Origin of the sequence: Brevibacterium sp. K72 (assembly GCF_050562175.1) — a bacterium.
Taxonomy (GTDB): domain Bacteria; phylum Actinomycetota; class Actinomycetes; order Actinomycetales; family Brevibacteriaceae; genus Brevibacterium; species Brevibacterium casei.
The window spans coordinates 3,005,697-3,063,367 of record NZ_CP191582.1; the positions used below are offsets into that span (position 1 = coordinate 3,005,697).

At 69.0% G+C, this 57,671-nt stretch carries 46 protein-coding genes and 2 tRNA genes (2 of these 48 cut by a window edge); 4 read left to right on the top strand and 44 right to left on the bottom strand.

The features are described from left to right. The 8 genes from ACQ1RG_RS13640 to ACQ1RG_RS13675 all read right to left on the bottom strand — a co-directional run. Positions 1–726 carry the 5' portion of a phosphoglycerate kinase gene (locus ACQ1RG_RS13640; RefSeq protein WP_236586863.1) on the bottom strand. 495 nt of this gene lie to the left of the window's left edge, so 726 of the gene's 1,221 nt are visible here — the first part of the coding sequence; its start codon is at positions 724–726; the stop codon falls past the left edge of the window. Further along, positions 723–1,724 (bottom strand): type I glyceraldehyde-3-phosphate dehydrogenase, encoded by a 1,002-nt coding sequence (gap, locus tag ACQ1RG_RS13645; RefSeq protein WP_201670977.1) that lies wholly within the window; start codon positions 1,722–1,724, stop codon positions 723–725. The genes ACQ1RG_RS13640 and gap overlap by 4 nt, the downstream gene beginning before the upstream one ends. Positions 1,725–1,733: 9 nt before the next feature. Further along, a complete protein-coding gene (gene whiA / locus ACQ1RG_RS13650) occupies positions 1,734–2,717 on the bottom strand; it encodes a DNA-binding protein WhiA (RefSeq protein ID WP_009377204.1) in 984 nt (327 codons plus the stop codon). Positions 2,718–2,743: 26 nt separating this feature from the next. Continuing rightward, on the bottom strand, positions 2,744–3,739 hold the full coding sequence (locus ACQ1RG_RS13655) for a gluconeogenesis factor YvcK family protein (protein ID WP_009377203.1): 996 nt from the start codon (positions 3,737–3,739) through the stop codon (positions 2,744–2,746). A 1-nt stretch (position 3,740) separates the two neighbouring features. Next, complete coding sequence (rapZ, locus tag ACQ1RG_RS13660; RefSeq protein WP_009377202.1) at positions 3,741–4,637, bottom strand: RNase adapter RapZ; 897 nt, start codon at positions 4,635–4,637, stop codon at positions 3,741–3,743. 97 nt (positions 4,638–4,734) lie between these two features. Then, the gene (gene uvrC / locus ACQ1RG_RS13665) at positions 4,735–6,597 is read right to left on the bottom strand and encodes an excinuclease ABC subunit UvrC (protein WP_201670980.1); all 1,863 of its coding nucleotides are present in this window, start codon (positions 6,595–6,597) and stop codon (positions 4,735–4,737) included. Further along, a complete protein-coding gene (uvrA, locus tag ACQ1RG_RS13670) occupies positions 6,590–9,463 on the bottom strand; it encodes an excinuclease ABC subunit UvrA (protein WP_201672102.1) in 2,874 nt (957 codons plus the stop codon). The genes uvrC and uvrA overlap by 8 nt, the downstream gene beginning before the upstream one ends. Positions 9,464–9,518: 55 nt before the next feature. Next, complete coding sequence (locus ACQ1RG_RS13675) at positions 9,519–12,035, bottom strand: DEAD/DEAH box helicase (RefSeq protein ID WP_430600164.1); 2,517 nt, start codon at positions 12,033–12,035, stop codon at positions 9,519–9,521. Between the two features lie 65 nt (positions 12,036–12,100). Between ACQ1RG_RS13675 and ACQ1RG_RS13680 the strand changes: the two genes are divergently transcribed. Next, entirely contained in the window at positions 12,101–12,391 is a 291-nt protein-coding gene (locus ACQ1RG_RS13680; RefSeq protein ID WP_009377198.1) for a YciI family protein, read from the top strand. 112 nt (positions 12,392–12,503) lie between these two features. Here the strand turns inward: ACQ1RG_RS13680 and ACQ1RG_RS13685 are convergent, their stop codons facing one another. The 5 genes from ACQ1RG_RS13685 to rpsA form a co-directional block, all read right to left on the bottom strand. Next, positions 12,504–13,574, bottom strand: a complete 1,071-nt coding sequence (locus ACQ1RG_RS13685; RefSeq protein ID WP_201670990.1) for a TerC/Alx family metal homeostasis membrane protein — start codon at positions 13,572–13,574, stop codon at positions 12,504–12,506. Positions 13,575–13,763: 189 nt separating this feature from the next. Continuing rightward, positions 13,764–15,896 (bottom strand): excinuclease ABC subunit UvrB, encoded by a 2,133-nt coding sequence (gene uvrB, locus ACQ1RG_RS13690; RefSeq protein ID WP_236586864.1) that lies wholly within the window; start codon positions 15,894–15,896, stop codon positions 13,764–13,766. 69 nt (positions 15,897–15,965) lie between these two features. Beyond that, the gene (gene coaE / locus ACQ1RG_RS13695) at positions 15,966–16,874 is read right to left on the bottom strand and encodes a dephospho-CoA kinase (RefSeq protein WP_063250268.1); all 909 of its coding nucleotides are present in this window, start codon (positions 16,872–16,874) and stop codon (positions 15,966–15,968) included. Positions 16,875–16,912: 38 nt separating this feature from the next. Next, entirely contained in the window at positions 16,913–18,712 is a 1,800-nt protein-coding gene (locus tag ACQ1RG_RS13700; protein ID WP_430600165.1) for a hypothetical protein, read from the bottom strand. 109 nt (positions 18,713–18,821) lie between these two features. Then, positions 18,822–20,300 (bottom strand): 30S ribosomal protein S1, encoded by a 1,479-nt coding sequence (gene rpsA, locus ACQ1RG_RS13705; RefSeq protein ID WP_009377192.1) that lies wholly within the window; start codon positions 20,298–20,300, stop codon positions 18,822–18,824. A 192-nt stretch (positions 20,301–20,492) separates the two neighbouring features. Here rpsA and ACQ1RG_RS13710 point away from each other — a divergent pair, with 192 nt between their 5' ends. Then, positions 20,493–21,332 (top strand): class I SAM-dependent methyltransferase, encoded by an 840-nt coding sequence (locus ACQ1RG_RS13710; RefSeq protein WP_009377191.1) that lies wholly within the window; start codon positions 20,493–20,495, stop codon positions 21,330–21,332. Positions 21,333–21,426: 94 nt separating this feature from the next. On the opposite strand, the gene polA is transcribed toward ACQ1RG_RS13710, so the two are convergent. Then, positions 21,427–24,096: a DNA polymerase I gene (gene polA / locus ACQ1RG_RS13715; RefSeq protein WP_430600166.1), complete on the bottom strand. Its 2,670-nt coding sequence runs from the start codon at positions 24,094–24,096 to the stop codon at positions 21,427–21,429. 41 nt (positions 24,097–24,137) lie between these two features. Between polA and ACQ1RG_RS13720 the strand changes: the two genes are divergently transcribed. Next, the gene (locus ACQ1RG_RS13720; RefSeq protein ID WP_009377189.1) at positions 24,138–24,593 is read left to right on the top strand and encodes a PaaI family thioesterase; all 456 of its coding nucleotides are present in this window, start codon (positions 24,138–24,140) and stop codon (positions 24,591–24,593) included. 158 nt (positions 24,594–24,751) lie between these two features. Here ACQ1RG_RS13720 and ACQ1RG_RS13725 read toward each other — a convergent pair whose 3' ends face one another. Next, positions 24,752–25,336, bottom strand: a complete 585-nt coding sequence (locus ACQ1RG_RS13725) for an ANTAR domain-containing response regulator (RefSeq protein ID WP_009377188.1) — start codon at positions 25,334–25,336, stop codon at positions 24,752–24,754. Between the two features lie 190 nt (positions 25,337–25,526). Here ACQ1RG_RS13725 and ACQ1RG_RS13730 point away from each other — a divergent pair. Beyond that, a tRNA-Leu gene (locus ACQ1RG_RS13730) sits at positions 25,527–25,608 on the top strand. Positions 25,609–25,682: 74 nt separating this feature from the next. Here the strand turns inward: ACQ1RG_RS13730 and ACQ1RG_RS13735 are convergent. The 29 genes from ACQ1RG_RS13735 to gmk form a co-directional block, all read right to left on the bottom strand. Next, positions 25,683–26,813 (bottom strand): IS1249 family transposase, encoded by a 1,131-nt coding sequence (locus ACQ1RG_RS13735; protein ID WP_144589524.1) that lies wholly within the window; start codon positions 26,811–26,813, stop codon positions 25,683–25,685. 251 nt (positions 26,814–27,064) lie between these two features. Further along, positions 27,065–27,135, bottom strand: a tRNA-Gly gene (locus ACQ1RG_RS13740). A 232-nt stretch (positions 27,136–27,367) separates the two neighbouring features. Beyond that, positions 27,368–28,858: a dicarboxylate/amino acid:cation symporter gene (locus ACQ1RG_RS13745; RefSeq protein WP_009377187.1), complete on the bottom strand. Its 1,491-nt coding sequence runs from the start codon at positions 28,856–28,858 to the stop codon at positions 27,368–27,370. 183 nt (positions 28,859–29,041) lie between these two features. Then, a complete protein-coding gene (pyk, locus tag ACQ1RG_RS13750; protein ID WP_430600167.1) occupies positions 29,042–30,580 on the bottom strand; it encodes a pyruvate kinase in 1,539 nt (512 codons plus the stop codon). Between the two features lie 115 nt (positions 30,581–30,695). Continuing rightward, positions 30,696–32,138: a glutamate synthase subunit beta gene (locus tag ACQ1RG_RS13755; RefSeq protein ID WP_009377185.1), complete on the bottom strand. Its 1,443-nt coding sequence runs from the start codon at positions 32,136–32,138 to the stop codon at positions 30,696–30,698. Then, a complete protein-coding gene (gltB, locus tag ACQ1RG_RS13760) occupies positions 32,131–36,816 on the bottom strand; it encodes a glutamate synthase large subunit (RefSeq protein WP_009377184.1) in 4,686 nt (1,561 codons plus the stop codon). The genes ACQ1RG_RS13755 and gltB overlap by 8 nt, the downstream gene beginning before the upstream one ends. Positions 36,817–37,003: 187 nt before the next feature. Continuing rightward, a complete protein-coding gene (lgt, locus tag ACQ1RG_RS13765; protein ID WP_009377183.1) occupies positions 37,004–38,128 on the bottom strand; it encodes a prolipoprotein diacylglyceryl transferase in 1,125 nt (374 codons plus the stop codon). Further along, entirely contained in the window at positions 38,125–38,904 is a 780-nt protein-coding gene (gene trpA, locus ACQ1RG_RS13770) for a tryptophan synthase subunit alpha (protein ID WP_430600168.1), read from the bottom strand. Before trpA ends, lgt begins: the two co-directional genes overlap by 4 nt. Continuing rightward, complete coding sequence (gene trpB, locus ACQ1RG_RS13775; RefSeq protein ID WP_009377181.1) at positions 38,901–40,112, bottom strand: tryptophan synthase subunit beta; 1,212 nt, start codon at positions 40,110–40,112, stop codon at positions 38,901–38,903. The genes trpA and trpB overlap by 4 nt, the downstream gene beginning before the upstream one ends. A 36-nt stretch (positions 40,113–40,148) precedes the next feature. Beyond that, positions 40,149–40,937: an indole-3-glycerol phosphate synthase TrpC gene (trpC, locus tag ACQ1RG_RS13780; RefSeq protein ID WP_009377180.1), complete on the bottom strand. Its 789-nt coding sequence runs from the start codon at positions 40,935–40,937 to the stop codon at positions 40,149–40,151. Further along, positions 40,934–41,203 carry an HGxxPAAW family protein gene (locus ACQ1RG_RS13785; protein ID WP_009377179.1) on the bottom strand — a complete coding sequence of 90 codons (270 nt, stop codon included), beginning with the start codon at positions 41,201–41,203 and terminating at the stop codon, positions 40,934–40,936. The genes trpC and ACQ1RG_RS13785 overlap by 4 nt, the downstream gene beginning before the upstream one ends. A gap of 122 nt (positions 41,204–41,325) precedes the next feature. Next, the gene (locus tag ACQ1RG_RS13790) at positions 41,326–41,853 is read right to left on the bottom strand and encodes a Trp biosynthesis-associated membrane protein (RefSeq protein ID WP_009377178.1); all 528 of its coding nucleotides are present in this window, start codon (positions 41,851–41,853) and stop codon (positions 41,326–41,328) included. Then, on the bottom strand, positions 41,850–43,418 hold the full coding sequence (gene trpE, locus ACQ1RG_RS13795; protein ID WP_009377177.1) for an anthranilate synthase component I: 1,569 nt from the start codon (positions 43,416–43,418) through the stop codon (positions 41,850–41,852). The genes ACQ1RG_RS13790 and trpE overlap by 4 nt, the downstream gene beginning before the upstream one ends. Continuing rightward, positions 43,399–43,767, bottom strand: coding sequence for a phosphoribosyl-AMP cyclohydrolase (gene hisI / locus ACQ1RG_RS13800; RefSeq protein WP_009377176.1), 369 nt, complete (start codon positions 43,765–43,767; stop codon positions 43,399–43,401). Before hisI ends, trpE begins: the two co-directional genes overlap by 20 nt. Further along, positions 43,764–44,528 carry an imidazole glycerol phosphate synthase subunit HisF gene (gene hisF, locus ACQ1RG_RS13805; RefSeq protein ID WP_009377175.1) on the bottom strand — a complete coding sequence of 255 codons (765 nt, stop codon included), beginning with the start codon at positions 44,526–44,528 and terminating at the stop codon, positions 43,764–43,766. The genes hisI and hisF overlap by 4 nt, the downstream gene beginning before the upstream one ends. A 9-nt stretch (positions 44,529–44,537) precedes the next feature. Next, complete coding sequence (locus ACQ1RG_RS13810; RefSeq protein ID WP_009377174.1) at positions 44,538–46,040, bottom strand: carboxyl transferase domain-containing protein; 1,503 nt, start codon at positions 46,038–46,040, stop codon at positions 44,538–44,540. A gap of 4 nt (positions 46,041–46,044) precedes the next feature. After that, a complete protein-coding gene (locus tag ACQ1RG_RS13815) occupies positions 46,045–47,268 on the bottom strand; it encodes a CaiB/BaiF CoA transferase family protein (protein WP_009377173.1) in 1,224 nt (407 codons plus the stop codon). Then, entirely contained in the window at positions 47,265–47,732 is a 468-nt protein-coding gene (locus tag ACQ1RG_RS13820; RefSeq protein ID WP_009377172.1) for a PH domain-containing protein, read from the bottom strand. Before ACQ1RG_RS13820 ends, ACQ1RG_RS13815 begins: the two co-directional genes overlap by 4 nt. Further along, positions 47,713–48,552, bottom strand: coding sequence for an ATP phosphoribosyltransferase (hisG, locus tag ACQ1RG_RS13825; RefSeq protein ID WP_009377171.1), 840 nt, complete (start codon positions 48,550–48,552; stop codon positions 47,713–47,715). Before hisG ends, ACQ1RG_RS13820 begins: the two co-directional genes overlap by 20 nt. Positions 48,553–48,581: 29 nt before the next feature. Next, positions 48,582–48,845, bottom strand: coding sequence for a phosphoribosyl-ATP diphosphatase (locus tag ACQ1RG_RS13830; protein ID WP_009377170.1), 264 nt, complete (start codon positions 48,843–48,845; stop codon positions 48,582–48,584). Between the two features lie 45 nt (positions 48,846–48,890). Further along, positions 48,891–49,568, bottom strand: coding sequence for a nicotinamide mononucleotide transporter family protein (locus tag ACQ1RG_RS13835; protein WP_009377169.1), 678 nt, complete (start codon positions 49,566–49,568; stop codon positions 48,891–48,893). 31 nt (positions 49,569–49,599) lie between these two features. Next, the gene (rpe, locus tag ACQ1RG_RS13840) at positions 49,600–50,259 is read right to left on the bottom strand and encodes a ribulose-phosphate 3-epimerase (RefSeq protein WP_009377168.1); all 660 of its coding nucleotides are present in this window, start codon (positions 50,257–50,259) and stop codon (positions 49,600–49,602) included. Next, positions 50,256–51,620 (bottom strand): RsmB/NOP family class I SAM-dependent RNA methyltransferase, encoded by a 1,365-nt coding sequence (locus tag ACQ1RG_RS13845; protein WP_009377167.1) that lies wholly within the window; start codon positions 51,618–51,620, stop codon positions 50,256–50,258. Before ACQ1RG_RS13845 ends, rpe begins: the two co-directional genes overlap by 4 nt. Continuing rightward, the gene (locus ACQ1RG_RS13850; protein ID WP_009377166.1) at positions 51,621–52,568 is read right to left on the bottom strand and encodes a methionyl-tRNA formyltransferase; all 948 of its coding nucleotides are present in this window, start codon (positions 52,566–52,568) and stop codon (positions 51,621–51,623) included. Between the two features lie 30 nt (positions 52,569–52,598). Beyond that, positions 52,599–54,731, bottom strand: coding sequence for a primosomal protein N' (locus ACQ1RG_RS13855; protein WP_009377165.1), 2,133 nt, complete (start codon positions 54,729–54,731; stop codon positions 52,599–52,601). 4 nt (positions 54,732–54,735) lie between these two features. Further along, a complete protein-coding gene (gene metK / locus ACQ1RG_RS13860) occupies positions 54,736–55,938 on the bottom strand; it encodes a methionine adenosyltransferase (RefSeq protein WP_009377164.1) in 1,203 nt (400 codons plus the stop codon). Continuing rightward, positions 55,935–57,188, bottom strand: coding sequence for a bifunctional phosphopantothenoylcysteine decarboxylase/phosphopantothenate--cysteine ligase CoaBC (gene coaBC / locus ACQ1RG_RS13865; protein WP_009377163.1), 1,254 nt, complete (start codon positions 57,186–57,188; stop codon positions 55,935–55,937). Before coaBC ends, metK begins: the two co-directional genes overlap by 4 nt. Continuing rightward, a complete protein-coding gene (gene rpoZ / locus ACQ1RG_RS13870; protein ID WP_009377162.1) occupies positions 57,185–57,532 on the bottom strand; it encodes a DNA-directed RNA polymerase subunit omega in 348 nt (115 codons plus the stop codon). The genes coaBC and rpoZ overlap by 4 nt, the downstream gene beginning before the upstream one ends. Next, positions 57,533–57,671, bottom strand: partial view of a guanylate kinase gene (gene gmk / locus ACQ1RG_RS13875; RefSeq protein WP_009377161.1) — the final stretch only. 425 nt of this gene lie beyond the right edge of the window; the window shows 139 of its 564 coding nt (coding positions 426–564); its start codon lies off the right edge, out of view; it ends in the stop codon at positions 57,533–57,535.

The following is a 57,671-nucleotide window of genomic DNA, read 5'->3' on the forward strand; positions in this document are numbered from 1 at the left end:
TTCGACGAGGCTCGACCCGATGTCGTGGCCGAGCGCTGCGAGGAACGTGAAGACCATGCCGCCGCCGATGAGGAGGTTGTCCGCGCGGGCGATGAGGTTGTCGATGACGCCGAGCTTGTCGGAGACCTTCGACCCGCCGAGGACGACGGTGAAGGGGCGCGCCGGATCGTTGAGGAGCCGGTCGCTCACTTCGACCTCGGCCTGGACGAGCGATCCCGCGTAGTGCGGGAGGAGCTCGGCGAGTTCGTACACCGACGCCTGCTTGCGATGGACGACACCGAAGCCGTCGGAGACGAAGTCGTCGGCGAAAGCGGCGAGCTGCCCGGCGAACTCGCGCCGCTCGGATTCGTCCTTCGACGTCTCCCCCGGGTTGAAGCGGAGGTTCTCCAGCAGAAGCACGTCGCCGTCGCCGAGCTCGGCGACCTTCGCCTTCGCATCCTCACCGACCGTGTCCGAGGCGAAGGCGACGTCGCGGCCGATCGCCTCGGCGAGCTCACCGGCGACCGGGGCGAGCGAGAAGTGCGGGTCGGGTTCGCCTTTGGGGCGCCCGAGGTGGGAGATGACGATCACTCGGGCTCCCGCCTCGGCGAGTGACCTGATCGTCGCGGCGGACGCGAGGATGCGCCCCCTGTCCGTGATCGTCGTCCCGTCCATGGGGACGTTGAGATCGCTGCGGACGAGCACCGTGTGGTGCGCGAAGATCGACGGGTCGGTGAATGTCCTCATTGGGGCCTTTCGCTGAGCAGGTAGCTGACCATGTCCTTGAGCCGGTTCGAGTATCCCCACTCGTTGTCGTACCACGCGACGACCTTGACCTGGTCGCCGAGGACCATCGTCAGCTCCGAGTCGGCGATCGCCGAGGCGGTGGTGCCGACGATGTCGGAGGACACGAGGGCGTCGGTGGTGTAGTCGAGGTAAGGCGAGTCCTCGGCGGCCTTCTCGAGGATCGCGTTGACCTCGTCGCGGGTCACCGGCTTCTTCGGGGTGAACGTGAAGTCGATGATCGACCCGGCGGGCACGGGCACGCGGATCGCGAAGCCGTCGAGCTTGCCCTCGAGGTGGGGCATGACCTTGCCGACGGTGCGGGCGGCGCCCGTCGTCGTCGGCACGATGTTCATCGCCGCCGCACGGGCACGGCGCAGATCCCGGTGGGGTCCGTCGACGAGCTTCTGATCGCCGGTGTAGGCGTGGACGGTGTTGAGGAGTCCGGATTCGACGCCGACGGCGTCGTCGAGGGCCTTGACGACGGTGGCCATGCAGTTCGTCGTGCACGAGGCGTTGGAAACGACTTCGTGCTTCTCCGGATCGTAGGTGTCCTCGTTGACGCCCATGACGAACGTCGCGTCGACGTCCTTGCCGGGGGCGGAGAGGACGACGGTCTTCACCGTCCCGCCGAGGTGGGCCTCGGCCTGATCACGACGGGTGAAGATGCCGGTGGATTCGACGACGAGTTCGACGTCCTTCGACGACCAGTCGATAGCGGCGGGGTCCTTCTCCGAGAAGACGGCGATCTCCCGCCCGTCGACGATGAGAGAGTCCTCCTCGGCCTCGACGGTGTGGTCGAAGCGCGGCCATACGGAGTCGAACTTCAGCAGGTGGGCGAGGGTCTCGGTGTCGGTGAGGTCGTTGATGGCGACGACCTCGAAATCGGCATCGGGTTCGAGGGACAGACGGAAGAGGGCACGACCGATACGGCCGAAGCCGTTGATAGCGATTCGTCTCATGCCCCGATCCTATCGGTCCTCGAGCATGTCGGGAGTGAGACTGGCTTCAGTCCCAGGAATTCCCAATTCTTCGGCTCGCTTGTCGGCCGTCGAGAGCAGGCGGCGGATCCGGCCGGCCACCGCGTCCTTCGTCATCGGGGGGTCGGCGAGCTGACCGAGCTCCTCGAGGGAGGCCTGCTTGTGGGTGACGCGCAGCTGGCCGGCATAGCGCAGATGCTCGGGAACGTCCTCGCCGAGGATCTCCAGCGCCCTCTCGACACGGGCACCGGCGGCCACGGCGGCACGGGCCGAGCGGCGCAGGTTCGCATCGTCGAAGTTCGCGAGCCGGTTGGCCGTGGCCCGCACCTCCCGGCGCATCCGCCGCTCCTCCCAGACGAGGACGGCGTTGTGGGAGCCCATCCGGGTGAGCAGGGCGGCGATGTCGTCGCCGTCGCGGATGACGACGCGGTCGACCCCGCGGACCTCACGGGCCTTCGCGCTCAGTCCCAGTCGGCGGGCGGCGCCGACGAGGGCCAGCGCTGCCTCCGGCCCGGGGCAGGTGACCTCGAGCGCCGAGGAGCGGCCGGGCTCGGTGAGCGAGCCGTGGGAGAGGAAGGCTCCCCGCCACGCGGCTTCGGCGTCGGCGACCGAGCCGTTGACGATCGCCGAGGGCAGTCCGCGAACCGGGCGGCCGCGGTTGTCGACGAGGCCGGTCTGGCGGGCCAGCGCCCCGCCGTCGCGGGTCACCCGCAGCAGATAGCGGTTGGAGCGGCGCAGTCCCGCAGCGTTGATGACGACGATGTCCGCGAACTGTCCGTAGAGCTCCTTGATCTCGCTGCGCAGGCGCTTGGCGGCCTGCGCGGTGTCGAGCTCTGCCTCGAGCACGATCGAGCCGTTGACGAGGTGGAGAGCGGAGGAGAAGCGGAAGATCGAGGACACTTCGGCCTTCCGAGCCGAGGTGCGGGTGATCTTCACCCTCGCCAGCTCGTCCTTGACCTGAGCGGTCAATGCCATTGTTCGTCCTCCTGCACGGATCCGTCCTACCACTGCTCTTCGACGCCGATCCCGGCGTCGATCAACATGTCACGGTAGCATGCCGCGAGCTTGAGGCTGTCATGCTGGCCTGCCCGCCGGGAGCTGAGCGGATGCACTCGGAGTTTCGCGTCGAACATGTCCCGCGCCCGCTGTTCGAGTTCGGGTTCGATGCCGATCGTCGCTTCGTCGACGAGCACGTAGTCGAGCCTGAGCGACGGGGCGTGACGGTGGAGGGAGACGAGGTGCTCGCCGAGGCTGAGGTCCCGGGTCTCACCGTCGCTGGCCGAGAGGTTGAGGGTGAGCGATTTCACCGCGCGGGAGCGCACGATCGCATCCGAGAGCGAGGGGACGAGAAGGTGCGGCATGACGGAGGTGTACCACGATCCGGGCCCAAGGTTGAGGACGTCGGCCTCGGCGACGGCCTCGACGGTCTCGTAGCGGGCGGGCGGATCCGCGGGGTCGAGCCGCACGGATTCGACATGGCCGCGGGTCGAGGCGAGCACCGACTGGCCGCGGACGATCTGGAAGGAGCCGGGGAACTGGACGTCGGCCTCGATCGTCAGCGGCACCGACGACATCGGCAGCACCCGGCCGTGGGCGCGCAGGAGCTTGGCCATCCAGTCGAGTCCGGCGACGTGGTCGCCGTGGATCTGCCACAGGGCGGCGATGAGGAGGTTGCCGACGGCGTGGCCGTTGAGTTCGCCGTCGGAGTCGAAGCGGTGCTGGATGACGTCGCGCCAGGTCCGTCCCCAGTTGCCGTCGTCGCAGAGGGCGGCCAGCGCCATCCGCAGGTCGCCGGGCGGCAGACCCCCGAGCTCGTCCCGCAGGCGTCCCGAGGAGCCGCCGTCGTCGGCGACGGTGACGACAGCGGTGAGCGACTCCGTGAGCAGGCGGAAGGCGCGCAGGGCGGCGTAGAGGCCGTGCCCGCCGCCGAACGAGACGATCTTCGGTCCCTTGTTGATCACCGTCGGGGTGATCTGCGGGAGGTCCTCGGTCTCCATCTCACTCCCTCCCCAGGTCGCGGTGACGCACGGTGACGGGGATGCCGGTGCGCGCGGTGAGGCTCTTGGCGATGCGCTCGCTGATCGCCACCGACCGGTGCTTGCCGCCGGTGCAGCCGATGCCGATGAGCGCGTAGCCGCGGCCCTCGTGGAGGTAGCCCTGGGCGATCGTGTCCAAGGTCGCGGTGTAGCGTTCGATGAACTCCTCGGCGCCGTTCTGGCCGAGGACGAAGTCGGCGACGTCGGAGTCGAGGCCGTTGTGCCCGCGCAGGTGGGGGATCCAGTACGGGTTGGGCAGGAAACGGACGTCGGCGACGTTGTCGGCGTCCTTGGGCAGACCGTATTTGAACCCGAAGCTCATCACCGTCAGACGCAGCGGCGGTGCGTCGTCGGCGCTGAAGCGCTTGCGCACCTCGGAGCCGAGCTGGTGGACGTTGAGGTCGGAGGTGTCGATGATGATGTCGGCACGGTGTTTGAGGGATTCGAGGGCTTCGCGTTCGGCTTCGATGCCGTCGAGCAGGGTGCCTTCGCCCTGGAGCGGGTGAGGCCTGCGGGTCGATTCGAAACGGCGGACGAGGACTTCGTCGGCGGCGTCGAGGAAGAGGATCCGCAGAGACAGTCCCTGGTCGAGGAAGTCGGAGATCGTGTCCTCGACCTCGGCGTACTTCGCCCGGCCCTTCGAGTCGGTGACGATGGCGATCTTCGGCACCGCACCGTCGGCGCGGGCGACGAGCTCGACGAGCGGTCGCATCATCTGCGGGGGAAGGTTGTCGACGACGTACCAGTCGAGGTCCTCAAGGACGTTGGCCACCGTCGTCCGACCGGCCCCGGACATGCCTGTGACGAGCACGACCTCGATGGGATGCTCGGCACCGTTCGCGTCGCCGTGTGTGCTCATGCGTCCTCCTCGTGTCCGCGGCCTGACTCGACACTACTGTAGAGCACGCGGATCCGCGCTTGCGGTCGGAGTTCTCAGCCCCTGCCCAGAGAAGGCCTCAGTCCTCGCTCAGCGCCGCGGCGATCTTCTCGGCCAGCGAGGGACCGATTCCCCTGACCTCGCAGAGCTCCTCGACACTCGCGGCGCGGGCCTTCTTCACCGACCCGAAGTGCCGCAGCAGGGCAGTGCGCTTGGCCTCGCCGAGGCCGGGGATGTCGTCGAGGACGGAGCTCGTCATCGCCTTCGCCCGCTTCGAACGGTGGTAGGTGATGGCGAACCGGTGGGCTTCGTCGCGGAGTCGCTGCATGAGGAAGAGTCCCTCGGAGTTGCGCGGGAGGATGATGGGGAACGGATCGTCGGGCACCCACACCTCCTCGAGGCGTTTGGCGAGTCCGACGACAGAGATGTCGACGATGCCGAGGTCGGACAGCGCCCGGGTGGCGGCGGCGACCTGTGGGCCTGCCCCGTCGACGACGAGGAGGCTCGGCCGGTACCCGAACCGGTCGTCGGGCTCGTCGGAGGCCATCTGCTCGAGGTACCGGCTGAACCGGCGGGAGACGACGTCGTACATCGAGGCCGTGTCGTCGGTCGCCGCCTCCCCGTGGATCGCGAAGTGCCGGTAGTCGCGCTTCTTCGCGAGACCGTCCTCGAAGACGACGAGGCTCGCGACGACGTTCGAGCCCTGCGTGTGCGAGATGTCGATGCATTCGATGCGCAGCGGTGCCTCGGGCAGGCCGAGGTGGTCCTGGATCTCCTTGAGCGCGGCGCTGCGGGTGGTGAGGTCCGAGGAGCGTTTGAGCTTGTGCTGGACGAGCGCTTCCTTCGCATTCTTCGTCACGGTCTCGAGCACGGCCTTCTTCTCCCCGCGTTCGGGGACCCGCACGCTCACCTTGGAGCCGCGCTGCCGGCTCAGCCAGCTCTCGAGGGAGTCGAGGTCGGCGGGGATCGTGTCGACGAGGATCTCCTTGGGGATCGCCTCCGCGTCGAGACCCGAGTACGCCTGCCGGAGGTAGTCGGTGGTGAGTTCGGCCGGGCCGTGGTCATCGGAGCGTTCGATGATCCACCCCCGCTGGCCGCGGATCCGGCCCCCGCGGACATGGAAGACCTGGACGGAGGCTTCGAGCTCCTCGGTGACGAGGGCGAAGACGTCGCAGTCGGCGGAGACCGAGAGGACGACGGCGGACTTGTCGAGGACCTTCTGCAGGGCCGTGAGCTCGTCGCGCAGGCGCGCGGCCTGTTCGTAGTCGAGGTCGGCTGCGGCAGCGGCCATCTCCTTCTTCCGCTCGCTGATGAAGCGTCCGGTGCTGCCGGACATGAAGTCGACGACGCCGCGGGCGAGCTCACGGTGGTCCTCGATGCTGATATTGCCCACACACGGGGCTGCGCACTTGTCGATGTAGCCGAGCAGGCAGGGGCGCCCGCTGCGCTCGGCCCGCCGGTAGACGCCGGGAGTGCACGTGCGCATCGGGAAGGCCTTGAGGAGGAGGTCGAGAGTGTCCCTGATCGCCCACACCTGCCCGAAGGGGCCGAAGTAGCGGACCCCCTTGCGCCGCTTGCCGCGGGTGATGAAGGCCCGGGGCACCTCGTCGTTCATCGTGATCGCGAGGTACGGGTAGGACTTGTCGTCGCGGAACATGACGTTGAACCGCGGGTTGAACTCGTTGATCCACGTCCACTCGAGCTGGAGTGCTTCGACCTCGGTGTCGACGACGGTCCATTCCACCGAGGCGGCGGTGTGGACCATCGTCGACGTCCGCGGGTGGAGGGCTGCGGGGTTGGAGAAGTACGAGTTGAGCCGGTTGCGCAGGTTCTTCGCCTTGCCGACGTAGATGACGCGCCGGTCGGGGTCGCGGAACTTGTAGACCCCGGCCGAGGTGGGAATGCTGCCCGTGGCCGGACGATAGCTCGCCGGGTCAGCCATCGAGCATCTCTGCCAGGAAGCGCCCGGTGTGGCTCTTCGGGTTCGCAGCGACCTCCTCCGGGGTGCCCTCGGCGACGACCTGCCCGCCGCCGCGTCCGCCCTCGGGTCCGAGGTCGATGACGTAGTCGGCGTTGGCGATGACGTCGAGGTTGTGTTCGATGACGATGACCGAGTTGCCCTTCTCGACGAGGCCCTGGAGGACGTGGAGGAGCTTCGAGATGTCTTCGAAGTGGAGACCGGTCGTCGGTTCGTCGAGCACGTAGACGGTGCGTCCGCGCGAGCGCTTCTGGAGCTCCGCGGCGAGTTTGACGCGCTGCGCCTCACCGCCGGAGAGCGTCGTCGCCGGCTGACCGAGGCGGACGTAGCCGAGTCCGACGTCGACGAGGGTCTTGAGGTGCCGCGAGATCGCGGGGATCGCCGCGAAGAACTCGGCGGCCTCCTCGATGGGCATGTCGAGCACCTCGGCGATCGTCTTGCCCTTGAACGTCACCTCGAGGGTCTCCCGGTTGTACCGTGCGCCCCCGCAGACCTCGCAGGGGACGTAGACGTCGGGGAGGAAGTTCATCTCGATCTTGATCGTCCCGTCTCCGCTGCAGTTCTCGCAGCGTCCGCCCTTGACGTTGAAGGAGAAGCGTCCCGGCTGGTAGCCGCGGACCTTCGCCGACTCGGTCTCCGCGAAGAGGCGGCGGATGTGGTCGAAGACGCCGGTGTACGTTGCCGGGTTCGACCGCGGGGTGCGCCCGATCGGCGACTGGTCGACGTGGACGACTTTGTCGAGATTCTCCAGGCCGGTCACCCGCTTGTGCCGACCGGGCACCCTGGAGGCGCCGTTGAGGACGTTGGCCATCTGCGTGTAGAGGATCTCGTTGACGAGCGTCGACTTGCCGGACCCGGAGACGCCGGTGACGGCGGTGAGCACTCCGAGGGGGACGGAGACGGTGATGTCGCGGAGGTTGTTCTCACTCGCCTTCTCGACGGTGACCATCCGTTCGGGGTCGACCGGGCGGCGCGTCGACGGGATGGCGATCGCTTTCCGTCCGTCGAGGTAGGCCCCGGTGATCGAGCGCTCGGCGTCCTTGAGCCCGGGCACGGCTCCGGAGTAGATGACCTCTCCCCCGTGCTCGCCGGCGCCGGGACCGATGTCGACGATCCAGTCGGCGGCTGCGATCGTGTCCTCATCGTGTTCGACGACGATGAGGGTGTTGCCGAGGTCCTTGAGCTTGATGAGCGTGTCGATGAGGCGCCGGTTGTCGCGCTGGTGGAGGCCGATCGAAGGTTCATCGAGGACGTAGAGGACGCCGACGAGCCCGGACCCGATCTGTGTGGCGAGCCGGATCCGCTGCGCCTCTCCGCCCGAGAGCGTGCCCGCCGCCCGGTTGAGGCTGAGGTATTCGAGACCGACGTCGAGGAGGAAGCCGAGGCGGGCGTTGATCTCCTTCATCACCTGCGCGGCCACGGCGGCGTCGCGGCCGCTGAGTTCGAGACCGGAGAGGAAGTCGGCCGCTTCGTCGAGGGCGAGCTCGGCGACCTCGGCGATCGAGCGGTCCGCGATCTTCACGGCCAGGGCTTCGGGCTTGAGCCGGGTGCCATGGCAGCTCGCGCACGGGATCTCGCGCATATACGACTCGTAGCGCTCCCTCGACCAGTCGGATTCGGTCTCGTCGTGCTTGCGCTGGATGTACTGGAAGACGCCTTCGAAGCCGGTCGAGTACGTCCGCTCGCGGCCGAACCGGTTCTTGTACTTGACGTGGACCTCGTAGTCCTTGCCGGTGAGGATCGCGGTGCGCTGGGCGGAGGTGAGGTCCTTCCACGGGGTCTTCAGGGTGAAGCCGAGTTCGTTCCCGAGCCCGGTGAGCAGACGGTTGAAGTACTTCGTCACCTGCTTGCCGCCCGACCACGGGGCGATCGCGCCCGCGCCGAGGCTGAGGTCCTCGTCCGGGACGACGAGGCTCTCGTCGACCTGGAGGCGGGTGCCGATGCCGTCGCAGGTCGGGCACGCGCCGAACGGCGAGTTGAAGGAGAACGTGCGGGGTTCGATCTCGTCGATCGTCAGGGGGTGCTCGTTCGGGCACGACATGTGCTCGGAGAACGTGCGCGTGACGCCGTCGTCGACGAGGTCGACGTCGATGCGGCCGTCGGCGAGGCCGAGCGCCGTCTCCACGGAGTCGGTCAGGCGCGGGCGCATCCCGTCCTTGGCGACGAGGCGGTCGACGACGACGGAGATCGTGTGCTTGTACCTCTTGTCCAGGGTCGGCGGGTCGCTCAGACTGATCTGCTCTCCGTCGACGATCGCGCGGGAGAATCCCTTCGTCTGCAGGTCGGTGAAGAGGTCGACGAACTCCCCCTTGCGCAGGCGCACGACGGGGGCGAGGACGAGGAACTTCGTCCGCTCCGGCAGTTCGAGGAGCTGGTCGACGATCTGCTGCGGGGTCTGCTTCGTGATGACCTCACCGCAGATCGGGCAGTGCGGCACCCCGATGCGGGCCCAGAGCAGGCGGAGGAAGTCATAGACCTCGGTGATCGTGCCCACCGTCGAACGGGGGTTGCGCGAGGTCGACTTCTGGTCGATCGACACGGCCGGGGACAGGCCCTCGATGAAGTCGACGTCGGGCTTGTCCATCTGGCCGAGGAACATCCGGGCGTACGAGGACAGGGACTCGACGTAGCGGCGCTGCCCCTCGGCGAAGATCGTGTCGAAGGCGAGCGAGGACTTCCCCGATCCGGAGAGTCCGGTGAAGACGACCATGGAGTCGCGCGGGAGCGCGATCTCGACGTTCTTGAGGTTGTGCGCGCGGGCACCCTTGACCCACAGCGTGTCGAGATGGGACACGCCGGAGGGAGACTGAGTCGCACTGTTCGTTTTCATCACCCGTCCACTGTATTACTCGGCACTGACACACGTCTGCTCACTGTTGCCGACGTTACTCACCGGTCCCGACATGGGAGTCGGCGATCTCGCCGACCGCGACGATCCGCAGGACGATGTCGCCGCTGTCGTCGCTGGCGGCCACGTCCACCTCGGCGTCGATGGCCCAATCCCGGTTGCCCTCGGGATCGGAGAGGATCTGACGCACCGCCCAGACAGTCGAACCGGGAACGATGTCGATAAATTCCCGTCCTCGCGCGGCCTGGTCGATGAGCAGGTCGCCGTACTCGTCGTAGAAGTCCTCGATCGCCTCCTCCCAAGCCTGCTTGTCGAACCCGGACTCCGCGTCGAGGCGGCCGAGCTCGTCGTAGTCGGCGCGCTCGGCGAGCAGCACGCGATGGAAGAGCCCATTGCGGATCTCGGCGGTGAAGGCCTTCGTGTTCTCCGAGAACCGACGCTCGAGGTCGGGCAGCTCCGCGAAGTCGGTCTCGGTCGGGCTGAGACCCTGCAGGGTGCGCCATTCGTCGATGAGCGAGGAGTCGGTGCGCGCCACCGTCTCCCCCAGCCAGCCGATGATCTCCTGCAGCTCCTCGCCGCGGCGGTCGGCGGGAACGTTGTGGGTGAGCGCCCGGTAGACGTCGGTGAGGTACCGCAGCAGGCTGCCTTCGGCACGGGCGAGCCCGTAGTAGCCGACGAACTGGGTGAAGCCCATCGCCTGCTCGAGCATGTCGCGCACGATCGACTTCGGTTCGAAGTCGCCGGCCCGCAGCCACGGATGGGTGAGCGCGAAGTGCTCGAAGGCGGGCTCGAGGACGTCCGCGAGCGGCTTCGGGCCCTCGACCTCGTCGAGGATGGCCATCCGCTCGGGATAGTCGAGTCCCTCCGCCTTGAGTTCGGCCAGGGTCTCGCGCTTGATCCGGTCGAGCTGACCCTTGAGGATCGTGAAGGGAACGGGGATCGTCGATTCGACGAGGGAGACGACGTCGAGCGCCCAGGACTCCGACTCGGGATCGAGAAGGTCGAGACCGGCGAGGACGAATGGGGCCAGCGGCTGGTTGAGGGCGAACTGGGGACCGAGGTCCGCGGTCGGGACGAGTTCGCTCCCCCGCTTCTCGATGAGGCCTGCGTCGATGAGGGAGCGTCCGATGCGCAGCGCCGTGAGCTTGAGGTCGAGGCGGCGTTCACGGCTCTCGTGGGTCGAGTCGATGAATCGGCTGATCGTTGCGACGTCCGAGCCCGGGCGGGCTGCGAGGTTGAGGATCGTCGAATGGTCGATGCGCATGCGCGAGCGCAGCGATTCCGGCTCGGATCCGATGAGCTTGGTCAGGGTCTCCTCGGACCAGCCGACGAACCCGGCCGGGGCGGCCTTCTTCTTGATCTTCTTCCGCTTCTTGTCGGCGTTCGCCGCCTTGGCCTCGGCGCGGAGATTCTCGATGACGTGCTCGGGCGCCTGGGCGACGACGTATCCGCGGGTGTCGAAGCCGGCGCGTCCGGCGCGACCGGCGAGCTGCTGGAACTCGCGCACGCTCAGGCGCCGCATCTTCGACCCGTCGAACTTCGTCAGGCCCGTGAGCAGGACGGTGCGGATGGGGACGTTGATGCCCACGCCGAGGGTGTCGGTTCCGGAGATGACGAGGAGGATGCCCTTGAGGGCGAGTCGTTCGACGAGTCGGCGGTACTTCGGCAGCATTCCCGCGTGGTGGACCCCGACCCCGTGGAGGAGGAGGCGGTGCAGCGTCTGACCGAAGCCCTTGGAGAAGGAGAACCCCTTGATCTCCTCGGCGATGCGCGCCTTCTGGTCCTTCGTCGCGAGGTCGACCGAGAGCAGTCCGGTGGCGAGTTCGATGGCCCCGTTCTGGGAGTAGGAGACGACGTAGACGGGGGCCTTGTCATGGCGGATGAGGGCCCGCAGCGTATCGGAGAGCGGTTCCGTCGAGTATTCGAAGTCGAGCGGCACGGGGCGGGTCGCCGAGGTGATCACCGCGGTATCGCGCCCGGTCGTGTCCGCCATCGTCCGCCGGATCTCGGTGGTGTCGCCGAGGGTCGCGGACATGAGGACGAACTGTGCCTGCGGCAGTTCGAGGAGCGGGACCTGCCAGGCCCATCCTCGGGTGGGGTCGGCGAAGTAGTGGAACTCGTCCATGACGACCATGCCGACGTCGAGGACGCCGCCTTCGCGCAGCGCCTGGTTCGCGAGGATCTCCGCGGTCGCGCAGATGACCGGGGCGTCGCCGTTGACGGTCGTGTCCCCGGTGATCATGCCGACGTTCTCGGGTCCGAAGGCGTCGACGAGGGCGAAGAACTTCTCGCTCACGAGCGCCTTGAGCGGGGCGGTGTAGTAGGCCCGGATGCCGCGGGTGAACGCGGTGTAGAGCGCGAAGAGGGCGACGAGGGACTTCCCCGAGCCGGTCGGGGTCGCGACGATCGTGTTGTCTCCGGTGAGGACGGCGAGCATCGCCTCCTCCTGCGCGGGATAGGGTTCGATCCCGAGCTGCCGACAGTAGTCGGCGAAGGACTCGACGATCGTGTCCTCATCGGCGAACTCCGCCGGAATGTCCTGCAACCTCGTCACGACTCTGCACAGACCTTTCGCTCTAGACTGATGTCCATCCTATTCACCGACCCCAGGAGTGTGAGATGCCGGTATTCGCCGTCACCTATGTCTACGGCCCCGACACGGAGACGAGGATGGAGCACAGGCCCCGCCACCGGCAGTGGCAGGCCGCGCTCAACGAGGCGGGGACCATCCTCGCCTCGGGTCCCCTCGACGACTCCCCTGTGCCGGGTGGGCTGCTCATCCTCAGTGCGGCCGACGTCGCCGAGGTCGAGGCTCATCTGCGGGATGACCCGTATGCGGAGATCGGAGTCATCGACAGTGTGACGATCCGGCAGTGGACTCCGGTGTTCGGGCCCTTCGCCGAGGCGTGAGCCGAGGCTGCGGCTGCCGGCTTCGGCCTGAGTCCGCCCCCGAACCGACGTGCGCGGGAGGCTCCCGACGGAGCCTCCCGCGCACTGTCTCAGAGCGATCGTACGACCGGGTTCACTGCTCGGTGCCCTGGGAGGCTTCGGATTCCTGCGGGCCCTGATCGCGGAAGGACTTCCCGTCCCGCTTCATCTTGATGATCGAGGCGATCGTCGCCACGGCCATGGCCACGACGATGAATGTCAGCGACAGCCACGTCGGCACCTCGGGCACGACCTTGCCCCACTGCAGCCACGAGACGTCGGTCTCGTGGAGGGCGGTGATGAAGAGCTTGACGCCGATGAACGCGAGGATCGCGGCGATGCCGTAGTGGAGGTAGACGAGCTTGTCGACGAGCCCGCCGAGGAGGAAGTAGAGCTGGCGCAGACCCATGAGGGCGAACACGTTGGCGGCGAAGACGAGGAACGGGACCTGGGTGACGCCGAAGATCGCCGGGATCGAGTCGAGCGCGAACATCACGTCCGTCGAACCGATCGCGAGGAAGACGATGAACATGGGCGTCCAGTACTTCTTCCCGTCGATGTCGACGCGCAGCTTGTTGCCGTGGTACTCGTCGATGATGTTCATCCGCTTGCGGAGGAAGCGGATGAGGAAGTTCTCGCCGTCGCCCTCGTCCTCGCTCGCGAACGCCTGCCGGTAGGCGACGAAGAGGAGGAAGATGCCGAAGATGAAGAAGACCTCGACGAAGGCGCTGATGATCGCCGCGCCAGCGAGGATGAAGAGCCCGCGGAAGATGATGGCGATGATGATGCCCACCATGAGGACTTCCTGCTGGTACTTCCTCGGCACCTGGAAGCTGCCCATGATGATGATGAAGACGAAGAGGTTGTCGATGCTCAGGGAGTACTCGAGCAGCCAGCCGGTGAGGAACTCGCTGCCGTGTTGGGCATCGCCGATCCAGAACAGGGACCCGGCGAAGAGGAGGGCGAGCGAGACGTAGAAGACGACCCACAGGGTCGCCTCCCGCATCGAGGGCACGTGCGGGCGCTTGAAGACGAGGAGCACGTCGAAGATGAGGATCGCGACGATGATGATCCCCGAAGTGATCATGAACCACGGCGGGATGACGGCCCCGCTCGACGCTGCGGTGCTGCCGCCCGCGGCGAGGGTGGAGGACAGGATATCCATGGATGCCTTTCGTGATGACGGAGTGGTGTACCCGTGCCGAAAGTCTCTCCCACGCTAGGACCACACTGAGGTGGCGGCGTGCGCTCCGCGCCCGGACCCTGAAGGCGGATCGTGGTGACGAGCACGGATGGACGGGATACTCCCTTTCGCCAGCCACACCAGTATAGTCACCTTCTCATGGCCTCACGGTCAGGCGTGTCCGACCTCCTTCATCGCCCGCAGCTCCTTCTTGAGATCCGAGAGCTCATCGCGCAGGCGTGCGGCGAGTTCGAACTGGAGTTCGGCGGCGGCGGCGTGCATCTGCGTCGTCAGGGACTCGATGAGCTCGGTGAGGTCCGCAGCCGGCGGACGCAGCGAGCTGCCGCCGGAGGCGGCCTGACGCTGCTCGTCGCTGAGCGTCGAATTGTAGCCGCGCTTGCCTTTGCCGTAGTCGAACTCCGTGAGCAGCTCACGGGTGTCGGCGTCCTCACGCTGAAGCCGCTCGGTGATGTCGGCGATCTTCTTCACCAGCGGCGCCGGATCGATGCCGTTCTCCTCGTTGTAGGCGATCTGGATCTCTCGCCTGCGGTTCGTCTCGTCGATCGCCTCCTGCATCGAGCGGGTGATCGAGTCGGCGTACATGTGGACCTGGCCGTGGACATTGCGGGCCGCGCGGCCGATCGTCTGGATGAGCGAGGTCGTCGACCGGAGGAAGCCCTCCTTGTCGGCGTCGAGGATCGCGACGAGGGAGACCTCGGGCAGGTCGAGGCCCTCCCGGAGCAGGTTGATGCCGACGAGGACGTCGAACTCCCCGGCCCGCAGCTCGGTGAGCAGCTCGACGCGGCGCAGCGTGTCGACATCCGAGTGGAGGTACTGGACGCGGACCTCGTGGTCGAGGAGGTAGTCGGTGAGGTCCTCGGCCATCTTCTTCGTCAGGGTGGTCACGAGCACCCGCTCGTTGCGCTCGACCCGGGTCCGGATCTCGTCGAGGAGGTCGTCGATCTGGCCCTTCGTCGGTTTGACGACGACCTCGGGGTCGACGAGGCCGGTCGGACGGATGATCTGCTGGACGGTGCCCTCGGAGCGTTCGAGCTCGAAGTCGCCCGGGGTCGCCGAGAGGTAGACGGTCTGACCCACGCGTTCGCGGAACTCGTCGAACTTCAGCGGTCGGTTGTCCATCGCGCTCGGCAGCCGGAAGCCGTGTTCGACGAGTGTGCGCTTGCGCGACATGTCGCCTTCGTACATGCCGCCGATCTGGGGCACGGTGACATGGGACTCGTCGACGACGAGGAGGAAGTCCTCGGGGAAGTAGTCGAGCAGGCAGTTCGGCGCCGAGCCCGCGGGACGACCGTCGATGTGGCGGGAGTAGTTCTCGATCCCCGAGGTGAAGCCCATCGACTCCATCATCTCGAGGTCGTAGCTCGTGCGCATCTTCAGCCGCTGCGCCTCCAAGAGCTTGTTCTGGGCTTCGAACTCGCTCAGCCGGGACTGGAGCTCGTCCTCGATCTCGCTGATCGCCCGGCCCATCCTGTCCTCACCGGCGACGTAGTGGGAGGCCGGGAAGACATGGATGGTGTCCTCGTCGCGGATGATCTCCCCGGTGAGCGGGTGGAGGGTCTGCAGCGATTCGATCTCGTCGCCGAAGAACTCGATGCGCAGGGCGAGCTCCTCGTACTGCGGGATGATCTCGACGGTGTCGCCCCGGACCCGGAACGTGCCGCGGGTGAAGGCCATGTCGTTGCGGGTGTACTGCATCGAGACGAACCGCTTGAGGAGTTCGTCCCTGTCGCACTCCTGCCCCTTGTGGAGGGTGACCATGCGGTCGACGTACTCCTCGGGGGTGCCGAGACCGTAGATGCACGAGACGGTCGAGACGACGACGACGTCGCGGCGGGTGAGCAGCGAGTTCGTCGCCGAGTGCCGCAGCCGCTCGACCTCGTCGTTGATCGACGAGTCCTTCTCGATGAAGGTGTCGGTCTGCGGGACGTACGCTTCCGGCTGGTAGTAGTCGTAGTAGGAGACGAAGTACTCGACGGCGTTGTTGGGCAGGAGCTGGCGGAACTCGTTGGCCAGCTGGGCGGCGAGGGTCTTGTTCGGCGCCATGATGAGCGTGGGCCGCTGCACCTGTTCGATGAGCCACGCCGTCGTCGCCGATTTGCCGGTGCCGGTGGCGCCGAGGAGGACGATGTCGCGCTCACCGGAGTCGAGGCGCTCGGAGATCTCACGGATCGCGGTGGGCTGGTCGCCCGAGGGCGAGTATTCGGAGACGACCTCGAACGGTGCCACCGTGCGAGTGACGTCGGGTCGGTGCCCGATCGCGGGCAGGGGACGTGATGAGCTCATGGTCCCAGCGTAGACCTCGGCCCTGACACGACACTGGGCAGGACCGCACCGACCGGGCCGACGCTGTCCTCACCCGGCGGGACGTACCTCGAGGTCGGCGGGCAGTCCGGGATCGGCGCTGGCCCGCAGGAGCTCGTCGTCGGAGGCTGCCGGGGGGAACCCGAGCGTCGTCAGCCGCGGTGAGAGCGCCTCTGCCGAGCCGGCGTCGGGCACCGTGAGCGCGAGGGTGATCGGCGCCCCCGACGAGCCGTCGCCGGTCACGGCGAGCGGGAACTCCTCGCCAGTGCCGTGCCGCAGCTTCGCGACGAGGCGTTCGGCATCGCCGGCGCGCCGCGCGGCTATGGCGCCGGCCTCACGCGCCGCCGGACGGCCCGCGGCGAGGTTCGCGGCGAACGGCGCCAACCGCTCTGTCCAGAGACGGTCGACGACCGCCGCGGCGGCGGTGGGGGTGCCGGAGTTGTCGATGAGGACGTCGCACGCGGCCCGCCGCTCCTCGTCGCTCGCCTGCCGGGCGATGCGCGCCTGCGCATCGTCGCGGTCCATCCCCCGGGACGCGACGAGGCGATCGAGCCGGACGTCGGCGGGGACGTCGACGAGGAGGGTGAGGTGGTAGCCGGTCTCCATGTGGTTCTCGACGAGGAGGGGGACGTCGTGGACGACGACCTCGGCGGTCGATGCGGCGAAGCGCTGCGCGGTCCGATCCCGGATGACCGGGTGCATGAGCGCGCCGAGGCGGGCCGTCGACTCGGGATCGGCGAAGGCGACGGCGGCGAGACGGGCCCGGTCGAGTCCGCCGTCGGCGGAGACGATGTCACGGCCGAACGCCTCGGCGAGGGTGTCGACGAGCGGTTCCCCGGGGGCGACGACCTCGCGGGCGATGACGTCGGCGTCGATGATCTCCGCGCCATGGGCGGCGAGCAGCCCGGCCACCGTCGACTTGCCTGCCCCGATCCCTCCGGTCAGTCCGATCCTCAGCATGGGGCCAGCCTATCCCCCTGCGAGGGCGCTGTGGCGGATCAGGAGCTGGACCCGCTCACCCGAAAGACGACGACTCCCTCGTCGGCGAAGACGGGCTGTCCGAGATGCGCCGTGAGCAGTGCCTCGAGCTCACCGGGTCCCCCGGTGGCCAGCGGTGCCTCGGGAGCGATGACGACGAAGTCGACGCCCGCATCCCGCAGGGAGGCGATGCCGGCGGCGACGGCGGGGTCGTCGGCTGCGGGCATGGGGGCCCCGGCGAAGATCGTCGGGCGCAGGGCCGTATCGAGTCCGTCCTCGGGGGCGGCGTAGGTGACCGGGGAGTCGGGGCTCGAGCCGATGAAGTACCCGCCGGTCTCCCGGTACCGGAAGTCGGCAACGGACTGCCACACCATCGCCTCATCGGCGTGCGGCTCGGCCCACGCGAGCGGCCGCGGCAGGGTCTTGACGACGGATCCGGCGGGGATCACCTCGGCGATGGAGCTGCGGTAGAACTCGGGGACGTAGACCTCACGGGCGGGTTGGACTCCGGGGAGGACGACGACGGCCGCAACGGCGAGCAGGCCGAGCATCGCAATCCCGCGGGGACGGCGGCGGGCCGTCAGCGCCCATTGGAGACCCCAGCCGAGGATCGCGAAGAGCGCGATGGTCGAATGGAGGACGAGGCGCATGGGCAGGACGTTGTTGAGCACGGGAATCGCCTCGATGACGGCGAAGGGACCGGTGGGGACGAGGACGGACCCGCCGAGGAGGACGGGCGATCCCAGCGAGAGGACGAAGACGAGCAGGCCGGTCACCGCGGCGACGCGCACAGCAGTCGAGCGGCGGGCGAAGGCGAGGACGATGATCGCCGCCGCGAGGAGGGCGGGGATGCCGACGTAGGCGCCGATCTCGGCGCCGTCGATGTCCATGACCCGTGGCAGCGGTGACTCGCCTGCGCCGATGAGCGTCGGGGACGCGGGGACGACGGGATCGAGGAGGTCGGTGTTCCACACGCCGTGTGGGCGGATCGCCCCGGACGGGGCGTTGGGACCAGCCATCGTCAGCAGCAGCGGGAGCGCACAGATCAGGGCGATCCCGGCGCCGAGGAGGCCGCCGGCTCCCAGGCGCAGCCAGCCGATGCGGGTGAGCAGGGAACGGCCGCAGAGGACGAGGCCGAGCATGAGGCAGAGGAAGGCGATGAACGTCCCGGCGAGCACCTCGGTGGAGACGTAGAACTGGAAGCCGAGGACGGCGCCGAGCCCGAGCCCGAGCAGCCAGGTGCGGCGGCCGAGCACGCGGGTGTCCCCGGACCGTTCGACCCCGGCGGCGTCGGTCGGATGGGCGCCCGCGTCCTGGCCGGGTCCCGGCCGCGGTCCGGCGAGGAGGGCGAGGACGAGTGCTGCGACGAGCGGCGGGGCGATCGCGAAGGCGAGGTTGGGGTGTCCGGAGAGCTGCGCGATCGTGTAACTCGAGAACCCGACGCCTGCGGCCGCGGCGAACGCGGGGCCGCGACGGAGGAAGCGGGTGAAGAGCACCGCCGTCGCAAGCGAGTTGAGGACGGGGATGGCGAGGATGAGGACGTTGTAGGCGATGATCGGCCCGGCCACCCAGGTGAGCGGGGCCAGCACGATCGCGATCCCGGTCAGGGAGGTGTTCCACGCGCCGTTCACTCCCCCGCCGAGCGCATTCATCGCGTCGGTGAAGAGGAAGCCCTCCCCGGCGGCGACGGATCCGTCACCGAAGCCGAGGAACCCGGCGAGCACCTCGGCGCCGTGGCCGAGCCACCAGATGAAGAGCGAGGAGTCGTCGTTGCCGGCGGACACCTGGCCGCCCGGGTCGGCGGCGACACCGCCGAACACGCAGATGCTCGCGAGGATGAGGATGAGCGTGTACCACGCCCATGGTCGCAGTCGCGCATATGCAAAGGGCTCCCGGCCTGTCGACCGGGAGCCCTTCACTGCGCTGATGTCAGCTGCCTGCAAGCTTCTCACGCAGAGCTGCGAGTGCTTCGTCGCTGGCGAGCGTGCCCTCGTCGCCCGACTCCTCGGAGGAGAAGGACCCGGTGGCGGGAGCGGCGTCGGAGCCCGAGTCCGCAGCGCCGGCTTCGGCGTCCGCGGCGATGGCCTTCGCGACCTGCTTCTTGTGCTCTTCCCAACGCGCCTGGGCGGCGGCGTACTGCTGCTCCCAGATCTCGCGCTGCGCCTCGAAGCCCTCGATCCACTCGTTGGTCTCGGGGTCGAAGCCTTCGGGGTACTTGTAGTTGCCGTCCTCGTCGTACTCCTGCGGCATGCCGTAGAGAGCCGGGTCGAGGAACTCCTCGGCCTCGGGGTCGACGCCTTCGTTCGCCTGCTTGAGCGAGAGCGAGATGCGGCGACGCTCGAGGTCGATGTCGATGACCTTGACGTAGATGGTCTCGTCGACGGAGACGACCTGCTCGGGCAGGTCGACGTGGCGCACGGCGAGCTCGGAGATGTGGACGAGACCCTCGATGCCGTCCTCGACGCGGACGAACGCGCCGAACGGAACGAGCTTGGTGACCTTGCCGGGCACGATCTGGCCGATGACGTGGGTGCGCGCGAAGTGCTGCCACGGATCTTCCTGCGTCGCCTTGAGCGAGAGCGAGACGCGCTCACGGTCCATGTCGACGTCGAGGACCTCGACGGTGACCTCGTCACCGACGGTGACGACCTCACCCGGGTGATCGATGTGCTTCCAGGACAGCTCCGAGACGTGCACGAGTCCGTCGACACCACCGAGGTCGACGAAGGCACCGAAGTTGACGATCGAGGACACGACGCCGGGACGGACCTGGCCCTTCTGCAGGGTCTGGAGGAAGTCGTGGCGGACCTCGGACTGGGTCTGCTCGAGCCAGGCGCGGCGCGAGAGGACGACGTTGTTGCGGTTCTTGTCGAGTTCGATGATCTTCGCCTCGACCTGCTGCCCGATGTAGGGGGCGAGGTCGCGGACGCGACGCATCTCGACGAGCGAGGCGGGAAGGAAGCCGCGCAGGCCGATGTCGACGATCAGGCCGCCCTTGACGACCTCGATGACGGTGCCGGTGACGACGCCGTCCTCTTCCTTGATCTTCTCGATGTCGCCCCAGGCGCGCTCGTACTGCGCACGCTTCTTCGACAGCATGAGGCGGCCCTCTTTGTCCTCCTTCTGGAGAACGAGTGCCTCGATGGGGTCCCCGACCTCGACGACTTCGCCGGGATCGACATCGTGCTTGATGGACAGTTCACGCGAAAGGACGACGCCTTCCGTCTTGTATCCGATGTCGACGAGGACCTCGTCGCGGTCGACCTTGACGACGGTGCCTTCGACGATGTCGCCATCGTTGAAGTACTTGATCGTCTCGTCGACGGCGGCAAGGAAGTCCTCAGCGGTTCCGATGTCATTGACAGCGACCTGCTTCGGCTGCACCGATTCCGGCGTGGTGGTGGTCATATAGGTAGGGACTCCGATGGAATTGTGTCCCGGATCCGATACCCTTGGGGTGCTTGCACAGCCTGTGGGAGTCGCATCCGGTCTCGATTACGATTATGGACTCGTATGCATACGCACATACGGTTGTCAATACTAGCATCATTCAGGGCATGAATGCACCCTGGGATCTGCCCCTCGATTCGCGGAGGACTCATGAGCGACGGAAGCTATTCGACCGAGGTCATCAGCGGGGGGTATCTGCCGATCGACGAAGAGGCGTCGGTGCGCGCCAACCGCAGCTATTGGGACAATTCCGCCGAGGAGTACCTCGCCGAGCACGGCAGCTTCCTCGGCGCCTCGGACTTCATGTGGTGTCCCGAAGGAATTCACGAATCGGACGTCCACCTCCTCGGCACAGTCGCCCGGAAGCAGATCCTCGAGGTCGGGTGCGGGGCCGGGCAGTGCTCCCGCTGGCTCGCCGAGGAGGGCGCCATCGCCACGGGCATCGACCTCTCCGCGGGCATGCTCGAGCAGGCCTCGCGCCTGCAGCGGGAGAATCCGCTCAGCCCCGATGCCACTCCCCCGACCTTCGTCCGCGCCGACGCCCGCTCCCTGCCGTTCGCCTCGAACAGCTTCGACATCGCGTTCTCCGCGTACGGTGCCCTGCCCTTCGTCAAGGACGCCGAGGTGGTGCTGGCCGAGGTGGCCCGCGTCGTCCGCCCCGGCGGAAAGTGGGTCTTCTCGACGACGCACCCGATGCGCTGGATGTTCCCCGACGTGCCGGGCGAATCGGGGCTGACCGTCGAGTACTCGTACTTCGACCGGACGCCGTACGTCGAGATCGATGCCGACGGCCAGCCCGTCTACGCCGAGCACCACCGGACGATGGGCGACTGGGTGAGCCTGCTCGTGGGCGCCGGCTTCACGATCGACTCGGTGACCGAGCCCGAGTGGCCGGAGACGAACACGACCGCGTGGGGCGGCTGGTCTCCCCTGCGCGGCGCGCTCATGCCCGGGACTGTGATCTTCGCGACGACGCTGCCCGACGCCTGACGCGCGCGACCCGGTTCTCACTCAAGCCGGAGCGCACATTGCAAGTGTTCCTCCCTTGGCTGAGTGCTGGGCGCCTTGAGCGAGCGCGCTGCTCTCAGTGGGCGGCGGCGTGCCAGGAGATGCCGGTGCCGACGTTGACGTCGAGGGGGACATCGAGTTCGAACGCCGAGCCCATCTCCTCGGTGACGATCGCCCTGACCTCGTCCGCCTCCTCGGGGTGGAGGTCGACGATGATCTCGTCGTGGACCTGGAGCAGCATGCGGGAGCGGAAGCCGTCGAGCCGGTCGGCGACCTTGAGCATCGCGATCTTCATGATGTCGGCGGCCGAGCCCTGGATCGGGGCGTTGAGCGCGGCGCGCTCGGCCATCTCGCGCAGCTGCCTTCGGTCGCTGTGGAGTGCGGGCAGGTACCGCCGGCGGCCCATGATCGTCTCCGTGAAGCCCTTGTCCCGGGCCTGCTCGACGATCTCGTCGAGGTAGTCTTTGACCGCCCCGAAGCGCTCGAAGTACTGGGCCATGAGATCCCGGGCCTCCTCGACGCCGATCGCGAGCTGCCGGGAGAGCCCGTACGCGGAGAGCCCGTAGACGAGGCCGTACGACATCGCCTTGACCTTCGAGCGCATCGTCGCGTCCACCTCGTCGATGCCGACCGAGAAGACCTTCGACCCGACGTACGAGTGGAGGTCCTCGCCGTCCTTGAACGCCTGGATGAGCGCGGCATCGCCGGAGAGGTGCGCCATGATGCGCATCTCGATCTGCGAGTAGTCGGCAGTGAGGAGGAGCCCGCCCTCGACGGCGGGATCGGCGACGAAGACCTCGCGGATGCGCCGTCCGGACTCGGTGCGCACGGGAATGTTCTGCAGGTTCGGATCGAGCGAGGACAGACGCCCGGTGGCCGCAACCGTCTGCTGATAGGTCGTATGGATCCGCCCGTCCTCGGCGACGGTCTTGCCGAGCCCGACGACGGTCTGCTTGAGCTTCGTCGCATCGCGGTGGGCGAGCAGGTGCTGGAGGAACGGGTGCTCGGTCTTGACGAAGAGCTCGGCCAGCGCATCGGCGTCGGTCGTGTACCCCGTCTTCGTCCGCTTCGTCTTCGGCATGTCGAGTTCGTCGAAGAGGACCGTCTGCAGCTGCTTCGGCGACCCGAGGTTGACCTCGTGGCCGATCGCCTCGTACGCGAGCTCGGCACTCGCCTGCGCCTGCTTCGTGAAGTCGTCGACGAGCGCGGCCAGGCCGTCCTCGTCGATGGCGATGCCGGCCATCTCCATGCCCGCGAGCACCGGGACGAGCGGCAGTTCGATGTCCCGGTAGACCTGGGTCATGTTCGCCTCGTCGATCGCCGTCGCAAGCACGTCATGGACCTCGATGAGCGCTGCCGCGTTGGTTCCGTGGGTGCGTGCGGTCGCGTCGGTGTCGAGGTCGAGGGAGAGCTGGCCGTCCTTCGCCGAGGCGGCGGCGAGTTCGATGCCGGCGCGTTCGGCGGCGATGTCGCGCAGCTCGTAGCTGCGCTGGTCGGGCACGAGAAGGTACGCGGCAAGCGCCGTGTCCCCGGCGACGTCCCCGATGTCGATGCCCACCGATCGCAGGGCCTTGAGCTGGAGCTTCGAGGAGTGGAAGATGAGCGCCGAGGCGCGCAGCGCCTCCCCCAGCGCCGTGAGTTCGTCCTCGCTCGCCTCCCCGAGGTCGACGACCTGGGCGGTGCCGGGTTCGGTGGACACGGCGAGGAAGCGGACGTCGCCGTGACCGAGTTCGTACGTCGCGTCCGAGTCGAGGGCGAGGACATCCGCCTCGGCGATGGACTCAAGCAGGGTGGGCACGTCGACGGTCGTGACCTCGACCTCACGGGCCGGGGCGACCTCAGCACCGGCCGGGGTCGCAGCGTCGCCGAAGATCGCGGCCAGACGCTTGCCGAGCGCCTGGAACTCGAGCTGGTCGAACAGGCTGCTCAGCTCCGCCGGGTCGCCCTCGCCCCAGGTGAGGTCGGCATAGGTGAGGCCTAAGTCGACGTCGTCGACGAGGCGGTTGAGCCGATAGTTGCGTTCGACGTCGCCGAGGTGGTCGCGCAGCTTCTCGCCGACCTTCCCGCCGATCTCGTCGGCGTGCTCGAGGACGCCGGGGAGGTCGCCGTGGGCGGTCAGCCACTTCGCCGCGGTCTTGTCCCCGACCCCGGGGACGCCGGGGAGGTTGTCGGCCTTCTCCCCCACCAGGGCTGCGAGGCCGCGGTAGTTGGCCGGGGTGACCCCGTACTTCTCCTCGATCGCCTCCGGCGTCATCCGCACGAGGTCGCTCACGCCGCGCTTCGGGTAGAGGATCGTCACGGTGTCGGTGGCGAGCTGGAACGAGTCCTTGTCCCCGGTCATCACCTCGACGCTCGCGCCGGCCTCCCGCCCGAGGCGGGCCATCGTCGCGAGCGCATCGTCGGCCTCATAGCCCTCCTTCGTCACGACGCGGATGCCCATGGCATTGACGATGTCCTTGATGAGGTCGATCTGCGGGTGGAACTCCGGCGGCGTCTTCGCCCGCCCGGCCTTGTACTCCGCGTACTCCTCGAGGCGGAAGGTCTCGCGTCCGAGGTCGAAGGCGACGGCGACGTGGCTCGGCGCCTCGTCGCGGAGCACATTGATGAGCATCGAGATGAACCCGAAGATCGCGTTCGTCGTCTGGCCGGTGCTCGTCGCGAAGTTCTCCGCCGGGAGGGCGTGGAAGGCCCGGTAGGCAAGGGAGTGACCGTCGATGAGCAGGAGGGATTCGTTAGCGTGACTCACATGCAATAGCCTAGCGTTCATCACGGACATGAAGGAGATCGATGGTGGTTCCGCACGCAAGCCTCACCGAGGACACGACCGAGGCCGAGGCTCTCGGCATGCTCGAGCAGATCAACTCAGGCGGCGCCGGGGGCGGCCTGGCGAACCGGATGGGCATCGAGTTCACCGGCATCGGCTTCGACTGGATGACCGCGACCGTGCCCGTCGAGGGCAACACCCAGCCGATGGGCCTCTTCCACGGCGGCGGTCACGTCGTCCTCGCCGAATCCCTGGCCTCGATGCACTCCTTCCTCACCAGCGGTGGGAAGAACGTCGTCGGCGTCGACCTCAACGCGACTCACCTGCGGGCGACGCGCGGTGGGATCGTCACCGGGCGCGCCGAGGTGCTCCACCGCGGCCGCACCCTCCTCTCCCACGAGGTGCGGATGACCGATGAGGAGGATCGCCTCCTCTCGATCGTGCGGATCACGAACATGGTCCTCGCGTCGAAGGCGTGAGCGTCCAGCAGACCTGAGCGTCAGGGCTCGCCGAGGCGGTGGGGCGGGCATGACTCCCCCGCCGAGGTGGTCCTCCCCCATGCGAAGAGCCCCGTCCCGGAATCCGGGGCGGGGCTCTCGTGTGCGGTCTCGACGCAGCTGTGTGGCAAGCCGGGCGCTCAGTCCTTCTTCGCGCCGATCTGCTTGAGGACGGTCTCGGCGACCTCGCGCATCGTCAGGCGACGGTCCATCGAGGTCTTCTGGATCCAGCGGAAGGCCTCGGGTTCGCTCAGGCCCATCGAGGTCTGGAGGAGGCTCTTGGCGCGTTCGACGAGCTTGCGGGTCTCGAAGCGCTCGGTGAGGTCGGAGATCTCCGATTCGAGCGAGCTGATCTCCGCGTGGCGCGAGAGTGCGATCTCGAGCGCGGGGATGAGGTCGGCGGAGGTGAAGGGCTTGACGACGTAGGCCATGGCACCGGCGTCGCGGGCGCGCTCGACGAGTTCCTTCTGCGAGAACGCGGTGAGGAGGACGACGGGGGCGATGCGGGCCTTGGCGATGCGCTCGGCGGCGGCGATGCCGTCGAGGATCGGCATCTTGATGTCCATGACGACGAGGTCGGGGCGCAGCTCTTCGGCGAGCCGGATGGCGGATTCGCCGTCCGCGGCTTCGCCGACGACGTCGTAGCCGACTTCGCGCAACATCTCGACGATGTCGAGTCGGATCACGGCCTCGTCTTCGGCCACGACGACGCGGCGGACGGGCACGGATTCATCTGAGGTGGGTTGTTCGCTGTTGGAAAGCACGGCACCAGTCTAGACCAGGCCCGCACCGCCGACCGCAGGATTGCGCTGTGAGGAGAGCCACCAGGGTTCGGGCCCAGGGGGTGTCACCGATTGGGCACTCACGCGCGTGCTGTCGTAGAGTTGTCGATGTCGCGAGCACTGGTCGCGGCGAGCCGGATTGGCGGAATCGGTAGACGCGGCGCACTCAAAATGCGTTGTCGAAAGACGTGTGGGTTCGAGTCCCACATCCGGTACTCATTCCCAGCGCAGCACCCGTGGTGCTGCGCTTTCGGGTTATAGGACAGAAAGTGTGTCTTTTCCGGGCGCGTCACCCGCGTCGTCCTCCCCACCCCTTCTGGATGCCGATGCCGTCTTCCCACGAGAACCCTGTCCCGTACTCCACCGGTCCGATCGGCTCCTCACGAGGAGCACGCACACGCTTCGGCGGTGCCCAATGCTCCGGCCCGACCAAGGACCACCCCGTCCCGGCCTGATGAGACCTCTCGAAGAGGAACCAGTCCACCCCACGCCGGGCATGCCCCTCACTCAACCCGCGGTGTGCCCGCAGCAGTCCTTTGATGCCCGCATTGATCCCGCCTTCTAACGCGTTCGTCGTCCGCGCGAGCTCGATACCCTCGTCAGCGGCATCCAACCAGGTGAACAAGTGTCCTTTCGCGATGATCCGTGAGAGGAAGAAATACGCTCGACGGGTCCGCAGATGCGTGTACCACCACGACTGTCCACGACGGACATGCGCCGGCCTCGCACCAGCGTCTTTGGCCCTGGTGCGGTGTTTGAGGAACCTTGACCACTTCGCCTCCCACGACGCGAACGCCGCCAACCACGCTGCTGCTTGATCGCGGGAGTCAACCCGCGGCAGCGCCTGGTACAGGCGCAACAGTTCCTGGTTGGCCGGCAAGCTCGGATTCCGGGTCAGGTGCCGGTGTCCGGCCTGCCGGATATGGAAGAAACACCGTTGGATGCGGGTATCTGGCCACAGCGTCTCGATCACAGTGGTCAAAGGACCGTTGCCATCGACGACGGCGTATCTCGGGGCAGGGATACGGGCGATCAACGCCGTCCAGGACGCGGTCTTCTCCCGATCACACCACTGCCAGTGAATGACCTTCTCCCCGGTGTAGGCGATGAGGACGCACCACCCGTTGAAATAGGTGCCATCGAGCATGATCTGGTCATGGATCTCCCCAGTCGCTGACACGGTCGGGGCGATTCGCCAGCACCATTGAGTGCGGCGGCGGAAGGTTCGGGTCGACCCGAAGTGATCGACAGCCGTCTGTGGTGCGGGACCGAGTAGCCAGTCGAGGAAGACCCGCAGCTCGGTTCTTCGTGTCGATACGGCCCGTGTACCGGTGCTGCTGGCCCCGCAGTTCGGGCACCGGTACCTCGGTGTACCAGCACTGGTCGTGCCGTTCTTCTTCAGCCTTGTTTGACAGATCACGCATGTACGTCGATTGCAAGCACCCCATCGATGCTAAGCCCGATCAGCTAAGCAAACCGGGTATTGCCGTTGGGATTGCTGGGCACGAGCCTGATCCGAGACACACTTTCTGTCCTATAGCCCGCGCTTTCTGCGTCTCGGGGTGGTTCCGACAGGGGTGCACCGGGGGTGCGCACGAGATTCAGAGAACGGGCGCCTGCCCGGGCGTCGCCCCGCTGGTCCCCGGGTGATCCGGGGCCGGGGGCTCTGAGAGCGGGTGACGGGAGTCGAACCCGCCTCTCGACCTTGGGAAGGTAGCGTTCTACCGATGAACTACACCCGCGTGGCGTACCTCACCGAATCTACACCATGACCCGGCGGTTCGGTCAATCGGCCGCGCCGGGACGGTCATCGATGAGTTCATGTCGTCCGCGAGTTCATGTCGTCCGCGAGTTCATGTCGTCCCTGAGTCCGTGGCACCTGCCTGTCCCACATGCCGACGAGCGGCTTCCGCGTCCGAACATGCGAGACGGCCGCCGGCACGAATGCCGGCGGCCGTCACTGATCTGGCTGGTTCAGCTGCCGATGCTCTCGCGAGCCGGGGCCGACTGCCCTCGGGTCGTGGAGCCGTCGGCGGGAACCGCATCAGCCGCGGCGCGGCCCTCAGCGGTGCCGCCCTCCGCGCCGGCACCCACACTGCCGTCCTCGTCGCTCGCCGTCAGCTCGGTGCCGCCCGCCGCCTCAACAGCGACCGGCACGTAGCCGTCGATGCGCTTGGCGTCGTAGCGGGGCTGATCGAGGATGCCGTGGCGCTTCGCGACGATCGCGGGGATGAGCGCCTGTCCGGAGACGTTGAGCGCGGTGCGGCCCATGTCGACGATCGGTTCGATCGCGAGCAGCAGTCCGACACCCTCGAGCGGCAGCCCGAGCGTCGACAGGGTGAGCGTGAGCATCACCGTCGCACCCGTCGTCCCAGCCGTCGCGGCGGAGCCGATGACGGAGACGAAGACGATGAGCAGGTACTGGATGGGTCCGAGCTCGATGCCGAAGAACTGCGCGACGAAGACCGCGGCGATCGCCGGGTAGATGGCCGCGCAGCCGTCCATCTTCGTCGTCGCGCCGAAGGGCACGGCGAAGGCCGCGTAGCCCTGCGGGACGCCGAAGTTGTCGGTCGCGACCTTCTGGGTCACGGGCATCGTGCCGATCGACGACCGGGAGACGAAGCCGAGCTGGGTGGCCGGCCACACGCCGGAGAAGTACTGGCGCACGGAGAGGCCGTTGAGCTTGGCGATCGTCGGGTAGACGATGAGGAAGACGGCGGCGAGACCGATGTAGACGGCGACGACGAACCACAGCAGCGAACCCATCGTCGACCAGCCGTACGAGTTGACGGCGTTGCCGATGAGGCCGAGCGTGCCGATCGGGGCGATCCGCACGATCCACCACACGACCTTCTGGACGACGGCCAGTGCCGCCTCGGCGAACTCGAGGAACGGCTCAGCGGCCTTGCCGACCTTGACGGCGGCGATGCCGAGGGCACCGGAGACGATGATGAGCTGGAGGACGTTGAAGTCGACCTCGGAGACGAGCGCCCCGGTGTCACCGGGCGCCGTCGAGACCTCGAGGCCGAGGAAGTTGACCGGGATGAGTCCGGTGAGGAACCCGATCCAGCTGCCCTCGTGTTCGGGCGCCTGGCCCTGCAGGGAGCTCGCATCGGCGTGGACGCCCGGCTGCATGATGAGGGCGATGAGCAGGCCGATGACGACGGCGATGAAGGCGGTGAGCGCGAACCACAGCAGCGTCGAGACCGCGAGGCGGGCGGCGTTGGTCACCTTCCTCAGGTTGCCGATGCTCGCGATGATCGCGGTGATGATGAGCGGAACCACCGCCGCCTTGAGGAGGGTGACGTACGAGGACCCGATGGTCTCGAGAGTCTGCCCGAGCCAGTTGTCCTGGGCCTCGCTCACCGGTCCCCACGAGCGGGCGACGAGTCCGAGGACGACGCCGGCGACGAGGGCGATCGTCACCTGCACTCCGAAGGACTTCGACCATGCCGGCAGTCTCATATGCTTCCTTTCGACGGCGGTGCCGAGGTGCGCGGATGCCCTCGGCGAAGTACGACTCCTTGCACAACTGTTGAGCAATCTGTCGAATTCCGCAAACTGAGGTGACATGGATGACATTCTGAGACAACGCAGAGGGCCCGGCCGGAGTGTCCTCCGACCGGGCCCTCACCCGCTGCTGGCGACTCAGCTCCTGTCGCCGCCCACGATGGGGATGTCCCGGGTGATCGGCGCCTCCGGGACGACCCCGTATCCGGCGAGGGGATCCTCGTCGCTGTCCGAGTCGTCCGCGTACGCGGCGGCGACACCCTTGGCCGCATCGCCCATCGTGTGGATCCGCAGTGCGTTCGTCGAGCCCGGGATTCCGGGGGGCGAGCCGGCTACGAGGATCGACTGGTCGCCCTCGCGGGCGGTTCCGTCGGCGAGGAGCACCGCGTCGACCTGACGGGCCATCTGGTCGGTGTGACGCACCGACTTCACGAGGTAGGGACGCACACCCCAGGTGAGTGCCAGCTGGTGGCGGACCTGCGCATCGGGGGTGAAGCCGAGGATCGGCCACCGCGGACGCAGCCGCGACATCCGCCGCACCGAGTCACCGGTCTGCGAGAAGGTGCAGAGGAGATCGATGTCGAGCTGCTCAGCGATCCGGACGGCCGCGGCCGTGACGGCCCCGCCCTTCGTGTGCGGGACGGTGCCGAGCGGACGGATCCGATCGAGCCCGTGCTCCTCGGTCGAGGAGATGATCCGGCTCATCGTCCGGATCGCCTCGACCCAGTGCGCGCCCACCGAGGTCTCGCCGGAGAGCATGAGCGCATCGGCACCGTCGAGGACGGCGTTCGCGCAGTCGCTCGCCTCGGCGCGGGTGGGGCGCGAGGCCTCGATCATCGTCTCGAGCATCTGCGTGGCGACGATGACGGGCTTGGCCTGCTGACGGGCGATCTCGACCGCCCGCTTCTGAACGATGGGGACCTGTTCGAGCGGGAGTTCGACGCCGAGGTCGCCGCGGGCGACCATGATCCCGTCGAAGGCGTCGATGACCGCGTCGAGCTGCTCGACGGCCTGCGGCTTCTCGAGCTTCGCGATGACCGGGGCACGGACCCCGACCTCGTCCATGACGGCGTGGACGTCGTCGATGTCCTCGGTGCTGCGGACGAAGGAGAGCGCGACCCAGTCGAAGCCGAGCCCGAGACCCCACTTGAGGTCCTCGATGTCCTTCTCCGACAGCGCCGGAACGGAGACCGGGACGCCGGGGAGGTTGATGCCCTTGTGGTTGGAGATCGGACCGCCGATCTCGACCTCGGTGACGACGTCGGTCTCGGTCACCGCGGTCGCCCGCAGCCGCAGCCGGCCGTCGTCGACGAGAAGGGGATCGCCCACCGAGACGTCGGAGGGCAGGGTTTTCAGCGTCGTGCTTACGACCTCGGATGTCCCGGGGACGTCGCGGCTGGTGATCGTGAACGTCTGCCCGTCCTCGAGGATCTCCTTGCCGTTCTCGAAGGTCCCCACGCGGATCTTGGGACCCTGGAGATCGAGGAGGACGGCGACCGCCCGACCGGTGTCGAGGGCGGCCTGTCGGACCCAGGCGAACTTCTCCTCGTGCTCTTCGCGGCGACCGTGGCTGAGGTTGAACCTCGCGACGTCGACGCCCTCATCGACGAGTGTGCGGATGTCTTCGTAGGAATTCTGATTCGGACCCAGTGTTGCGACTATCTTTGCTCGCCTCATGCATTCCACCCTACCTGCACCGCGATGGACGATCGACCCTCCGCGGGCGGTCGATTCCGCCCGCGGAGGCCGCGCACACCGATGTGCTCGTTCTCAGTCTGTGACACAGATCATTCTAGCCTTTGAAACCGGTGTCGCGGGGACGGACCGGTTCCGGCAACCGCGTCGACCCCGTGAGGAACCGGTCGACCTCGGCGGCCGCGGCCCGCCCCTCGGCGATCGCCCAGACGATGAGCGACTGCCCGCGGCCGGCGTCTCCGGCGACGAAGACACCGGGCGCCGAGGCGGCATAGGAGTCGTCGCGGGCGAAGGCTCCCGTCTCGGCGACGTCGAGCCCGAGCACCTCGGCTTCGGGTCCGGAGAAGCCGAGCGCGAGGAGTACGAGGTCGGCGTCGAGACGATGCTCGGTGCCAGGCGTCGGGATGCGGCGACCGTCGACGAACTGGGTCTCAGCGACCGCGATCCCGTTGACCCGGCCCTCGGCGTCGCCGACGAATCCCGTCGTCGAGGCGAGGTACTTCCGCTCGCCGCCCTCCTCGTGGGAGGTCTGGACCTCGAAGATCCGCGGCACCGTCGGCCACGGGTCCCGTTCGCTGCGTTCGGCCGGCGGCTTCGCCCCGATCGCCAGCGTCGTCACCGAGGCGGCCTTCTGCCGCAGCGCGGTGCCGAGGCAGTCCGCACCGGTGTCGCCGCCGCCGATGATGATGACGTGCTTGCCCTCGGCGTCGATCGGGGTCGGCTCGTCCCCGGCCTGCGCCCGGTTCGAGGGCACAAGGTAGTCCATCGCGAACTCAACGCCGTCGAGCTCACGACCCTCGACGGGCATGTCCCGGGGCACGGTCGCACCCGTGCACACGATGACCGCGTCGAAGCGGGAGCGCAGCTCCTCGAGCGTGAGGTCGACGCCGATCTCGACGCCGGTCTCGAACCGGGTGCCCTCGGCCCGCATCTGGGACAGCCTGCGGTCGATGTGCTGCTTCTCGAGCTTGAAGTCGGGGATCCCGTACCGGAGCAGCCCGCCGAGGCGGTCGTCGCGTTCGTAGACGACGACCGTGTGCCCGGCGCGGGTGAGCTGCTGGGCTGCGGCGAGTCCCGCCGGGCCCGAGCCGATGACGGCGACGGTGTGCCCGGTGATCCGGTCGGGGATCTCGGGCTGGATGAGACCGGCGGCGAAGCCCTGGTCGACGATGCTCACCTCGACCTGCTTGATCGTCACAGCGGGCTGGTTGATGCTGAGCACGCACGCGTTCTCACACGGCGCCGGACACGCCCGGCCGGTGAATTCGGGGAAGTTGTTCGTCGCGTGGAGGAGGTCGACGGCGCGCGGCAGCTCCCCGCGGTACATCGCATCGTTGAACTCCGGGATGAGGTTGCCCAGCGGGCAGCCCTGATGGCAGAACGGCACCCCGCAGTCCATGCAGCGCGAGGCCTGCCGGCGCAGCTGGTCGGGATCGCCCGCCTCGTAGACCTCGCGGTAGTCGAGGAGGCGGATGGGCACCGGGCGGCGCTCGGGCAGCTCGCGGCGGGGAACGGTGAGGAATCCGTGCGGATCAGCCATGGGTGACCTCCAGAATCTTGTGCCAGGCGGCCTCGGAGTCGGGCAGCTCGCCCTCGGCGAGCAGCTCGGATTGGATGTCGCGCACCGCCTGGTAGGCGACGGGAATGATCTTCGTGAACCGCGAGAGGACGTCCTCCCCGCGGCGCAGACCCGCAAGCAGCTCGCCGGCCAGCGGGGAGCCGGTCCATTCGAGGTGCTCGCCGAGGAGGCGCTCGAGGACCTCCATGTCGTCGACGCCGACGCCGGTGAAGCGGAAGACGCCGGCGGCGCGCTCGTCGGGGTTGAGCCGGGCCGGGTTGAAGTCGAGGACGTACGCGGTGCCCCCGGACATGCCGGCGGCGAAGTTGCGTCCGGTGCCGCCGAGGATGACGGCGATCCCTCCGGTCATGTACTCGAGTCCGTGGTCGCCGATGCCCTCGACGACCGCCTCGGCGCCGGAGTTGCGGACCATGAACCGCTCCCCCACCTGGCCGGAGATGAAGAGCTTGCCCGCGGTCGCGCCGTAGCCGATGACGTTGCCGGCGATGACGTTGTGCTCGGGCCGGGTCCGGTTCTCCGGGTCCGGGTGGACGCTCACGGTGCCCCCGGACAGACCCTTGCCGACGTAGTCGTTGGCGTCGCCGGAGAGCTCGATGCTCACGCCCTGCGGGAGGTACGCGCCGAGGGACTGCCCCGCGGTGCCGTGGAGTTCAAGGCGGATCGTGTCCTCGGGCAGTCCCCGCTCCGCCCACGTCTTCGTCACGTGGTGGCCGAGCAGGGTGCCGACGCTGCGGTCGGTGTTGACGACCGAGGCGCTGATCGTCACCGGGGCCTTCGTCGCGATGGCGTCCTCCGCCTGCTCGAGGAAGGTGAGGTCGACTTCGCCTGCGAAGGTGCGGAAGACCTGGCCTGTGCTCTTCCGGTTGACCGACACGTCTCCGGAGAGGTCGCCGGGAACGGTGAGGATCTGGTCGAGGTGGAGGTTGAGCCCCGAGGCCTCGGCCCGCTCCTCATCGATGCGCAGCCGTTCGACGGCTCCGATCGCCTCATCGAGGGACCGGAAGCCGAGCTGGGCGAGGTAGCCGCGGACCTCCTCGGCGATGAACGTGAAGAAGTTGACGACGTGGTCGGCCTGCCCCTGGTAGCGCGATCGCAGGACGGGGTTCTGGGTGGCCACCCCGACCGGGCACGTGTCCTTGTGGCACACGCGCATCATGATGCACCCGGAGACGACGAGGGCCGTCGTCGCGAAGCCGAACTCCTCGGCCCCGAGCAGGGCGGCGATGATGACGTCGCGCCCGGTCTTGAGCTGGCCGTCGACCTGAACGGCGACCTTCTCGCGCAGGCCGTTGAGGATGAGCGTCTGCTGCGCCTCGGCGAGCCCGAGCTCCCACGGGGTCCCGGCATGCTTGAGCGAGTTGAGCGGGCTCGCACCCGTCCCCCCGTCGTGGCCGGAGATGAGGACGACGTCGGCGCCGGCCTTCGCCACGCCGGCGGCGACCGTGCCCACTCCGACGGCGGAGACGAGCTTGACGTGGACCCGGGCGCGGGCGTTGGCCCGGCCGAGGTCGTAGATGAGCTGAGCGAGGTCCTCGATCGAGTAGATGTCGTGGTGCGGGGGCGGGGAGATCAGGCCCACGCCGGGCGTGGCATGGCGGGTCTTCGCGATCCACGGGTAGACCTTCTCGCCGGGCAGCTGTCCGCCCTCGCCGGGCTTTGCGCCCTGCGCCATCTTGATCTGCAGGTCGTCGGCCTCGGTGAGGTAGTGGCTGGTCACCCCGAACCGGCCCGAGGCGACCTGCTTGATCGCCGAGCGGCGCTCGGGGTCGAGGAGCCTCTCGGTGTCCTCGCCGCCCTCGCCGGTGTTCGACTTGCCCCCGATCCGGTTCATCGCGATCGCCAGGGTCTCGTGGGCCTCCTTCGAGATCGAGCCGTAGCTCATCGCTCCGGTGGAGAACCGCTTCATGATCGCCGAGGCGGGTTCGACCTCGGAGATGTCGATCGGTCCGTCGGGGCCGGGGACGAGGTCGAGGAGGCCGCGCAGGGTCATGAGCTCCCGTGACTGGTCGTCGATGGCCTTCGTGTACTCCTCGAAGATGTCGTAGCGCTTCGTCGCCGTCGCGTGCTGGAGCTTGAAGATCGTCTCCGGGTTGAACAGGTGCCCGGGACCCTCACGCCGCCACTGGTACTCCCCGCCGACGCGCAGCGGCCGGTGGGAGGGCCGCGGGTGGTCGTCGCGGTAGGAGTCGGCGTGGCGGGCGCTCGCCTCGGCGGCGATCTCCGTCATGCCCTTGCCCCCGAGCTGGTGCGGGGTCGAGGTGAAGTACCGGTCGATGAACTCCTCGGACAGGCCGATCGCCTCGAAGGTCTGCGCACCGTGGTAGGACTGCACGGTCGAGATGCCCATCTTCGACATGATCTTGAGCAGGCCCTTGTTCAGCGCCCCGAGGACGTTGGCCACGGCCGCCTCCTCGCTCACCCCGCGCAGCCGGTCGGCCCGCACGAGCGCCTCGGCGGTCTCCATGACGAGGTACGGGTTGACCGCCGAAGCTCCGAAGCTCACGAGGGTCGCGACATGGTGGACCTCGCGGACGTCACCGGCCTCGACGACGATGCTCACCCGGGTGCGGGTGCGCTGGCGCACGAGATGGTGGTGGAGGGCGGAGGTGAGCAGGAGCGAGGGGATCGGGGCGAGGTCGGCCGTCGAGTCGCGGTCGCTTAAGATGATGAACACGGCACCGGCCTCGACCGCGGCATCGGCTTCGGCGCACAGCTCCTCGATGCGCCGCTCCATCGCGTCGGGTCCGGCATTGACGGAGAAGAGGCCCGAGAGCGTCACGGTCGGCCGGGGATTGTCCACGCCGAGGTGGGCGCCCTGGACGTGGGCGATCGCCGCGAGCTCGTCGTTGTCGATGACGGGACGCGAGATCATGATGTGCGCAGAGTCCGGGCGCGAGTGCTCGAGCAGGTTGCCCTCCCGGCCAAGCCCCGCGGACATGCTTGTGACGATGTGCTCGCGGATCGAGTCGAGCGGTGGGTTCGTCACCTGCGCGAAGTTCTGGTGGAAGTAGTCGAAGAGGAGTCGGGGCCGGGTGGACAGCCCCGCGATCGCGGTGTCGGTGCCCATCGCGCCCAGCGGTTCGACCCCGGTCTCGGCCATCGGGGAGATGAGCAGGCGCAGCTCCTCCTCGGTGTAGCCGAAGGTCCGCTGACGGCGGCGCACCGAGGACTGCGGATGCCTGACGTGGACGCGGGTGGGCAGGTCCTCGAGCCGCTTCGACGAGTCCGCGACCCAGTCGGCGTACGGGTGCTGGGTGGCGAGCTGGTTCTTGATCTCCGTGTCGGAGATGATCCGCTCGGATTCCGTGTCGACGAGGAACATCCGGCCCGGGGTGAGCCGACCGCGCCCGACGATGTCGTCCTCGGGGAGGTCGACGACGCCGATCTCGCTGGCGAGTACGACCGTGTCCGAGGTCATGACGTAGCGGGCGGGGCGCAGTCCGTTGCGGTCGAGCACGGCACCGGCGATGCGTCCGTCGGTGAAGCCGACGCAGGCGGGTCCGTCCCACGGCTCCATGAGCAGCGAGTGGTACTCGTAGAAGGCCTTGCGGGACTCGCCCATGCCCGGATTGTTCTCCCACGCCTCGGGGATCATCATGAGCATGGCCTGCGGCAGAGGCCGGCCGGCGGCGACCATGAGCTCGAGCACGGCGTTGAACGATGCGGAGTCCGACGCCCCGGGCGGGACGATCGGGAAGAGCCGCTCGAGGCTCGAGTCGGTCTCGGGCACCGGGGAGGCGAGCAGGTCCGAGGCGAGGTGCGATTCACGGGCGCGCATCCAGTTGCGGTTGCCGCGCACGGTGTTGATCTCGCCGTTGTGGGCGATCGTGCCGAAGGGCTGGGCGAGCTGCCACGACGGGAACGTGTTCGTCGAGAATCGCGAGTGGACGAGTGCGATGCGCGAGGTCACCCGCTCATCGTGGAGTTCGGTGTAGTACGGGGCGAGCTGACCGGTCGCGAGCATGCCCTTGTAGGTGATCGTCGCCGGCGACAGCGACGGGAAGTAGATGCCGGCATGGTCGGTCCGCTTGCGCACGATGTAGGCCCGTCGGCGCAGGTCGTCGGCATCCCGGGCCGGGTAGCGGGGGTCGATGCCGAAGAAGACGTGGCGCATGTGCGGCTGGGTCGCCCGTGCGATGTCGCCGAGGACGGATTCGTCGCGGGGGACGTCGCGGATCGCGAGGACGGTGAGCCCCTCCTCGGCGGCGATGCGGCGCACGAGCGCCTCTTCGTCGGCGAGCGGCTCATGACCGGCGGTCGGGAAGTCCGCGTCGCTCTCGGCCATCGGTCCGCCGGTGAGGTCGCGGCGGTAGTCCTGGGAGAAGAAGCCGATGCCCACGGCGTACTCTCCCGCCTCGGGGAGGGTGATGCCGTCGGCGGCGAGCACCTCGGCGAAGTAGTCGTGCGGGATCTGCAGCGTGATGCCTGCTCCGTCGCCGGTGCCTTCGTCGGAGGCGATGCCTCCGCGGTGTTCGAGCTTGCGCAGCGCGCTCAGGGCCTGTTCGACGACGAGGTGGTCGGCCTCCCCGCGGTACCGGACGATGAGGGCGAGCCCGCAGGCGTCGTGCTCGAGCGCGGGATCGTAGAGTCCGGTGCGGTGCTGCGGGAACTCGGGGGTCGTTGAGGGGTCACGGGACATCGGCTGCCTTCACGGGGTCTAGTCAACTTCCAGCAGACGACGCTGTCTCGAACTGGCTTCATCGCGCCCTCAGAAGGTCGTCCTTCGGGCACAGGTGTGACGTGGTTCTCACGTGTGAGCTTCCAATCTACACCCCGTGACGGCGTGGGCGAAAACGTGAAAGGACCGAAAGGTGGACCAGAACGTCTCACTGACCGGACTTTTCGTCCTCCGTTCCCCGTGATCGCGAGCGGACGTCGGGGATGATCGAGATCGCCGAGGTGACTGCTCCGAAGAACCCGAATCCGGGCTTCTCGTCCTCACCGCGTCCCGTCCTCTGCCTCCGATCGGACCGCGGCGACGGTCTGTCGGCCCGCCTCGGCGACGCGTCGTCGGCCTGTCCGGGCGTCGGAGCGCTCGGGTGGTCGGATCCGTCGTCCTCGTGCCGGCCGTGCTTCGCAAGCGCTCGGGCGCCGGGAACGTAGACCGAGGTCTCGGGCTCCTTGTGCCGGGAGCGGGAGACGAGGAACCAGATGAGTCCGACGGCGAAGACGAGGATCGACGTCCAGATGTTGAGCCGCAGCCCGAGGACGAGTTCGGCATCGTCGATGCGCAGGGCCTCGATCCACACGCGGCCGAGCGTGTAGTAGCAGATGTAGAGCGCGAAGACCTGACCGTGGCCGAGGCGGAACCTGCGGGCGGCGACGATGAGGATGAAGCAGCCGGCGAGGTTCCACAGGGATTCGTAGAGGAAGGTCGGCTGGAAGAGGGTGTCGGCGGGCAGCGCGGGGTCGGGCCAGTTGGGATTGAGCTGACCGTCGACGTACTTGTCGATGCGCAGACCCCACGGCAGGGTCGTCGGGGACCCGAAGAGCTCCTGGTTGAACCAGTTGCCCCACCGGCCCACGGCCTGGGCGAGGATGAGCCCGGGGGCGGCGGCGTCGAGGAACGGCAGGATCCTGATCCCCTGGTATCGGGCGACCGCCCACGCGGCGAGCATGCCGAGGGCCACGGCACCCCAGATCCCGAGACCGCCGTTCCAGATCTTCAGCGCGTCGAGCGGGTTCCCGTTCGGCCCGAAGTACGGGTCGGGGGTGGAGAAGATGTGGTAGAGGCGTCCGCCGATGATGCCGGCGGGCACCGTGATGATCGCGATGTTCCACAGGTCGTCCTCGTGGCCGCCGCGGGCGCGCCAGCGCCTCGAGGTCAGCCACAGGGCGAGGAGGATGCCCGCGAGGATGCAGAGTGCGTAGGCGTGGATCGTCAGCGGGCCGATCGAGAAGCCGCTCCAGCTCGGGGAGGGAATCTCGGCCACGAGATCGACGTCGCTCATGCGCAGCCCTCCCGGAGTTCGCCGGCAAGTGTGCGCAGGGCGGGGACCCCGCCCTCGTCGAGGGCGCGGATGAGGGCGGAGCCGACGATGACGCCGTCGGCGTAGGCGGCCACCTCGGCTGCCTGTTCGCAGTTCGAGACGCCGAGTCCGACGCACACGTGCGGGGCACCGGCCTCGCGGAGGCGGGCGACGAGGTCGCGGGCATGGTCGTCGACGCTCGAGCGGACCCCGGTCACTCCCATCGTCGAGGCCGCGTAGACGAAGCCGCGGCTGGCGTCGACGATCGTGGCGATGCGCTCGGGCGTCGACGACGGCGCGGCGAGGAAGATCCGGTCGAGGCCGTGGTCGTCGGCCGCGGCCATCCACTCTCCGGCCTCGTCGGGGATGAGGTCGGGGGTGATGATCCCCGCTCCCCCGGCGGCGGCGAGGTCACGGGCGAACGCGGAGACCCCGTATTGGAGGACGAGGTTCCAGTAGCTCATGACGACGGCGGTGCCGCCCGCCTCGGCGACGGCGGAGACGGCGGTGAAGACGTCCTTCGTGCGCACGCCGCCCTCCAGTGCCGCCTCGGCGGCCCGTTGGATGACGGGTCCGTCCATCCCGGGGTCGGAGTAGGGCAGGCCGACTTCGACGATGTCGACGCCGGATTCGACGAGAGCGGTCATCGCCTCGATCGATCCCTCGACGGTGGGGAAGCCGACGGGCAGGTAGCCGATGAGGGCGGCACTGCGCCCCGCCTCGGCGACCGCGTCGAGGGTCTCTCCGGTCGTCGTCATACCTGCACTGCTCCTTCGTCGAAGTAGTCGAACCACGTCGCTGCCGTGGTCATGTCCTTGTCGCCGCGTCCCGAGAGGTTGACGAGGATGATCGCCTCGGGTCCGAGCCGCTCACCCACCCGCATCGCCCCGGCCAGGGCGTGGGCGGATTCGATCGCGGGGATGATGCCCTCGGTGCGGGCGAGCAGCTGGAGGGCGGTCATCGCCTCGTCGTCCATGACCGGTTCGTAGACGACGCGGCCGGTGTCGTGGAGGTGCGAGTGCTCGGGCCCCACCGAGGGATAGTCGAGGCCCGCGGAGACCGAATGCGAGGGTCGGGTCTGACCGTCCTCGTCCTGGAGGATGTACGTGGCTGAGCCGTGGAGGACCCCGGGCCGTCCGCCGGAGAACCGGGCGGCGTGGCGGCCGGACTCGATGCCCTCTCCCCCGGCCTCGAAGCCGAAGATGCTCACGTCCTCATCGGGGAGGAAGGCCGCGAAGATGCCCATCGCGTTCGACCCGCCTCCCACACACGCGCACACAGCGTCGGGCAGTCGGCCGACGGTCTCGAGGAGCTGTTCGCGCGCCTCAGTGCCGATGACCTGCTGGAAGGCGCGGACCATGGCGGGGAACGGGTGGGGGCCGGCGACGGTGCCGATGACGTAGTGGGTGCTGCCGACATTGGCGACCCAGTCGCGCATCGCCTCGTTCATCGCGTCCTTGAGGGTGCGCGTGCCGTTGGCGACGGCGTTGACCTTCGCCCCGAGCAGGCGCATGCGGGCGACGTTGAGGGCCTGCCTGCGGGTGTCCTCCTCGCCCATGTAGACCTCGCACTCCATGCCGAGCAGTGCTGCGGCCGTGGCGGTGGCCACCCCGTGCTGACCGGCGCCGGTCTCGGCGATGAGCCGGGACTTGCCCATCCGCTTCGCGAGCAGCGCCTGCCCGATCGCGTTGTTGATCTTGTGGCTGCCGGTGTGGTTGAGGTCTTCGCGCTTGAGGAAGACGCGGGCTCCCCCGCAGTGAGCGGCGAACCGCGTCGCCTCGGTGAGCAGGCTGGGCCGACCGATGTAGCGCAGCTGCAGGTCACGGAGCTCTTCGGTGAACTCCGGATCGACCTGGGACTTCCGCCAGGTCTCCTCGATCTCGTCGAGCGCCGGGATGAGGGCTTCGGGAATGAACCTCCCGCCGAACGCACCGAAGTACGGTCCGGTCTCCGTGGTCTCAGTCATGGCTGTCCTTCGGTTCGTGTGCCTGCGGTCAGGGTCTCAGGCGCGCTGATGCGCGCGGCCCGCTGCGGTGTAGGAGGCCACGGCGGCCTGCGGGTCGCCGTCGCGGACGAGTGCCTCGCCGACGAGCACGGCGTCGGCACCGGCGCGGGCGTAGGCGTCGACGTCGCCGACGCCGGCGACTCCGGACTCGGCGACGAGCGTGCACCCGGCAGGGGCGAGCTCGGCGAGCGGCGCGAACCGGGCCGTGTCGACGCTGAGGTCCTTGAGGTTGCGGGTGTTGACGCCGATGAGCCGGGCCCCGATGTCGATCGCGGTCTCCATCTCAGCGACGCTGTGGGTCTCGACGAGGGCCGTCATGCCCAGGGAGGCCGCGAGGTCGTGGAAGTCGCGCAGCTGCGCCGGGGAGAGAGCGGCGACGATGAGGAGGACGAGGTCGGCCCCGTGGGCACGGGCCTCGTGGAACTGGTACTCGTCGACCATGAAGTCCTTGCGCAGCACCGGCACGTCGACGGCCGCCCGGACGGCGTCGAGGTCGGCGAGGCTGCCGGAGAAGCGACGGCCCTCGGTGAGGACGCTGATCGCCCGGGCTCCGCCGGCGGCGTAGAGGCCGGCGAGAGTGCCGGGGTCCGGGATGTCGGCGAGGTCGCCGCGCGAGGGTGAGCGGCGCTTGACCTCGGCGATGACGCCGAAGTCGGCGTCGAGGTCGAAGGTGCGCACCGGAGCCGCCGCACGGGCGGACTCGACGACCGCGGACAGCGGGACCTCGCGGCGACGCGCCTCGAGGTCCTCGCGGACGCCGACGATGATGTCATCGAGGACGGTCATCGGCGCTTCGGCTTGGTTCCCAGTCCGACGGCGCGCAGGATCATGCCGACGATGAGGCCGACGACGGCGACCCCGCCGCCTGCGTAGACGATCGTCGGGTTGTGGATCGTGAAGCCCACGCAGCCGATCGACAGTCCCACGAGCATGATGATGACACCGGTCCAGCCGGCGACGGAGTTGCCGTGGCCGGGGTCGGCGATGGCGGCGTAGTCGATCGTGGACTTATCGAGATCGGTGGCGCCCGAACGGGCGACGGATTGCGACATGGCGCTCCTTACGCTGACGTGCTCAAGTACTCTCTCATTGTGTCACGTCCGACGCCCCGAGTTGGCATCGACCCGGCACCTGGGATCGGGGTCGGCGCCTCCGGGCCACAACGCGTCACCCCTCACGTCCTCCGCGGCGGATCCTCGTCGTCGCCGCGTTCGACCTCTTCACCGCGGGAGAGCGCATCCCACGTCGCCGCAGAGTCGAAGTCACCGTCCTCGGCCTGCGCCGTGCGGGCGTAGCGGTTCGACCCCGACCATGTGCGCGAGGACACGACGACCCAACCGATGACGACGACGGCGAGGACCGCACCGATGAGGGCGACGAGCGGCCACGAGGTCGCACCCTCGGCCCCCATCGCGGTGATCGCGGTCATCCCGTAGCCGAGCGCTGCGAGGAGGGCGAAGGTGAGGACGACGATGCGGCCGACCTTCCCGAACATCGCCGAGAGCAGCCCGCACACCGCGATGATCGCCACGCATGCGGTGGCGATCGGCGAGGCCTGGCTCGTCTCCGTCTGGCTGGGCAGCGCGACCCCGGAGGGGCCGAGCGTGTCGCTCGCCGCCCCGGTCTGCCAGGTGGCGAGCGTGATCGCCCAGAGGGCGGCTGCGACGACGAGGATGAGGAGGACTCCGCGGGACTTCGTCATCGTCGACCTCCCGCGGCCGTGGCGGCATCCGGAGAGGAGGCCACCCGGTGGGCGCGTCCGGCCGCGGCTGCCGCGGTGAGGACGGCGGCCGCCTTGTTCTCCGACTCCTCGTATTCGGTCTCGGGCACGGAGTCGGCGACGATGCCGCCGCCGGCGAAGACGCTCATCACTCCGTCGCGGAGGACCCCGGTGCGGATGGCGATCGCGAGGTCGAGGTCGCCGGTGAAGGAGAGGTACCCGACGACTCCCCCGTAGAGTCCGCGCCCGACGACCTCGAGTTCGTCGATGATCTGCAGGGCGCGCGGCTTCGGGGCCCCGGACAGCGTGCCGGCGGGGAAGGTCGCCGTGAGCACGTCGACGGCCCCGTGTCCGTCCTCGAGTTCGCCGCGCACGGTCGAGGAGATGTGCATGATGTGGCTGAACCGTTCGATGTCCATGAACGCGCTCACGTCGATCGTGCCGGCCCGACAGACCTTCGCGAGGTCGTTGCGGGCGAGGTCGACGAGCATGAGGTGCTCGGCGCGCTCCTTCTCGTCGGCGAGGAGTTCGCGGGCGAGACGGTCGTCCTCCTCCGGGTTCGCCCCGCGGGGCCGGGAACCGGCGATGGGGTGGGTGACGACGGTGCCCTGGCGCACCGTGACGAGCGCCTCGGGCGAGGAGCCGATGATGCTCACCGGCTGTCCGTCTGAGTCGTGGAGGTCGAGGAGGTACATGAACGGCGAGGGGTTCGCCCGCCGCAGCATCCGGTAGACCATGAGCGCCTCGGCGTCGCAGTCCGTGTCGAAGCGCTGCCCGAGGACGACCTGGAAGATCTCACCGTCGACGATGTCCTGCTTGGCCCTGCGCACACCTTCGAGGTACGTCTCACGCGGGGTGCGGGTGCGCACCTGCGGGGTCACCGCTTCCGGCACGCGCACCTCGGCGGGGGCGGGGGCGGTGATGCGGGCGAGCATCGCCTCGATCCGAGCGACCCCGGAGGCGTAGGCGTCGTCGATCCCGGTCTCCGCCCCGTCGACGTTGACGACGTTGGCGACGAGGGTGAGCGTGCCCGAGTAGTGGTCGTAGACGGCGATGTCCCCGGGGATCATCAGCTGCACGGTCGGCAGCCGGTGTTCGTCGGGCTGCGGGTCGCCGAGCTTCTCGACCTCTCGGATGATGTCCCACCCGAAGTACCCGACGAGGCTCGAGACCATCGGCGGCAGGTCGCTCGACTCGATCCGGAGCAGCTCGAGGGTGGCCGCGACCGCATCGAGGACGCTGCCGGTGCGGGGCACTCCGACGGGAGGGGTGCCCTCCCAGCGGAAGCCCTCGGACGTCGAGACCAGGGTGGCCACGGGCGCGGAGCCGATGAACGAGTAGCGCGCCCACGCACCGGCCTCGGCGGATTCGAAGAGGAACGACCCGGGGGTGCCGTCGGTGAGCTTCCGGTAGAGGCTGAGCGGGGTCTCGGCGTCGGCGAGCACCTCCGCGTGGACGGGCACGAGTCGCGCCGTCGCCCCGGCGGCCCTGAAGCCGGCAAGGTCGGGGCGGATGTCGAGGCCGGACTCAGTCGTCGGGATCGTCACTGATCGTCCTTCCTGTGAAGCAGGTGTCGGTGAGGGTGTGGCATGCGGGTCCGGTCTGGTCGACGACCATGAGCAGCGCGTCGGCGTCGCAGTCGAGGGCGAGCGAGACGAGCGCCTGGGTGTGGCCGGAGGTCTCCCCTTTGACCCAGTGCTCCTGCCGTGAGCGCGACCAGTAGACGGCCCGCCGCTCGGCCAGGGTGCGTTCGATGGCTGTGCGGTCCATCCACGCGAGCATGAGGACGTCCCGTGTCGTCGCCTCCTGGACGACGACGGGGGCGAGCCCGTCGGGTCCGAACGTGATGACCTCCCGCCAGTTCTCCGGGGTCGCGTCGATCTGCCGCCCGCTCATCGGACCTCGAACCCCTCTGCCGCGAGCGCGGCCTTGACCTCGTCGATGTGGAGCGTGCCGTAGTGGAAGACGCTGGCGGCGAGCACGGCGTCGGCTCCGGCCCGCACCGCGGGGGCGAAGTGTTCGACCCTCCCCGCCCCGCCCGAGGCGATGAGCGGCACGCTCACCGCCGCCCGGGCGGCGGAGATGAGTTCGAGGTCGAAGCCCTCACGGGTGCCGTCGGCGTCGATCGAGTTGAGCAGCACCTCGCCGACCCCGCGCTCGGCCGCCTCGCGGATCCACTCGATCGCGTCGCGGCTCGTGCCCTCCCGGCCGCCGCGGATGGTCACTTCGAAGCCCGACGGGGTCTCACCGCCCCGGGTCCGCCGGGCATCGAGGGAGAGGACGAGCACCTGGTTGCCGAAGTGACGGGAGATGTCGCTGATGAGCTGCGGGTCCGCGACCGCCGAGGTGTTGACGGAGACCTTGTCCGCGCCGTCGCGCAGGAGCCGGTCGACGTCGGAGACGCTGCGCACGCCGCCGCCGACGGTGAGCGGGATGAAGACCTCCTCGGCGCACGCGGCGACGATGTCGTGGACGGTCTCACGGTCGCCGCTGCTCGCGGTGACGTCGAGGAACGTGAGCTCGTCGGCACCCGCCTCACCGTAGACGCGGGCGAGTTCGACGGGGTCCCCGGCGTCGCGGAGCTCGGCGAAGCGCACGCCCTTGACGACGCGTCCGGCGTCGACGTCGAGGCACGGGATGACTCTCACGGCAACCATGGTCTTCTCCTAGATCCCCAGTGTCCGGTAGCGCTCCAACCGCCGTGCCCGTCTCCGGGCTGCGGGTTCGCGCATGAGTTCGATGAGTTCGTACTCGAGGGTGTCGCCGACCCGCGCGACGAAGTCGAGGGGTTCGTCGCCGGCATCGGGATGCTCGGCGATGATCCGGTCGACGACGCCGGTCTCGAGGAGCTTGGGCGCGTGGACGCCCTGACTCTGCGCCATCTGCGGGGCGAACTCGGTCGTGCGGTGGACGATCGCCGAGGCGCCCTCGGGTGGGAGCGGGGACAGCCAGCCGTTCTCGGCGCTGAGCACTCTGTCGGCGGGGATGAGCGCGAGCGCGCCCCCGCCCGAGCCCTCGCCGAGGATGAGGGAGACCGTCGGCGCGTCGAGGTTGGCGAGGTCGGCGAGCGAACGGGCGATCTCTCCGGCTATGCCGCCCTCCTCGGCGGACTGGGAGAGCGCGGCACCGGGGGTGTCGATGACGGTGACGAGCGGGAGGTCGAGTTCGGCGGCGAGCTTCATTCCGCGCCTGGCCTCGCGCAGCGCCGCCGGGCCGAGCGGGGCCCGGGAGTCCTGGCGGAAGCGGTCCTGGCCGAGGACGATGCACGGGGCGGACCCGAACTTCGCGAGCGCGAGCAGGAGGCCGGGATCCTTCTCTCCCTGGCCGGTGCCGTTGAGCGGCAGCACGGTGTTCGCCGCGGTCCGCAATAGGTCGCGGACCCCGGGACGATCGCCTCGGCGCGAGCGGGTGATCGCCTGCCACGCGTCGGCGTCCGGGTCGACGGTCTCCGGGCGGGTGTCGGGGTCGGGGACGCGGGCCGGGACCTCTTTGGCGCCCATGAGGACGTCGAGGACGCGGGAGACCGTGGCGTGGATCCGTTCGGGTCCGATGACGGCGTCGATGATCCCGTGCTTGTGGAGGTTCTCCCCGGTCTGGACGTTCTCGGGGAACGGTTCGCCGTAGAGGGCCTCGAACACGCGCGGTCCGAGGAACCCGATGAGGGAACCGGGTTCGGCGACGGTGACATGGCCCATCGACCCCCACGAGGCGAAGACTCCCCCGGTCGTCGGGTGCCGGAGGTAGACGAGGTAGGGCAGGCCGGCCCGGCGGTGGGCGACGACGGCGTTGGTGATCTTGACCATCGAGAGGAACGCGACGGTGCCCTCCTGCATGCGGGTGCCGCCCGAGGCGGGGCCCGCGAGCAGGGGCAGCCCTTCGAGAGTGGCGCGTTCGATGGCGTCGGTGAGCCGTTGGGCGGCGGCGACGCCGATCGACCCGGCGAGGAACCGGAACTCTCCGGCGACGACGGCGACCCGGCGCCCGTTGATCGTCCCCTCACCGGTGATGATCGCCTCGTCGACCCCGGACTTCTCGCGTGCCGCGGCGAGTTCGGCCGCATAGTCGGCCGAGACTCCTCCGGCAGGGGTGACCGGTGGCTCGTCCCAGGAGACAAAGGAACCCTCGTCGAGGACGATGCCGACGAGCTCGGTCGCGTTCAGACGTGCCACGGTCTCACTCCTGCCGGTCGGTGCCGGGCTCCGCCGGTGCGTCGCCGGTCAGCCACGCGGCGATCGCCTCGGCGTCCTCGTCGAGCAGCGGCGGGGCGTCGTGGCTCGTCTTCGTCGTCTCCACCTCGGCGCCGTCGACGGAGTCGAAGAACCGCAGCGGCGGGCCGGGCAGGTCGATGCCGCCGAGGACGGGGTGGTCGACGGAGACCTTGAGGCCCTGGCTGAGCGCCTGCTCCCACTCGTAGACCTCGGGCAGGGTGCGCACGGTGCCGGCCGGGATGCCGGCGGAGCTGAGCCGCTCGAGGAGGTCGGCGGAGTCGAACTCTGAGAAACGGGACTCGATGAGGTCGATGACGGCCTGCCGGTTGGCCACGCGTGCGGCATTGTCGGCCATGCCCGGGGTGGCGGGATCGATGTCGAAGGCCGCGCAGAGCTTCTGCCAGAGGCTCTCGTTGCCCACGGAGATCTGCACGGCGCCGTCGCGCGAGGCGAAGAGTCCGTACGGCGAGAGCGAGGGGTGGTGGTTGCCGCCGGGCAACGGTGTCTCGCCCGCCACCGTGGTCCGGGTGCCCTGGAAGGCGTGGACGCCGACCATGCCGGCGATGAGCGAGGTGCGCACGATCTTGCCCCTGCCGGTGCGTTCGCGCTCGAGCAGGGCTGCGAGCACACCGTAGGAGCCGTAGATCCCGGCGAGGAGGTCGGCGATCGGGACGCCGACGCGCTGCATGTCCTCGGGTCCCGAACCGGTCAGGGACATCAGTCCCGCCTCGCCCTGGGCGATCTGGTCGTATCCGGCGCGGGAGGCTTCGGGACCGTCGTGGCCGAACCCGGTGATGGAGAGGATGATCAGCCGCGGGTTGATCTCCAGGCACTGGGCCGGGGAGAAGCCGAGACGCTCGAGGACGCCGGTGCGGAAGTTCTCGATGAGGACGTCGGCGCGGGCGATGAGTGCGCGCAGGGTCTCCGCTCCGGTCTCGGACTTGAGATCGAGGGCGATCGACTCCTTGTTGCGGTTGCACGAGAGGAAGTAGGTGGCCTGCGGATCGTCGTCGGGACCGACGAAGGGCGGACCCCATGAGCGGGAGTCGTCGCCGCGACCGGGGTTCTCGACCTTGATCACGCGCGCGCCGAGGTCGCCGAGCATCATCCCGGCATGCGGGCCGGCCAGCGCCCGGGAGAGGTCGATGACGGTGCAGCCGCTCAGCGGCCCTGTCTCTGTCGCGGTCATGGCTGGTCCTCCTCGAAGTTCGTCCACTTGGTCACGAGCATACGCAGTCGGGCGACCTCCTCGTGTGCGCGGGGGCCGTCGGCATGCTGGATCGCCATCACCGCGCACGTCGAGCCGTCGGCGAGGTCGAGGATCGGCCACGGGTCGTCGCCGACGCGGGAGAAGGTCACACCGACGATCTCCGACCACTTCACGTGCCGCGTGCGCACGATGTTGCGCACCGTCAGCCCGGTGCGATCGGGTCGGGCCTGGATGTCGGCGACGCGCAGCAGCGCTCCGCCGAAGAGGATGCCGAGCAGGTTCATCCACACCATGTCGATGAGGTGCCAGGGCCGCCAGTCGACGACGAAGAGGGCGACCGAGAGGACGGCGAAGCCGACGAACAGGGCGATCGCCCCGACGATGCCGATGCCCCTCACCTGGCGTGGTCGGAAGGCGGCGAACTCAGATGCGGCAGGCGCCAATGCTCGTCACCAGAATCGCTCGCGCGCCGACCGCGTAGAGGCGGTCCATGACATTGTTGACGTCCTTCGCCTCGACCATGACCCGCACGGCCACCCAGCCGGTCTCCTGCAGCGGGGAGACCGTCGGCGATTCGAGGCCGGGGGTGAGCGCGATCGCCTCGGGGACGAGGCGCTCCTCGATGTTGTAGTCGACGAGGACGTACTGCCGGGCGACCATGACCGATTCGAGGCGGCGGCGGAGCACTTCGACCGAGGAGTCGGCTCCGTCGCGCTGGACGAGGACGGCTTCGGAGTCGAGCAGCGGTTCGCCGAAGGTCTCGAGGCCGGCTGCCCGCAGGGTCGAGCCGGTCTCGACGACGTCGGCGACGGCATCGGCGACCCCGAGTTGGATCGAGACCTCGATGGCTCCGTCGAGCTGCACGGTCGTCGCCTCGATCCCGCGGGCCTTCAGGTCGGACTGGACGAGGTGCGGGAAGCTCGTGGCGATCCGCAGTCCGGCGAGTTCGTCGACGGAGGAGAAGCGTCCGGCCTCTCCGGCGTAGAAGAAGCGGGAGGAGCCGAAGCCGAGGCCGACGACCTCCTCGGCGGGGGCCTGGGACTCGAGGAGCAGGTCACGGCCGGTGATGCCGGCGTCGAGGATCCCGGAGCCGACGTAGACGGCGATGTCGCGGGGGCGGAGGTAGAAGAACTCGACCCCGTTGGTCTCATCTCGGTGGACGAGGGTCTTCGACCCGCGGCGGGTCGAGTATCCGGCTTCGCTGAGCATGTCGGTGGCGGCTTCGGAGAGGATGCCCTTGTTGGGCACGGCTACACGCAGCATGGCGTCCTTTGCGGAGGTGGGACGGGAGGTCACAGGTGGGCGTTGACGTCGTCGAGGCTCAGGCCCTTGGCGATCATGAGCACCTGGAGATGGTAGAGCAGCTGTGAGATCTCCCCGGCGAGTTCGTCCTTCGACTCGTACTCCGCGGCCATCCACACCTCGGCGGCCTCCTCGACGACCTTCTTGCCGATCGCATGGACTCCGGCGTCGAGTTCGGCGACGGTCTTCGACCCCGCGGGGCGGTCGAGGGACTTCTGGAGGAGTTCGGCGTAGAGAGAATCGAAGGTCTTCACCCGATCCAGGGTAGACCATAGCCGCCGTCCCGCCCTCGCGGGGTCTCAGGTCCCGGACGACTCCTCGGGGCCGCGGGTGACGTCGGTCGCGCCGAGGTGGGGCGCCGAGATCGTCTGCTTCGAGCGCTTCGCCCAGTCGATGAGTCCGAGGATGACCATGACGAGGAAGATGAGGTAGACGGCGCCGGAGAAGACGAGGCCGCCTGCCACGGCGAGCGGGATGCCGACGAGGTCGACGGCGAGCCAGACGAACCAGAACTCGACGACCGCCCGGCCCTGGGCGTACATCGCGACGAGGGAGCCGATGAAGATGTAGGCGTCGGGGTACGGGTTCCACGACCATCCGCCCACGGAGAGGATCCAGCCGAAGACCGCAGTGCCGATGACGAGGGCCGCGATGATCCCGACCCGCTCCTTCCACGTCGCCCAGCGGACGACGACCTCACCGGAGTTCTCCTGTGACTTCCGCCACTGCGTCCACCCCCAGATCGCCGCGACGATGATGACGACCTGGCGGGAGGCGTTGCCACCGAGCCCGGCGGAGATCGAGGCGGAGAAGAGGAGGATCGAGCCGAGGATCTGCACCGGCCAGGAGAGGATGTTCCGGCGCAGGGCGAGGACGACCGTGGCGAGGGCGCAGATGTTGCCGAAGAGGTCGGAGTACGGCACCGGCTTGCCGAGCAGTTCGAACGCCGGAGTGTTGAGCCAGCTGAGGAATTCCATCGTCGTCTCGGTTCTCTCGTCGGTGCGGTCGCTAGTGGGCGTGGGCGGCGGCGAGCGTCCGCAGCTGTGCGATCGCGGCCGCGGCGTCCTCGGCGCCGTAGACCGCGGAGCCGGCGACGAGGACGTCGGCCCCGGCGTCGACGACGCGCTCGACGGTGGAGGCGGAGACACCGCCGTCGACCTGGAGGCGGATCTCGAGGTTCGCCTCCGAGATCGCCTCCCGGGTGCGGCGGATCTTCGGCAGGCACACGTCGAGGAACTTCTGCCCCCCGAAGCCGGGTTCGACGGTCATGATGAGAATCTGGTCGAACTCGCCGAGGAGGTCGACGTACGGTTCGATCGGGGTCGCCGGTTTGAGCGCGAGGCTCGCCCGCGCTCCGAGGCGGCGCAGCTCCCGGGCCAGGCGCACGGGGGCGGCGGCCGCCTCGGCGTGGAAGGTCACCGAGGCGCACCCGATCTCCGCATAGACGGGGGCATTCCGGTCGGCGTCGTCGATCATGAGGTGCGCGTCGAGCGGGATCGGGCTGATCTCCTGGATCCTCTCGACGACGGGCGGGCCGAACGTGAGGTTGGGCACGAAGTGGTTGTCCATGACGTCGATGTGCGCCATGTCGGCCGTCGCGATCCTCTCCAGCTCCCCGCGGAGGTCGGAGAAGTCGGCGGAGAGGATGCTCGGGTTGATCTCGATCACAGGGGTGCCTTTCGAAGCAGGGCCAGGAACATTCCGTCGGTGTCGTGGACGTGGGGCCAGAGTTGGGCGAAGCCTCCGGAGCCCCGGCCCACCGAGGCGAACGACTCCGCCTCTGCGCCGGTGACCTCGGCGAGGACGGCGGGGGCGTCGAGGACCTCGACCGTCTCACCGCGCGAACGCAGGACGTCGTCGACGACGAGGACGGTCTCGGCGTAGTGGGGCGAGCACGTCGAGTAGGCGACGACGCCGCCGGGGGCGCACGCGTCGAGCGCTGCGGTGAGGATCTCCCGCTGCAGCCCGGCCAGCGCGTTGACGTCCTCGGGGCGGCGCCGATAGCGGGCCTCGGGGCGACGGCGGAGCGCGCCGAGCCCCGTGCAGGGGACGTCGACGAGGACCTTCGCGTACGGTCCCGTCGCGTCCCTGGCGTCGGCGACGGCGACGGTGACGTTCTCCAGCGCCTGCGTGGAGGTCTCGACGAGGGAGACGCGGTGCGGGCTCGAGTCGAAGGCCGCGAGCACCTCACCCTCGGCTCGGGCGGTCGCGGCGAGCAGAGCGGCCTTGCCACCGGGTCCGGCGCAGAGGTCGGCCCACGGACCGTCCGGGGCGCTCACGTGGGCCAGGGCGAGGGCGACGAGCGCCGAGCCCTCGTCCTGGACGCGGGCGCGGCCCTCGGCGATCGCGGGCACGTCGCGGGGAACGGTGTCGTCGAGGTGGACGCCGACGGGTGAGAGCGGGGTCGGGACACCGGGCAGCTCGGCCCGGTCGAGGAGTCCGGGCAGGGCGGTGACGGCGACCTGGGCAGGGGCGTTGTCGGCGGTGAGCAGCGTGTCGATCTCCGCGGCGTCGCGACCGTGGCCCTTGAGCGCCTGGGTGAGCGCGCGGACGACCCATTCGGGGTGGGAGTGCTCGACCGCCCGGCGCCCGGTCTCCGACAGGCCCGCGGAGACCCGCTCGAGCCACGTGTCACGATCGGCTTCGGCGATCCGGCGGAGGACGGCGTTGACGAATCCGGCCGTGCGCGGGGCCGAGCGCTTGACGACCCCGACGGTCTCGGCGACCGCTGCGTGGTCGGGCACGCGCATCGCGAGCACCTGGTGGGCGCCCATCCGCATCGCGGCGAGCGGTTCGGGGTCGATCGCGGACACGGGTCGGCCGGCCGCCTTCTCGATGACGGCGTCGTAGAACTCCTGCCCGCGCAGGGTGCCGTACGTGAGTTCGGTCGCGAAGGCGGCGTCCTGGCCGCTCACGTGCGTGCGTGCGAGCTTCGCGGGCAGGAGCAGGTTCGCGTACGCGTCCTCGGTCGCGACGTCGACGAGCACCTCCCATGCGAGGCGGCGGGGCAGGTTGGGTTTGACGGCCACTCAGGCCTCCTCGGGTTCGGTGTCGATGCGGACCTCGCCGTGCCCGCGCAGGTAGTCGGCGGCGGGCATCCGACCCTTGCCGAAGGGCTGAATCTCGCTCACGCCTGCCCAGCCGTCGCCGGCGCCGAGCACGGCCCCGGTCGTCCCCGCGCGGAGCAGTCCCGCCTCGGGCGGCGCGGTCTCGGCGGGGGCGGGGGTGAGGCCGAAGAGCTTCGTCCGTCTGCCGTCGATCTCGACCCAGGGGCCGGGGGCGGGGCTGACCCCGCGGGAGCGGGCGATGACCTCGGCGACGGGACGGCTGAGGTCGAGGCGGGCGTCGGCGGCGGTGATCTTCTCGGCATGGCTCGGCTGCGCCCCGCCGGCGATGAGCTCGGCCTGCGGGGTGAAGGTCGCAGTCCCCGCCGCGAGGTCGTCGACGGCCGCGACGAGTTCGTGCGCGCCCGCCTCGGCGAAGGCGGCCAGCGCCGATGCGGCGTCGGGCTGGTCGAGCGGCAGGGTGCGGGTGCGCAGCACGTCCCCGGTGTCCATGCCCGTGTCGATGCGGAAGACGCTCACCCCGCTCACGGTTTCCCCGGCGATGAGGGCGCGCTGGACGGGTGCGGCCCCGCGGTGGGAGGGCAGGAGGGAGAAGTGGAGGTTGAACCAGCCGAGGCGGGCTGTGGCCAGTGCCGCGGGCCCGGCGATCGCCCCGAAGGCGACGACGGCGACGGCATCGACGTCGAGGGAGCGCAGGCGTGCGATGACCTCCCCGCGGAGGCGGTCGGCCTCGATGACGTCGAGACCGAGCTCGAGCGCGCGGGCCTTGACCGGGGACGGGGTGAGGACGCGCTTGCGGCCGACGGGGGCGTCGGGTCGGGTGAGGACCGCGCGCACCGTGTGCTCGGAGTCGACGAGGGCCTCGAGGGCGGGGACGGCGACGTCAGGGGTGCCGGCGAAGACGATATCCACGGAAGTCGATTCTACGCCGTGCCCGGCGCCTCACAGCGACCGGGGATCGTCGATGCGCACGCGCACCTGCGGCAGCTTCTTCGCCGAGCGTGCGGCGGTGATCTCGGCCAGCCGCGCACCGACGGCCGGGCCGGCAGCGATGGGGTAGGCGGCGACGACCCGCTGACCGTCCTCGTCATCGTCGCGGATGAGCTCCTCGAGGACGTCGACGTCTGCGAGCACGGCGTCGATGTCCGTGCCGGCCCCGGCGAGTTCGACGATGCGCCTATACGGCGGGAAGCCGAGCTCGCGTCGATCGTGCAGGGCCCTCGCCATCGTCACCGCGGGGTCGAACGTCGTCAGTGCCGTACGGATGACCTCATCGGTGTCGCCGAGGTAGACGACTCCCCCATCGGTGCGTGAGCGCACCAGCGACGCCGCCCGCATCCGCCGCCGCACCCCCTCATCGCTTGCGCGCATCCACGGTCCCGGCCACAGGGAGTCGAGCAGGATCCCGGCCGCATACCCGCCGATCGCATAGGGTTCGGCTCCGGTGGTGGCGACGACGACGCGGGGGGCGAAGTCGACGGCGATGGGGATGTCCTCTCCCCCGGATTCGACGATCTCGACACCCGGCAGCGCCCGGCGCAGCTCCTCGACGGTGCGTGTGCGGCCGCGCACGATCGAGCGGACCTCATGGGAGCGGCAGCGGCCGCACGTGAACGTCTCGGAGTGGTAGCCGCACGTCCGGCACGCGAAGGGGCCGACCTCGGACTGGGTGGACAGCGGGGACTCGCAGACGGGACAGCGCGCGGTCTCCTGGCAGCGGGCACACGCGAAGACCGGGTAGTACCCAGCCCGCGGCACCTGGACGAGGACGGGTCCCGCGGTCTCGTCCCCGCGCGGCCGCAGCGCCTGGCGCATGATCTCCCAAGCGCGGCTGGGGATGCGCTGCCACGCATAGGGGTCGCGTTCCTCGTCGGGGACGAGGACGCGCGGTGAGCCCGCTCGGCGCGCGTTCGCCGCAGGGCTGACATCGCTCAGCCATCCGATCTCGACGAGGCGTTCGACCTCGGCGCTGCGATCGAACGCAACGAAGAGGAGACCGGTGTCCTCGAGGTTCGACCGGAGCAGGCACACCTCGCGCGCGTGCGGGTAGGGAGCGTGCTGGTCGAGGTAGCTCTGGTCGGCGTCGTCGGTGCAGATGATGAGGCCGAGGTCGACCATCGGGGCGAAGGCGGCGGCACGCGTGCCGATGAGCAGCCGGGTGCCCCCGAGCAGCCCGGTCAGCCATGCCGTCCACCGCTGCTCAGGCGACTGGTCGGCATGGAGTTCGGTGAACTCGGTGAGCCTCCCGCGATCGATCTCGGCGCGCAGGGCCGCAGACAGCACGGCGATCTCCCGATGGTCGGGGACGAGCCAGAGCACGGACCTGCCCTGCGCGAGCGCCGCCTGGGCCGCTTCGAGTCCCGCCGTGATCCAGCCGAGTCCCGGCAGCCTGCCGGGCGTGAGCGTGAGTGCGAGGCGCGCCCGGTCGGAGCCGGCGGGCGCGGTGCCGTGGTCCTCGTCGCCGCTCTCGGCGACCCACGCGCCGAGGGCGGCGAGCACGCTGTCGGTGCCGGACTCCGGGGCGGTGTCGGCGGTCTCTGTGTCGGCGGCGTCGGTCTCCGTGCCGGCAGCGTCGGTCTCTGTGCGGGCGGCATCCTTACCGGCGGCGGCCTTGTCGGCGGCCTCCGCGCCGACAGGACCCTCCTCGTCGGCGTGCTCGAGTGCGCGCAGCACCGCCTTCTCCGCCCGAGCGTGCCGGGGCGGGATGGCGAGACGCAGCACGTCGGGCAGGGTGCCGGCGTACCGCGTGGCCACGGCTTCGCAGAGTTCGAGGAGGTCGGGCGAAAGCACCGTGATCGGACTCGTCACCCGTTCGATGACGGCGAGCGGTCCGACGTGGTCGCTCGTCGCCGTCCTGGCGAGGACGAATCCGTCGCGCAGCTTCCCGGCGAACTTCACCCGCACCCGCACCCCGGGGCGGACCGCCTCGGCGAGGGAGGCGGGCACCGCGTAGTCGAAGGTCCGTGCGAGATGCGGGACGGGATGGTCGATGAGGACCTGGGCGACGGGATCAGTCTCCGCGACGGGGACCTGGCCGAGCGCGGTGGTGGGGGTGGAGAAGAGGGGTTCGTCCACGAACTCAGTTCGCCGAGACGGCCCGGAGCAGGTCGTCCGCGCGGTCCGTGCGCTCCCACGTGAAGTCGGGCAGCTCGCGGCCGAAGTGACCGTAGGTCGAGGTCTGGGAGTAGATCGGGCGGAGGAGGTCGAGCTCCTGGATGATCATCGCGGGGCGCAGGTCGAAGACCTCGCGGATGGCCCGGGTGATCGCTGCGGGGTCGACCTTCTCGGTGCCGAAGGTCTCGACGTAGAGGCCCATCGGGTCGACCCGCCCGATCGCGTAGGAGACCTGGACCTCGGCGCGGTCGGCGAGTCCTGCGGCGACGATGTTCTTCGCCACCCAGCGCATCGCGTAGGCCGCGGAGCGGTCGACCTTCGAGGGATCCTTGCCGGAGAACGCGCCGCCGCCGTGGCGGGAGAAGCCGCCGTAGGTGTCGACGATGATCTTGCGTCCCGTCAGTCCCGCATCACCCATCGGCCCGCCGGTGACGAAGGGCCCGGCGGGGTTGATGTGGACGTTCTCGCCGCTCCGGTCGAGTCCCGAGGCATCGGCGATGGGGTCGATGACAAGTGCGCGGATGTCGGCCTTGAGCTGTTCCTGGTCGATCCCGGCGGCATGCTGGGTGGAGACGACGATGTTCTCGAGCGAGACGGCGGTGTCGCCGTCGTAGCCGAGGGTGAGCTGGGTCTTCCCGTCGGGGCGGAGGTAGTCGAGCTCACCGGACTTGCGGACCTCGCTGAGCCTCTCGGCCATCCGTGAGGCGAGGTGGATGGGCAGCGGCATGAGGACGTCGGTGGCGTTGTCGGCGTAGCCGAACATCAGCCCCTGGTCGCCGGCGCCGAGGGAGGAGCCGTGGTCGGTCTCGAGCGCCTCGCGGAAGTCGAGCGGGTTGGTCACCCCCGAGTGGATGTCCGTCGACTGGCTGCCGATCGAGACCGAGACGCCGCACGAGTGTCCGTCGAAACCAGTGTCCGAGGAGTCGTAGCCGATGCCGGTGATGAGGCTGCGGACGATCCCGGCAACGTCGGCGTAGGCGTCGGTGTTGACCTCGCCGGCGACGTGGACGAGTCCCGTGGTCACCATCGTCTCGACGGCGACCTTCGCATCGGGATCCTTGCCCAGGAGGTCGTCGAGGACGGCGTCGCTGATCTGGTCGCAGATCTTGTCGGGGTGGCCTTCGGTGACGGATTCGGAGGAGAAGTAGCGCAGTTCGGATGTACTCACGGCGTCGATTCTACTGGGGTGAGGCGTTCGGCGATGACGGCTGTGACCTTTTGCGCAACATCGTCCTTCGTGCCCGCGAGCCTCGCTGCGTCGACGACCTCGTCCCCGTCGGCGGCGAGGACGACGACCTCGGTGACGTCGTGGCCGAAGGCCCGGTCGGCGGAGACGTCGTTGAAGACGAGGAGGTCGGCTCCCTTGCGGCGGAACTTCTCGACCGCGTACTCGTGTGCGGTGTGGGTGGCGTCTCCGGTCTCGGCGGCGAAGCCGACGATGAACTGGCCGGGTCGGCGGGAGGCGACGAGCCCGGCGAGGACGTCGGGGTTCTGGACGAGGTCGATGCGCATGCCCTCGTCGCCGGACTTCTTCAGCTTCGACTCCCCCACCTCGGCGGGACGGTAGTCGGCGACCGCGGCGGCCATGATGATGACGTCGGCGGAGGCCTGCGCGGTCTCCATGGCCTCCTGGAGGTCGAGCGTCGACTCGATGGGGGTGATGGAGATGTCGGCGGGAAGGTCGCTGAGCAGACCCGTGTCGACGTGGGCGGCGACGAGCTCGACCTCCGCACCGGCGGCATGCGCGGCGCGGGCCAGGGCGATGCCCTGCTTGCCCGAGGAGCGGTTGCCGAGGAAGCGGACGGGGTCGAGGGCCTCCCGGGTGCCGCCGGCGCTGACGACGACCCGGCGTCCGGTCAGGGCTCCCCCCTGTGCAGAGGCGCTGGGCTCATCGGATCCGACCGCGGCGAGGGCGAAGGCGACGATGTCCTCCGGTTCGGGCAGACGCCCGGGTCCGGAGTCGGGGCCGGTGAGCCGACCGACGGCGGGCTCGAGGATGTGGACTCCGCGCGAGCGCAGCGTGGCGATGTTCGCGACGGTCGCCGGGTTGAGCCACATCTCCGTGTGCATGGCGGGCGCGACGACGACGGGGGCGGTCGTCGTGAGCACGGTCGCGGTGAGGAGGTCGTCGGCCATTCCGGCGGCGATCTTCGCAATCGTGTTCGCCGTCGCCGGGGCGATGATGACGAGGTCGGCGTCCTGGCCGATGCGGACGTGGTTGACCTGGTCGACGAAGTCGAAGACATCGGTGGTCACCGGCCGGCCCGAGAGCGCCTCGAAGGTCGGGGCGCCGACGAACTCCAGGGCGCTGGGGGTGGGCACGACCGTGACGGTGTGCCCGATCTCTCGGAGGCGCCGGATGACATGGGCGGCCTTGTACGCGGCGATCCCGCCGGCGACTCCGAGGACGACTCTCACTGGTCGCTGAAGTCGATCGCGCCGTCGGTGCTCACGCTCGTCTCTGCGGTCTCCTCGACCGTGACGGGGGCGAAGTCGGATTCGGAGATCTCACGGGAGACGATCTTGCCCTCGTTGATCTCGCGCAGCGAGATCGACAGCGGCTTCTCGTTCGGGCCGGGGGTGACCAGGGGGCCGACGTTCTCGAGCAGACCCTCCTGCAGCTGGGCGTAGTAGGAGTTGATCTGACGCGCTCGCTGGGCCGCGATGGAGACGAGTTCGTACTTCGAGCCGGTGACGGAGAGGAGTTCGTCGATCGGCGGATTGGTGATGCCTTCAGGCTGAGCAGGCAAGGAGTGTCCCATCTAATCGAGTGTGGATATACCCATCAATTGTATGAGTTCTTCGGCCGCAGTGCGAACGCTGTCGTTGACGATGGTGACGTCGAACTCGGATTCGGCGGCGAGTTCGGCCCGCGCCGTGGTCAGGCGCCGCTCCTGCTCC

Excerpts from the sequence above, each read along its gene's own strand:
- gap (WP_201670977.1), bottom strand. The coding sequence starts at position 1,724 with ATGAGACGAATCGCTATCAACGGCTTCGGCCGTATCGGTCGTGCCCTC.
- whiA (WP_009377204.1), bottom strand. The coding sequence starts at position 2,717 with ATGGCATTGACCGCTCAGGTCAAGGACGAGCTGGCGAGGGTGAAGATC.
- ACQ1RG_RS13655 (WP_009377203.1), bottom strand. The coding sequence starts at position 3,739 with ATGGAGACCGAGGACCTCCCGCAGATCACCCCGACGGTGATCAACAAG.
- rapZ (WP_009377202.1), bottom strand. The coding sequence starts at position 4,637 with ATGAGCACACACGGCGACGCGAACGGTGCCGAGCATCCCATCGAGGTC.
- uvrC (WP_201670980.1), bottom strand. The coding sequence starts at position 6,597 with ATGGCTGACCCGGCGAGCTATCGTCCGGCCACGGGCAGCATTCCCACC.
- uvrA (WP_201672102.1), bottom strand. The coding sequence starts at position 9,463 with ATGAAAACGAACAGTGCGACTCAGTCTCCCTCCGGCGTGTCCCATCTC.
- ACQ1RG_RS13680 (WP_009377198.1), top strand. The coding sequence starts at position 12,101 with ATGCCGGTATTCGCCGTCACCTATGTCTACGGCCCCGACACGGAGACG.
- ACQ1RG_RS13685 (WP_201670990.1), bottom strand. The coding sequence starts at position 13,574 with ATGGATATCCTGTCCTCCACCCTCGCCGCGGGCGGCAGCACCGCAGCG.
- uvrB (WP_236586864.1), bottom strand. The coding sequence starts at position 15,896 with ATGAGCTCATCACGTCCCCTGCCCGCGATCGGGCACCGACCCGACGTC.
- coaE (WP_063250268.1), bottom strand. The coding sequence starts at position 16,874 with ATGCTGAGGATCGGACTGACCGGAGGGATCGGGGCAGGCAAGTCGACG.
- rpsA (WP_009377192.1), bottom strand. The coding sequence starts at position 20,300 with ATGACCACCACCACGCCGGAATCGGTGCAGCCGAAGCAGGTCGCTGTC.
- ACQ1RG_RS13710 (WP_009377191.1), top strand. The coding sequence starts at position 20,493 with ATGAGCGACGGAAGCTATTCGACCGAGGTCATCAGCGGGGGGTATCTG.
- ACQ1RG_RS13720 (WP_009377189.1), top strand. The coding sequence starts at position 24,138 with ATGGTGGTTCCGCACGCAAGCCTCACCGAGGACACGACCGAGGCCGAG.
- ACQ1RG_RS13745 (WP_009377187.1), bottom strand. The coding sequence starts at position 28,858 with ATGAGACTGCCGGCATGGTCGAAGTCCTTCGGAGTGCAGGTGACGATC.
- pyk (WP_430600167.1), bottom strand. The coding sequence starts at position 30,580 with ATGAGGCGAGCAAAGATAGTCGCAACACTGGGTCCGAATCAGAATTCC.
- ACQ1RG_RS13755 (WP_009377185.1), bottom strand. The coding sequence starts at position 32,138 with ATGGCTGATCCGCACGGATTCCTCACCGTTCCCCGCCGCGAGCTGCCC.
- gltB (WP_009377184.1), bottom strand. The coding sequence starts at position 36,816 with ATGTCCCGTGACCCCTCAACGACCCCCGAGTTCCCGCAGCACCGCACC.
- lgt (WP_009377183.1), bottom strand. The coding sequence starts at position 38,128 with ATGAGCGACGTCGATCTCGTGGCCGAGATTCCCTCCCCGAGCTGGAGC.
- trpA (WP_430600168.1), bottom strand. The coding sequence starts at position 38,904 with ATGACGACGACCGGAGAGACCCTCGACGCGGTCGCCGAGGCGGGGCGC.
- trpB (WP_009377181.1), bottom strand. The coding sequence starts at position 40,112 with ATGACTGAGACCACGGAGACCGGACCGTACTTCGGTGCGTTCGGCGGG.
- trpC (WP_009377180.1), bottom strand. The coding sequence starts at position 40,937 with ATGACCGTCCTCGATGACATCATCGTCGGCGTCCGCGAGGACCTCGAG.
- ACQ1RG_RS13785 (WP_009377179.1), bottom strand. The coding sequence starts at position 41,203 with ATGTCGCAATCCGTCGCCCGTTCGGGCGCCACCGATCTCGATAAGTCC.
- ACQ1RG_RS13790 (WP_009377178.1), bottom strand. The coding sequence starts at position 41,853 with ATGACGAAGTCCCGCGGAGTCCTCCTCATCCTCGTCGTCGCAGCCGCC.
- hisI (WP_009377176.1), bottom strand. The coding sequence starts at position 43,767 with ATGAGCGGGCGGCAGATCGACGCGACCCCGGAGAACTGGCGGGAGGTC.
- hisF (WP_009377175.1), bottom strand. The coding sequence starts at position 44,528 with ATGGTTGCCGTGAGAGTCATCCCGTGCCTCGACGTCGACGCCGGACGC.
- ACQ1RG_RS13815 (WP_009377173.1), bottom strand. The coding sequence starts at position 47,268 with ATGACCGCGACAGAGACAGGGCCGCTGAGCGGCTGCACCGTCATCGAC.
- hisG (WP_009377171.1), bottom strand. The coding sequence starts at position 48,552 with ATGCTGCGTGTAGCCGTGCCCAACAAGGGCATCCTCTCCGAAGCCGCC.
- ACQ1RG_RS13835 (WP_009377169.1), bottom strand. The coding sequence starts at position 49,568 with ATGGAATTCCTCAGCTGGCTCAACACTCCGGCGTTCGAACTGCTCGGC.
- rpoZ (WP_009377162.1), bottom strand. The coding sequence starts at position 57,532 with ATGGGACACTCCTTGCCTGCTCAGCCTGAAGGCATCACCAATCCGCCG.